Origin of the sequence: Pseudomonas marginalis, assembly GCF_001645105.1 — a bacterium.
Taxonomy (GTDB): Bacteria; Pseudomonadota; Gammaproteobacteria; order Pseudomonadales; family Pseudomonadaceae; genus Aquipseudomonas; species Aquipseudomonas petroselini.
Window position 1 is genome coordinate 532 of the sequence record NZ_LKEG01000032.1, and the last position, 57,111, is coordinate 57,642.

Consider the following 57,111-nt stretch of genomic DNA (forward strand, 5'->3'; position numbering starts at 1 on the left):
AGCGGGAGCAAGCACCTACACGTCACAACAGTGTCCGAGCCAGTGCCTTTTTCCACGCTGAATAACGCCCCGCCATCGCGCAATCATCCTGCGGCTCAAACCGCTCCCGCTGCCGCTCCAGCGCGCCCAGCGCTTCATCACTCACCCACACCCCCAACGCCCGCCCCGCCAGGTGCGCCGCGCCCAGCGCCGAGACCTCCGGCGACAGGCTGCGCACCACCGGGCGTTGCAACAGGTTAGCCAAAAACTGCATCAACCAACGGTTGCGCGTCGCGCCGCCGTCCACCCACAGCTCCTTCAACGGGCTGCCGATGTCCTGCTGCATGGCCTCGAAGACATCCCGGATCTGATACCCAATCGACTCCAGCGACGCCCGCAGGATATGCGCGCCGGAAGTGGCCTCGGTCAGCCCGCAGATCAAGCCACGTGCATCCGCCTGCCAGTGTGGCGCGCCCAGCCCGGACAGCGCCGGCACAAAATACACGCCACCGTTGTCGGGTAGTTGCGCGGCCTGCTCGGTGAGCACATCCAGGGATTCCCCCGCCACCAGGCGCGAAGCCCACTGCACGGCGGCGCCGGTGTGGACGATGTTGCCTTCCATGCCGAACGTCGGTTGGCCGCCGTCATGCCAGGCCAGGGTGGTGGACAGCCCGTGCGTCGAGGCAATCGGGCCGCCCATGGGCGTCATCAACGACGAGCCGGTGCCGAGCGTCGCTTTCACCAGCCCCGGCGCGAAACCGCCCTGCCCGTACAGCGCTGCGTGGGAGTCACCGATCATCGACATCACCGGGATGCCGGCGGGCAAACCACCCGCCGCGACGGTTTCCGCAAAAAAGCCGGCGCTCGGCTGGATGGGCGCCAATGCGGCCAGCGGAATCTGGAACAGGTCCAACAGCACCGGGTCCCAGGCACAGGTGTGCAGGTTGAACAGTTGAGTGCGCGCCGCGTTGGAGTAGTCGGTGGCGAACACCTGACCGCCGCTGAGCTTCCACAGCAGCCAGCTGTCCACCGTGCCCAGGCAGATATCGCCGGCGGCGGCGCGTGCGTGGCCATCCTCAAGGTGGTCGAGAATCCAGCGGAACTTGCCTGCCGAGAACATCGGGTCCAACGCCAAGCCGGTTTTGTCCAGAATCAGTGCCTCATGCCCCTGCTCATGCAACTGGGCACACAACGCGGTGGAGCGTCGGCATTGCCAACTGATGCACGGCGACAGCACTTCGCCGGTATGCCGGTCCCAGGCCACCACCGATTCACGCTGGTTGCTGATCGCCAGCGCGGTGATCGGCCGGTCCACTTGGGCCAGGCATTCTTCGATGGCGGCCAGGGTGCTGTACCAGATCAGCAGCGGGTCCTGCTCGGAAAACCCCGGCTGCGGATGGGTGATGCTCAGCGGCCGCGAGCCCCGTGCAATCACCTGCCCGCGTTCGTTGACCAGCACCGCCTTGGCGTTGCTGGTGCCTTCATCTATCGCCAGGATCAGCGGAGTGTTATTCGTCATCGCCTTCACCGCAACCGAGTGGCAGCCGCCACAATCCCAGCCGCGTCGATGTTATGCAAGGCGCGGGTCGGTTCGCGGGCGCCGGCGGCGGCATATTCGCCATCACCAATACCCAGGCGCACCAGGGCAATTCCAAGCCCGGCTTCGGCCAGCACTTCGGCGACCAGGCTGCCGACGCCACCGTTGATATTGTGTTCCTCGACGGTGATGACCGCCCGCGTGCCACTCAGGGCGCTAAGCAAGACGTCACGCTGCAACGGCCGGATCGACGACAGGTTGATCACCTGCACCTGGATGCCCTGCTCCGCGAGAACCCGTGCCGCGTCCACCGCTTCATGCACCACCGAGCCCAAGGCGACGATGCTCACGTCCGCGCCCTGGCGCAGGATATCCACCTGCCCCGGCACGAATTGATAGTCGCCCGTATGCACATCCGGCAAGGCCTTGCCGTCGAGACGGATATACACCGGGCCGTGGTAGCGCAGCGCATAGTCGACGATCTGCCGGCATTCAATCGCGTCGGCCGGTGCGAAAATCTGCACATTGCCAAAGCCACGCATCACCGAGATATCGTCGAGGCTGTGGTGCGTGCTGGCCAACGGGCCATAACTGGCGCCGGCATTCAGGCCGAACATTTTGACGTTGGCCTGGTTGTAGCAAACGTCGACTTTGATCTGCTCGTTGGCGCGCGAAATCAGGAACGGCGCCGCGTTGCAGGTCGCGGCGATCTTGCCGCCCAGGGCCAGGCCGGCGGCGACGCTGACCAGCGACTGCTCGGCAATGCCGACATTGATCAACCGCTCGGGAAAACGCTGCGCAAACGGGCCGATCTTGGCCGTGGAGGTGGAGTCGCTGACCACCGGCACCACGTCCAGTCCGGCATCGACGGCGGCAATAAAGGCCTCCACCATGACGCTCGCCAGATGTTCACTCGCCATGACTCAACTCCTCCAGTGCCGCGTTGATTTCATCACCCTTGGGCACGCGGTGGTGCCATTCGGGACGGGCTTCGATAAACGACACGCCCTTGCCTTTGATGGTGTGCGCGATCAGCACCTGGGGCACGCCGGTCTTGGCCTGCATGCTTTCCAAGGCTTCGATCAACTGGCCCACGTCGTTGCCGTCGCACTCGCTGACACGGAAGCCGAAGGCCGCCCATTTCACGTCCAGCGGGTCGAGGGGCATGATCTCGGCCGTCAACCCCGCCAGTTGCAACTTGTTCTTGTCGACGATCACGAACAGGTTATCCAGGCCGTACTTGGCGGCAGCCATCGCCGCTTCCCAGTTGGAGCCTTCGGCCAGTTCACCGTCGCCGGTCAGCACGTAGATGCGTTTTTTGCTGCCGGACATCTTCGCCGCCAACGCCAGCCCTACCGCCACCGGCAAGCCGTGGCCGAGGGCACCGGTGTTCAGTTCGATGCCGGGGGTTTTCTGCCGCACCGGGTGGCCCGGCAGGTGGGAGTTGAAGTGTTGGTAGGTGGGCAGCCAGTCCACGGGAATGTAGCCCGCCTGCGCCAGGCAGCAGTACAAGCCGCCGACACCGTGGCCCTTGCTCTGGATATAGATATCGCGCTCAGGGTCTTCGATACGCTCCGGCCCGGTATTGAGAATGCGGAAATACAGGGTGGCGAGGATATCGGTTTCCGAAAGGTCGGCCCCGGTGTGGCCGCCGGCCGGTGAGTCGGCATTCAGGCGGATCACATGGCGCCGGATCAGGCGGGCCTGTTCTTTGATCTGGTGGGCGTCGTACTGGAAGGCATTCATGCAGCGGCTCCTTTGAGGCTGACCACGCGGGGGTGAACGTGTGCAAAGCTGTGTTTGAATATTTATTCAGCAATGACAATATATTTCTATTTAGACGCCGAACGTTCAGCAGGTCAAGTGAATGACCGGTGGAAAAATGAAATAAAAACTGGAAATACCCCTCGGACAAACGGCCAAAATCCTACGCGCGCTTATCTATCCCGTGGCTTTGCGCGGGGTGAAAGTGGCGACCTAGAGGCATATTGGAAAAATTAAGCGCTTGACTTTGACACGGTGTCACTGGAATCTGAATTAACAGTCAAGCACGCATAAATATTCAAAGCGCTTGAAAGCACTCCAAAAAAAATAAATCAGGAGAACACTGTGGACGCCAAAGCTATTGTCCAGCACCCGGCCGAACTCAAGCCGCCCCACCGCCCACGGTTGGTGAAACTGCTCCCCAGCAATATCGGCGGCCCGCTGATCGGCCTGGTGCTGCTGGTGCTGGTCTTCTCCTTCAGTTCCGAATTCTTCTTCTCGCTGCGCAATGGCCTGAACATTCTTGATCAGGTCACGGTGCTGGGCATCCTCGCGATCGGCATGACCGCCGTGATCGTGATCGGCGGCATCGACCTGTCGGTGGGGTCGGTGCTGGCCTTCTCGATGATGATGCTCGGTTGGCTTTACCAGGATCAGGCGGTGCCGCTGGGCTTTGCGATTCCCATCTCGATTGCCAGCGGCATGCTTGCGGGGCTGGTGTCCGGCGGCTTGATCACCTACGCCAAGCTGCCCCCCTTCATTGCCACGCTAACCATGATGTCGGTGGCGCGTGGCCTGGCGAACATCCTCACCGAAGGCCGGCAGATTGTCGGCTACCCGGACTGGTTCACCAGCCTGGCCACGGTGCGTCACTTTGGGTTTCTGTCGGCAACCGTCGGGCTGTTCCTGGTGATGCTGGTGGTGGCCTGGGTGTTCCTGCGCTTTCGCGCCGGCGGCCGTAACCTGTATGCCATGGGCGGCAGCCCGGAAGTGGCACGCCTGTCCGGCATCAAGGTGCGCGCGATCACCCTGTGGGTGTACGCCATCAGCGGTGCGCTGGCCGGTATCGCCGCCGTGACCCTGGCGGCACGCCTGGACTCTTCGCAACCCAGCGCCGGGCTGAGCCTGGAACTGGACGCCATCGCCGCCGTGGTGATTGGCGGCGCCAGCCTCAGCGGCGGCGTCGGCAGCATCGGCGGCACCCTGGTCGGTGTGCTGATCATTGGCGTGTTGCGCAATGGTCTGAACCTGCTCGGTGTTTCGCCCTTTATTCAACAAGTGGTGATAGGCGTGGTCATCGCCCTCGCCGTCACCATCGATACCCTGCGACGCCGCTCCAGCACTGCCCGTTAAACCTGTTCGACAGTTGACACCCTCCAACAATAAAACCAGGAGTCACCGACATGTTCAGCCCCAAGAAACTGCTGTTGGCCACCGCCCTCGCGGCTGCCACCCTCACCGCTGCCGGCACCACCTGGGCCAAGGACCTGACCATCGGCCTCGCCGTGGCCAACCTGCAGGCCGACTTCTTCAACCAGATCAAGCAATCGGTGGAAGCCGAGGGCAAGGCCAAGGGCATCAAGGTGATCACCGTGGATGCCCAGGGCAACTCCTCCACCCAGGTCAGCCAGATTGAAGACCTGATCACCCGCCAGATCGATGTGCTGATCTACATTCCGGCCGGCGCCACCGCCGCCGGTGTGCCGGTGAAAGCCGCCAAGGCCGCCGGGATCCCGGTGATCGCCGTCGACCGCAACGCCCCCGATGCACCGGGCGATACCTTCATCGCCAGCGACAGCGTGGCCGGTGCCAAGACCCTGGCCGAATACGTCGGCAAGCTCACCGACGGCAAGGGCCGCATCGCGATCCTGCAAGGCCAGCTCGGCACCACCCCCGAGAATGATCGCGCCAAGGGTTTCGAAGAGGGCTTGAAAGCCTTCCCGGACCTTAAAGTCGTCGCCCAGCAACCCGCCGAATGGGCCCAGGACAAAGGCTTCGCCGTGGCCCAGGACCTGCTCCAGCGTGACCCGAACATCACGGTGTTCTTTGGCCGTGCCGATGCCATGGCCTTGGGCGCCGCCCAGGCGGTGAAGGTCGGCAACCTCGATCACAAGGTGGTGGTGGTCGGTTTCGACGGCGATGTGGCCGGGCTCAAGGCGGTGCAAAGCGGTGTGCTGAACGCGACCATGACCCAGCAGACCCAGAAAATGGGGCGTCTGGCCGTGGCGTCCGCCATCGACCTCAAAGCCGGTAAAGACGTGCCTAAGGAACAACTATTGCCGACTGTGCTGACCACCAAAGAAAACGTCGCGCCGTTCCTGCAACAGCACCCGTAAGCCTTGGAGGTCGTCATGCAAGCAGCAGCCCTGGACACCGACCGCGCCGACGCGGTGCTGTGCCTGCGCAATATCAGCAAGGCCTACGGGCCGGTGCAGGTACTGTCGCAGGTCAACGTGGACATTCGCCCCGGCGAAGTGTTGGCCCTGCTCGGCGAGAACGGTGCGGGCAAGTCGACCTTGTCGTCGATCATCGCCGGGCTGGTACAGCCTGAAGCCGGGGGCAGCATGACCTGGCTTGGCGCGCCTTACGCACCGGCTTCACCGGGTGCGGCACTGGGCGCAGGGATCGGCCTGATCCACCAGGAAATCCGCCTGCTGCCGCAATTGTCGATCGCCGAGAACATCTTCGTCGGCCGCCTGCCCATGCGTCACGGGCGGGTGGACCGCGAGTACATGGAGACCCAGGCGCAGATCCAGTTGGAGCGCCTGGGGCTCAAGGTGCCGGCGTCGCGCAAGGTCGAAGGCCTGAGCGTGGCGGCCCAGCAATTGGTTGAAATCGCCAAGGCGCTGACCCTCAAGGCCAGCCTGTTGATTCTCGACGAACCCACCGCTGCCTTGGGCGGGGAAGAAACCGAGTTGCTGTTCAAGCAGGTGGAACGGCTCAAGGCCGAAGGCGTGTCGTTTATCTATATCAGCCACCGCCTGGAAGAAATCGCGCGCATCGCCGACCGCGTGCTGGTGCTGCGCGACGGTCGCCAGATCGCCTTGCACGCCACGGCGCAAGTGCCGGTGCGCGAACTGGTGGAGCAGATGGTCGGGCGCAGCCTGGAGCGGATTTTCCCTGCCCTGCAAGCGCCACAAGAGCAGGTGATGTTGCAGGTCAAGGATTTGAGTTGCCGCGAATTCGCCTTGCACGGCATCGACTTCAGCGTGCGTGCCGGTGAAGTGTTCGGCATTGCCGGTGTGGTGGGCGCCGGGCGCACCGAACTGGTCCGCACCATTGCCGGGGCGGCCCAGGACATCCAAGGACATTTAGTGCTGGATGGCGAAGTGCGCCACTTGCGCTCGCCCTTTGAGGCGATCCAGGCCGGCGTGGTGCTGGTGCCCGAAGACCGCAAGCAGCAAGGCGTGGTGGTGGAACATCGCATCGAAGACAACCTGATCTACGGCAACACCGACCTGCTGGATAAACGCGGCTGGGTGTTCCCTGCCCCGCTGCGCGAATTCGCCCGCACGGCGGTGGCGCGGCTGGGGGTGAAAGGTGCGCCGCAGTCGCGAATTTCCAGCTTGTCGGGCGGTAACCAGCAGAAGGTGATCATTGCCAAATGGCTGGCGCGCAATCCCAAGGTGTTCATCCTTGACGAGCCGACACGCGGCATCGACGTGGGCGCACGGGCGGCGATCTATGAAGTGATCGCGGACCTGGCGGCCAAGGGCATGGCGGTGATCGTGGTCAGTTCCGATCTGGATGAAGTGCTCGGCCTGTCCCATCGGGTGATGGTGATGAGCCGGGGGCGGCAGATGGGGATTCTGGAGCGTGGCGAGGCCACCCCGGTGTCGGTGATGGAAATGGCTACTGCATAACCCACAAACAATGAAGATCCAATGTGGGAGGGGGCTTGCTCCCGATGGCGGTGGTTCAGTTGAAAAAGTATGACTGATACACCGCTATCGGGAGCAAGCCCCCTCCCACAGGGGATCCACTGTGATTTCAAGAATGGAGTTATTCATGCAACTTTTCAGTCTTCAGGGCCAAGTGGCCTTTGTCACCGGCGCCGGCAGCGGCATTGGCCAGGCGATTGCCGTCGGGCTCGCCGAAGCCGGCGCCGATGTCGCCTGCTTCGATCTACCAGGCAGCCCCGGCATCGCCAGCACCGTCGAACGCATCCAAGCCCTCGGCCGTCGCGCCCTGGCCTTGAGCGGCACCGTCACCGAACGCGCCGCACTGGATGCCGCGGTCGCGCGCACCGAATCCGAACTCGGCGCATTGAGCGTCGCGGTCAACTGCGCCGGCATCGCCAATGCCCAGGCCGCCGAAGACCTCGAACTGCAACGCTGGCAAACCACCCTGGACATCAACCTCACCGGCATCTTCCTCAGTTGCCAGGCCCAGGCGGCGGTGATGTTGCCCCGAGGCAAAGGCGCCATCGTCAATATCGCCTCAATGTCCGGCAGCATCGTCAACCGTGGCTTGCTTCAAGCGCACTACAACACCTCCAAGGCCGGCGTGATTCACCTGAGCAAAAGCCTGGCGATGGAATGGGCCGACAAGGGCTTGCGGGTTAATTGCATCAGCCCTGGCTACACCGCCACGCCGATGAATTCGCGCCCGGAAGTCGCCGACCAGGTGAAGATTTTTGAACAGACCACGCCCATGGGCCGCATGGCCAGCGTCGAAGAAATGGTCGGCCCGGCGATTTTCCTGGTCAGCCAGGCCTCGTCTTTCTGCACCGGTGTCGACCTGTTGGTCGATGGCGGCTTTGTGTGCTGGTAACCATGGGAACCCTTGTCATGTCGCAACGATTCAGCGGTAAAACTGTGGTGATCACCGGCGCCTGCCGGGGCATCGGCGCCGGCATTGCCGAGCGCTTCGCCCAGGAAGGCGCCAACCTGGTCATGGCCTCCAATGACCTGGAGCGCGTGAGCTTCACCGCCGACCAACTGGCCCAGGAATACAAGGTAGACACCCTCGCCCTGGGCATCGACGTCACCCGTGAAGACGACATCGAAAAGCTCTACCGCGAAGGTCACGCGCGCTTTGGCAGCATCGACGTGTCGGTGCAGAACGCCGGCATCATCACCATCGACCACTACGACAAGATGCCCCGCGCCGATTTCGACAAGGTGCTGCAGGTGAACACCACCGGCGTCTGGCTCGGCTGCCGGGAGGCGGCCAAGTACATGGTCAAGCAAGGCAGCGGCCGGCTGATCAACACCTCTTCCGGCCAGGGCCGCCAGGGGTTCATCTACACGCCGCACTACGCCGCGAGCAAGATGGGCGTGATCGGCATCACCCAGAGCCTGGCACTGGAGTTGGCACGGCATAACATCACGGTGAATGCGTTCTGCCCCGGCATCATCGAAAGCGAGATGTGGGACTACAACGACCGGGTATGGGGCGAGATCCTCAGCACCGACGAGAAACGCTACGGCAAGGGTGAATTGATGGCCGAATGGGTCAAGAACATTCCTCTGCGTCGCGCCGGCAAACCCTCGGATGTGGCGGGATTGGTGGCGTTTCTCGCCTCGGACGATGCGGCGTACCTGACCGGCCAGGCGATCAATATCGACGGAGGCCTGATCATGTCGTAAGGGTTTGGTATCCTCACGGCCATTGTGTCATGCCTTTTACTATAAAGAGCCCTGAGGCCTTCATGAGCCAGATCGAAGAACAGCGCCTGATCACTAAGATCGCGAGCCTCTATTACGAAGAAGGGCTCAAGCAGTCCGAGATTTCCGCGCAACTGGACCTGTCCCAATCCTTTATCAGCCGTGCCCTGCGCCGGGCGCTGCAGGAAGGCGTGGTGAAGATCACGGTGATGCGCCTGCAAGGCCTGCACCTGGAACTGGAAACCCAATTGCAGCGCCGCTACGGCGTGCGCCGGGTGATCGTGGTGGAAGCCACCGAGCCCGGCAATGACGAGAGCATCAAGCAGGCCATCGGTTCGGCTGCCGCCCACTACCTGGAAACCAGCCTGTCGCCCCAGGACCATATCGGTATTTCGTCATGGAGCAGCACCATTCGCGCCATGGTTGGCCACTTGCATGCGCAACCCGGCAAACAGGCCGCCCAGGAGGTGGTACAACTGTTGGGCGGCGTCGGCCACAAGGGTGCGTTTGAAGCCACCTTGCTCACCCAGCGCCTGGCGACCCTGCTCAACTGCCCGGCGTTTTTGCTGCCGTCGCAGAGCATCGAGCAATCGGTGCAGAGCAAGCAGCGCATCGTTCAGATGGAAGAGGTCAAGGAAGTGCTGCAGCGCTTTGACAGCATCACCCTGGCGATTGTCGGCATCGGCGACCTGGAGCCCTCGCAACTGCTGCGCAACAGCGGTAACTACTACACCGAGGACATGCTGCGCCTGCTCGCCGAACGCGGCGCGGTGGGCGATATCTGCCTGCGCTACTTCGATGCCCAGGGCAAACCGGTGCTGGAGGAAGATGAAGAATTCGTCGTGTCAGTGGCGCTGCCCAAGCTGCGCGCCATCCACCGTGTGCTTGGCCTGGCCGGTGGGTTGAACAAGGTCCAGGCCATTCGTGGCGCGCTCACGGGCGGCTACCTGGACATCCTGATAACCGACCTGGACACCGCACAGGCCCTTAACCAATAACTTTTTTGGAGACCGCCGCTCATGACGTCCAAGCTCGAACAACTCAAGCAATTCACCACCGTGGTCTGCGACACCGGCGACCTGGAAGCCATCAGCCGCCTGCGCCCGGTGGATGCCACCACCAACCCGTCCCTGCTGCTCAAGGCCGCCGCCATCCCGGATTACGCCGAGCTGCTGCGCAGTGCGGTGAGCCTGTCCAAGGGTGATGTGGACCTGGCCTGTGATCGCTTTGCGGTGTCGGTGGGCTGCGGCATTCTTAACGTGATTCCGGGGCGCATTTCCACCGAAGTCGATGCGCGGCTGTCCTTCGACGAAGACGCGCTGTGGGCCAAGGCCAACCAGTTGATCGCGTTGTACGACCAGGCCGGCGTCGGCCGCGACCGCGTGCTGATCAAACTGGCCTCCACCTGGGAAGGCATCCGCACCGCCGAACGCCTGGAAAAGGCCGGCATCCAGACCAACCTGACCCTGCTGTTTTCGTTCGTCCAGGCCGCCGCCTGCGCCGACGCCGGGGTGTTCCTGATTTCGCCGTTCGTAGGCCGCATCTATGACTGGTACCGCAAGAACACCGGTCTGGATTACACCGGCGCAGAAGACCCAGGCGTGCAGTCCGTGACGCGGATCTACAACTACTACAAAGCCAACGCCATCAAGACCGTGGTCATGGGCGCCAGCTTCCGCACCCTCAGCCAGATCGAGCAACTGGCGGGCTGCGATCGCCTGACCATCAGCCCCGAGCTGCTGCAAAAGCTCGATGAAGACCAGGGCCTGCTGGAGCGTCAATTGAATCCGGGGGCGGCCGGCGAGTCGCGCCAGACCCTCACCGAAGCGCAGTTTCGCTGGGGTTCCAATGAAGACGCGATGGCCACCGAAAAACTGGCTGAAGGCATTCGCCAGTTTGCCCGCGACCAGGAAAAACTCGAGGCGGTCCTCGCGGCACTGTAGGCCCCGCCCTGCCCCGGTCAATCCCGAGCGCCCGCCGATGATCGTCAGGCGGGCGTTGGTTTGTCGCCGTCACCCAACGACCGCGCCGCCCAGGCGCCCATCACCCCACCCACCACCGGCGCCAGCCAGAACATCCAAAGCTGCGCAATGTACTCCCCACCGGCAAACAACGCCGGCCCGGTGCTACGAGCGGGGTTCACCGACGTATTGGTCACCGGGATCAGCACCAAGTGGATCAAGGTCAGCGCCAGGCCGATGGCGATCGGTGCAAAGCCCGGCACCGCGCCCGGTGCGGTCACGCGCATGATGATGAATACGAAGAAAAACGTGGCGATCAGCTCGGCCAGCAACGCGGCCTTCACGTCGAAGAGCCCAGGGCTCAATGGGCCGTAACCGTTGGCGGCGAAACCACCCACCGCGAAGTCAGGCTGCCCGTTGGCGATCAAGTACAACGCCGCTGCGGCCACTATTGCGCCGCAGACCTGCGCCGCGATGTACGGCAACACCTCTGCGCCGTCAATGCGCCGCCCCGCCCACAGGCCAATGGTCACTGCCGGGTTGAAATGCCCACCGGAAATACCGCCTACCGCATAGGCCATGGTCAGGACAGTGAGACCAAACGCTAGCGAAACACCGACAAAACCAATACCCAAACCCGGGAATGCAGCGGCCAAGATGGCGCTGCCACAGCCGCCGAACGTCAGCCAGAACGTACCGATAAACTCTGCGGTCAAACGCTTTTGCACAATCGACTCCATTGCTGTTCAAGTGCCGTCGCCACGGGAAGTGGGCGGTCGCGGGCGACGGTAGCAATGGGTATCAAAATGTTGTGTAAGACTTATCCTGTATCAACCGTTTACAACGCCCTGGCCAAATTTCCTGATCGCCAGGCAATACCCAATCAACGCCACCGCTGCCAGCAAACCGCCCGCTGCACCGATCCAGGCGAAGCCGAACTGGCTGCCGACCCAGCTGCCCATCAGGGCGCCGCCGCCGATGCCGATGTTGTAGATGCCGGAGAACATCGCCATGGCCACGTCGGTGGCATCCGGCGCCAGCACCAGCACCTTGGATTGCATGGCCAGGCCGAAGCCCATGATTGCCATGCCCCAGAAAATGCTCAGGGTCACCAGGTACGACTCGGCGCCGCTCAACGGCAGCATCAGCGCCAGGCACGCGGCCAGGATAAACACGGCGCCGACCACGAACAGGTGGGGGTTGAAGCGGTGCACCAGGCTGAACAGCAACGAGCCGATGATGCCTGCGCCGCCGAACACCAGCAGGATCAGGGTCACGGCGCTGCCGCTCATGCCGGCCACCCCCTCGACGAAGGGTTCGATGTAGCTGTAGGCGGTGAATTGCGCGGTGACGGTCATGGCGGTGAGCACATACAACGCCACCAGCGCCGGGCGCTTGAACAGCAGCGGCAGGCTGCGCAGGGAACCGGAGTTCTGGCTCGGCAACAGCGGCAAGGTGCGCGCCAGCCAGAACACCAGTGCGGCGGCAAAGGCGCCGATGACCAGGAAGGTGGTGCGCCAGCCCATGGCTTCGCCCAGCAGGCGGCCGAGCGGAATACCCAGGACCATCGCCAGCGAGGTGCCGGTGGCCAACAGGCCGAGGGCTTGCACCTGCTTGCCTTCCGGCGCCAGGCGTACCGCCAGGGACGCGGTGATTGACCAGAACAAGGCGTGGGACAAGGCAATGCCGATACGGCTGACCATCAGCAGCCCAAAGCTGGTGGCGACGCTGGAGAGGATGTGACTGACGATAAACATGCAGAACAACACGATCAGCAGCTTGCGCCGTTCGACGTTACGGGTCAGCAGCATCACCGGCAACGAGGTCAGGGACACGATCCAGGCGTAGATGGTGAGCATCAGCCCGACGCTGGACACCGGCATGTCGAAGCTGGCGCCGATGGCGCTGAGCAGCCCGACGGGCACGAATTCAGTGGTGTTGAATACAAACGCGGCCAACGCGAGAGCGATGACCGGTTGCCAATTGGCTTGGGGCGTTGCGGCTGAAATGCTCATTGAACGGCGCGGTACTCTGGCGTTGATGACGCGGGGGCGGTGATCAAGCGGCTACCCGGGACCAGCGCCGCCGCCGAGTATTCTATAGGTTTCTGGCCCCGCTGTTGATGCGGATCGTCGCCCGAGGGCTCAAAGCACCGTCAGCGTGATCACGTAGTTACCCGACTGAATCCGCTTACCGGCGCCATCCACCAGCACATACTGCTGGTCGTAGTAACGCCCGCTGACGCTGTCCGCCACCAGCCGCACATGGGCTGCGTTGACACTGGCGACCGGCGCCATCTCGCGCACCTCCAGGCGACTGCCGAGGTTGGCCTGGGCGCAGCCTTTCAACTCCACGACGGAGCCGCTGCGCGCATTTGTCGCACACCCTGGCTCGACAATACTGCCCCTGAATTCAATCGTGCCCTGCCCCACGGTTTGCGCCGCATCGCTTACCCCCGCCCATAGGCACAGCAGGCTGGTAAACATCGAAATACCTTTACTGCTCATGGCGACACTCCTGACTGGGCGCTTACCCACTAAGTCGTCTGGCCGAGCATTTACTTGAGGTTATTTGGTAACGGCTGTGACATTGATCAAGGATCCACCTGCCCCATCAGCTCTGGAATGCTCTCCGGTCGCTTGGCATAACGCTGGGCCAACGCCGCGCAGACCATCAACTGGATCTGGTGAAACAGCATCAATGGCAGGATCAGCACCCCCATGGTCGCCCCGGCGAACAGCACCTGGGCCATCGGCACACCAGTGGCCAGGCTCTTCTTCGAACCGCAGAACAAAATGGTGATGCGGTCTTCCTGGTTAAAACCAAAAGCCTTGCCCAGCACCGTGGAGGCCACCAGCACCAAGGCCAGCAACACGCAGCACGCGACCACCAGGCCGCCGAGTTCCCACAACGGGATCTGGTGCCAGATGCCTTCGTTGACCGCCTCGCTGAATGCGCCGTACACCACCAGCAGGATCGAGCCTTGGTCGACGAACTTCAGCCAGGATTTATTGCGCCCCACCCACTCCCCGATCCAACGGCGGGCGATCTGCCCGGCGATGAACGGCAGCAGCAGTTGCACGCTGATTTTCAGGATCGCGTCGACGGTCGAGCCACCCTCGCCGTGCACGTTGAGCAGCAGGGTCACCAGCAGCGGCGTGAGGAAGATGCCGAACAGGCTGGACGCCGCCGCACTGCAAATCGCCGCCGGGATATTGCCCCGCGCCAGCGACGTGAAGGCAATCGCCGATTGCACCGTGGCCGGCAAGGCGCAGAGGTAGAGCATGCCCATGTACAGGTCTTTGCCGATCAGCGGCGACAACACCGGCTTGAGCGCCAGGCCCAGCAGCGGGAAGAGCACAAAGGTCAGGCTGAACACCAGCAGGTGCAGGCGCCAGTGGCCGGCGCCGGCGACGATAGCCTGGCGCGACAGCTTGGCGCCGTGGAGGAAAAACAGCAGCGCGATGGCCAGGTTGGTCACCCAGCCGAACGCCACGGCGGTCTGGCCGCTGGCGGGCAGCAGGGAGGCGAGGATCACCGTGGCGATCAGCGTGAGGGTGAAGTTGTCGGGCAGAAAACGGGGGCGAGTCATAAGCAGGATCTTCCGGGGGTTGCCAAGAGCGTCATCGCGACTCTAACGTAACGACCTGTTACCGACTAACGCCAATGAGCCAACAAATGCCGCCTAAAGGACATGACAAGACCGTCCGCCGCAGCGTGCCCGGGCTTTCCAGCCTGCCACGACCGGTGTATGGGCGCACTGAATCCTTGCCTAATCGTGCGCTGACCCGCCGGCACAGCCACCCGTGGGTGCAATTGTCCTACGCGATTTCCGGGGTGCTGGAGATCCAGACCAGCGTCGGCCGCTTCGTCGCGCCGCCCCAGCGCGCGGTGTGGATTCCGGCGGGAGTGCCGCACCGGGTGTTCAGTTCGCCGCATACCGAAATGCGCAGCCTGTACCTGGATTGCAGCGTCACCACATGGGCGACGCAGCGCTGCCATGTGTTGGAGGTGAGCAGTTTGCTGCGCGAGTTGATCCGCAGCTTCAGCGCAGTGCCGGTGGCATATGCCGAGGACGGCCCGGATGGGCGCTTGGCCCAGGTGCTGCTGGATCAGTTGGCGGCGGCGGCGCAAATCGACTTGATGTTGCCTTTGCCCCTGGACCCGCGCTTGCGGCAGATCTATCGCAGCCTGAACCTGCACCCGGAGCAGCAGACCACGTTGGGGCAATGGAGCCAGAAGCTGGGGGTGAGTGAGAAGACACTCAGCCGGTTGTTCTTGAGTGATACCGGGCTGACCTTTCGTGCCTGGCGCCAGCGCCTGCGGTTGTTGAGCGCCCTGCCCGCCCTGGAGCAAGGCGAGCGGGTGACGGACGTGGCGCTGGGGTGTGGGTATGAATCGACGTCGGCGTTTATCAATGCGTTTCGGCAACAGTTCGAGGCCACACCCGGTGAGTTTTTCCGCTGATCATCCCCGTACAGGGCGTTGGCCGCGGTCACCGCACGGGATATCAAAAACGTTGGCCAGGCGCCTGCGCCCTTTGGCAGTCACTGTCAGCGCGCGCGAATCGAGCGTTCGCGTCAGCCACCCATTCGGATGACTCAACATCCATTGTTCGATGCTCCTCGAAGTGACAGCGATATCGGCAGAATACTCTACACACCAGCCCAGGAGAGATGCCGATGAATAACACACGTTTTTTTGGCCAGACCGTACTCAGGTGTACGTTCGTGCTGGCAATCATTGGTTGGGGCGTCGGGTTCTACGGCCCGCCGATTTATATGCAGGCCGTCATGGATCGCACCGGGTGGCCGATTACCCAGGTTTCAGCGGCGGTGACACTGCATTTTCTCAGCGGCACCCTGGTCATCGCCAATCTGCCGCGGCTGTACGGGCGTTGGGGTGTGCCCGCGGTTACTTGGCTGGGGAGCCTGATCCTGGGCATCGGGGTCAATATCTGGGCTCAAGCCGACGCGCTGTGGGTGTTGTATTTCGGCGCCATGTGCTCGGGTATCGGCTGGGTGACCTTGGGCGCTGCGGCCGTCAACACGCTGATCGCGCCCTGGTACATCAAAGGGAGGCCGAAGGCGCTGGGCAAGGCCTACAACGGTGCCAGCCTGGGTGGCGTGATCTTCTCACCGCTGTGGGTACTGTTGATCGAGCGGTTCGGCTTTGCCATCGCGGCCCTGGTAATCACCCTGGCAACCATTACGCTGACTGCCGGGTTTGCTTTGTGGGTGTTTGGCAAAACGCCGCAGAGCATGGGACAGCAACCTGACAATCTCGCCGCGCCGCCCGCACCGCCGCTCCATGCCCCCGCCATCCCCTGGACGACCGCGCAGACATTCCGATCGGCACAATTCCGCACGCTGGCCGCCGGCATGTCCCTTGGTCTGTTTGCACAGATTGGGTTGATCGCCCATCTGTATTCGATCCTGGTCGTATACCTGGGCGCCCGCCCTGCCTCATTCGCCATGGGCTTGGCCACCGCCAGCGCCATGGGCGGGCGATACATCGTCGCGCACTGGATGACCCAAGACATCAATCGTCGCCATTTGGCTTGTCTGGCTTATGGGGTTCAGGTGCTGGGCACCTTGATGTTGCTTGGCCTGCATTTGCACCCTGCGGCCGCCTGGATAGCCGTCGTACTGATCGGTTCCGGGATCGGCAATGCCACATCGCTCCCACCGCTAATCGCGCAGACCGAGTTCAGCCACGAGAATACCGCGAAGGTCATTGCGCTGATGGTTGCCCTCAGCCAGGCAATCTACGCTTTCGCACCTGCCTGCTTCGGCCTTGTACGCGCTGCCCTTGCCGACCCGGAAGAGGCGATCGTTGCCGTGGTGATGGTGGCCGTCACCGTTCAACTGCTGGCGATTCTTACCTTCTATCGCGGCGCGGCCAGGCGTCCAAGCAGAACGACCGCTTACTGAGCCCTCACTTTAACCAGGCAACCTCAGCTGCCGTTGCCGCCATGCGCCTCTTCGAAGAAGTAATCCTTCCAACTCGCGGCTTTGTTTTTCAACACACCCAGTTCCTGCAATTTCTCGGCGTAGATGTAGGTACGCTGCGGCACGATGGTGAAGTCAATCTCCGGGTCCTGGACGATCTTCTCCACCAGGTCCAATGGCAGCTTCGACTGCTCTACGCGGATATACGCCCTGGCGGCGGCGGGCTTGTCGGCCTTGATGATCTTCTCGGCTTCGGCCAGCGCGTCATAGAACGCTTTGTAGGTCTTGGGGTTCTCGTCGTGGAATTTTTGCGTGGTGTACAGCACGTTGAACGTCGCCTGGCCACCGAGGATGTCGTAGGAACTCAACACCTTGTGCACATTCGGATTGAGCAACTCCTGGTACTGGAACGGCGGGCTGGAGAAGTGCGCGTTGATCTCCGAGCCACCGGCAATCAAGGCGGCGGTCGCGTCGGGGTGCGCCAGGCTGATGGAGATGTCGTCGAACTTCTTGTAATGGGCATCGCCGAACTGCTTGGCGGTCTCGATCTGCAAAGTGCGCGACTGGAAACCCACACCGGCGGCGGGCACGGCGATACGGTCTTTTTCGCTGAAGTCCTTGAGGGTCTTGACGTTGGGATTGTTGGTCAACAGGTAGTTGGGCATCGAGCCCAGGGAGGCGATGGCCTTGACGTTCTGCTTGCCCTTGGTGCGGTCCCACAGCGTCAGCATCGGCGGCACACCGGCGGAGACTACGTCGAGCGCGCCGGCCAGCAGTGATTCGTTCATTGCGGTAGCGCCGGAAATGCTGTTCCACTCCACCTGGATGTCCAGGCCCTGCTCCTTGCCGTGCTTTTCGATCAGGTGCTGGTCGCGCACCACATCGAGGATCAGGTAGCCGATACCGAATTGCTGGGCGATGCTGATCTTGCCTTCGGCCTGTGCACCGATACTGATCAAGGCTGTCGCAGCCGCCATCAGGGTCAGGGAAGAACGCTTGAAAGTCATGGGAGTCTGCCGCGTTTTAAGAAGGTGATGGAGCCTAGCGACGTTTTTTAAGACTGGAAAAGAATATCGGGATCTATTGTTATGCAAATGGCCCACAAACAAGCGCCCGGCTGCTATTGTGCCGCGCTTTGAAAAACTGCCGAACCAGCGAGGAAATGGACGTTGAACACTGACGAAAAAATGACCGGGGACCTGTTCGAGGTTGATAAACGCCTGTCACTCAAGCCCGTGGTGGACTTCAACACCTACCTGCGCAGCGCATTCGGCGATGGCCCGTGCACCTGCATCCGCTGCACCACCGGTAACGGCGATGAAAGCGGCTATGCGTTCCAACACAGCTTCACCTTCGACGGCAAGCCCACCCAGCGCCGCTTCGCCACCACGGCGGGCAGTGATGTGTTGCAGGTGTTGAAGAAAGCCTGGTTGTCGTACACCAAGGCCGAGCTGCCGCTGAGCGGTGTGCTGGCGCTGGATACGGTGAAGGAATTTGTCGAGCCGCAATTACATAAACGCCTGACACCGCTGTTTTTGGCCAGTGGGTTGGTCAAGGACGTGGACGGTGAGTTGCAGATTCAGCCGCAGGCGGCGTAATACCGACTACCCCTTAGGCGCGCTGTTGCGGATGGCGAAGATGGCGAGGAAGGCGGCGCCGCAGATTCTGGCAGTGAAAACACCGTAAAACGTGGCGAGGGCGCTTGCTCCTGTTGGGTCGCGAAGCGGCCCCAGCGCTTTGTTTAAAAAGACTGGGACTGCTACGCAGGCCAACGGGAGCAAGCTGCCACAGGTACAGCGTGCACCCTGTTGGGTTTACTTGCGTGCGGCCTCCCACTGCTTAAGCAAGTCGTTGTAGCTCACGGTTTCGCCTTTCGGTTTTTCATTCGCCAGTTTCGGTTTCGGTGCGCCCGGTTGGTCGAACCAGTATTGCGCATCACGCTCGGGGTTCATTTTCGGGCCGCAGACCGGTTGCACCTTGGAGCGTTCCAGGCGCGTCATGATCGCGTCCTGCTCCTTGGCCAGGTTATCCAACGCTTGTTGTGGGGTTTTCTCGCCGCTCGCTGCAGCGGCGATGTTGCTCCACCACAGTTGCGCCAGGCGTGGGTAGTCCGGCACGTTGGTGCCGGTCGGGGTCCATTCCACACGGGCCGGGCTGCGATAGAACTCCACCAAACCACCGAGTTTCGGCGCCAGGTCGGTCATGGCCTGGGAGTTGATGTCCGACTCACGAATCGGCGTCAGGCCGACGATGGTTTTCTTCAACGAGACGGTTTTCGAGGTCACGAACTGCGCGTAGAGCCAGGCCGCGAGTTTCTGTTTCTCTGGGGTGGATTTTAGGAAGGTCCAGGAACCCACGTCCTGATAGCCCTTCTTCATGCCCTTTTCCCAGTAAGGCCCGACCGGCGACGGGGCCATGCGCCATTTCGGCGTGCCGTCGGCGTTTACCACCGGCAGGCCCGGCTTGGTCATGTCGGCGGTAAACGCGGTGTACCAGAAGATCTGCTGGGCGATGTTGCCTTGGGACGGCACCGGGCCGGATTCGGAGAAGGTCATGCCTGCCGCTTCCGGTGGCGCGTAGGCTTTCATCCAATCCACGTATTTCTGGGTGGCGAACACGGCGGCCGGGCCGTTGGTGTCGCCGCCACGGGTCACGCTGGAGCCCACCGGGTGACAGTCCTCCACACGAATGCCCCACTCGTCCACCGGCAAACCATTGGGCAGGCCCTTGTCGCCGCCACCGGCCATGGAGAACCATGCATCGGTGAAGCGCCAGCCCAGGGACGGGTCTTTCTTGCCGTAGTCCATGTGCCCATAGATACGCTTGCCGTCGATCTCCTTGACGTCTTCGCTGAAGAACTTGGCAATGTCTTCATAGGCCGACCAGTTCACCGGCACGCCGAGGTCATAGCCGTACTTTTCTTTGAACTTGGCTTTCAGCTCCGGGCGCTCGAACCAGTCTGCGCGGAACCAGTAGAGGTTGGCGAACTGCTGGTCGGGCAGTTGGTAGATCTTGCCGTCCGGCGCGGTGGTGAAGGAGATGCCGATGAAGTCCTTGATATCCAGGGTCGGTGAGGTGAAGGCCTTGCCTTCATTGGCCATCAGGTCGGTGATGGATTCGGTCTTGCCGTAGCGAAAGTGTGTACCGATCAGGTCCGAGTCGTTGACCCAGCCGTCATAGATATTTTTGTCGGACTGCATCTGGGTTTGCAGCTTCTCCACCACGTCACCTTCCTGCAGCAGGTCGTGGGTCAGCTTGATCCCGGTGATTTCACTGAAGGCCTTGGCCAGCACCTTGGATTCGTACTCGTGGGTGGTGAGGGTTTCCGACACCACGTTGATCTTCATCCCACGGAACGGTTCGGCGGCCTTGATAAACCACTTGAGTTCCTCGAGCTGCTGGTCAGCCGTGAGGGTGGACGGTTTGAACTCGCTGCCGATCCATTTTTTTGCGGCATCTTCATACGCATCGGCCCACGCCGAAGCGCTCAAACCGCTGAGGGCCAGTACGGCGGCCAATGAAATGCTATGTCGCAGCTTATTGTTTTTATTCAACATAGAGACCTCCTGGTTGTTTATTCATAAGGGCATTAGCCCCAACGCATCACACTCAACAGCCATACCAGGGAGAGCGCGGACGCCACCCAGATGCTCCAGTCGGTAACGCCGATGACCAGCAAATGCAGGTAGGCGCTGCCGAGAAGACCGATAAACAAACGATCACCACGGGTGGTGCTGATCGGTAACAAACCGCGCCGCGGGATGCTCGGCGAACGCAGCTCCCAGGTGGTCATGCCCGCCAGAATCAGGGCTATGCCGCCAAAGAACAGCGCGGTGGGGGTGGTCCAGGCCATCCATTCCATCATCGACTCCTCAGACCCGGCCCAGGGCAAAGCCCTTGGCCACGTGGTTGCGAACAAACCAGATCACCAGCATGCCGGGAAGGATAGTCAACACCCCCGCCGCCGCCAGCACGCCCCAATCGATACCCGACGCCGAGACCGTGCGCGTCATCACCGCCGCGATGGGCTTGGCGTTGACCGAGGTCAGGGTGCGCGCCAGCAGCAGTTCGACCCAAGAGAACATGAAGCAGAAAAACGCAGTCACACCGATGCCGGAGCCGATCAACGGGATAAAAATCTTCACGAAAAACTTAGGAAACGAGTAGCCGTCGATGTAGGCGGTTTCGTCGATTTCCTTGGGCACGCCGGACATGAACCCCTCCAGGATCCACACCGCCAACGGCACGTTGAACAGGCAGTGCGCCAGGGCCACGGCGATGTGCGTGTCGAACAGGCCGATGGACGAATACAGCTGGAAGAACGGCAGCAGAAACACCGCCGGTGGCGCCATGCGGTTGGTCAGCAGCCAGAAGAACAGGTGCTTGTCGCCGAGGAAACGGTAGCGTGAAAACGCATAGGCCGCCGGCAGCGCCACGCTCAGGGAGATCACCGTGTTCAGGCTCACGTAGTACAGCGAGTTGAGGTAACCGGTGTACCAGCTCGGGTCGGTGAAGATCACCTTGTAGTTGGCCAGGGTGAAATCCTGCGGAAACAACGTCAGCCCGCCGAGGATTTCGGTGTTGCTCTTGAAGGACATGTTCAGCAGCCAGTAGATCGGCACCAGCAGGAACAGGATGTAGATCAGCAACGGAATTAGCTTGCGCTTGCTCATGTTGGCGGCCTCAGCGGTTGGCGTCGGAGTGGGTCATGGCGGTGTAGAACAGCCAGGACACCAACAGGATGATCAGGAAGTACACCAGGGAAAACGCCGCGGCCGGACCCAGGTCGAATTGGCCTACGGCCATCTGGGTCAGGGTCTGACTCAAGAACGTAGTGGCGTTACCCGGCCCGCCGCCCGTGAGGACGAAGGGTTCGGTGTAGATCATGAAGCTGTCCATGAACCTCAGCATCACCGCGATCAGCAGCACGCTTTTCATCTTCGGCAACTGGATATGTCGGAACACCGCCCACGCTGAGGCACGATCAATCCGCGCAGCCTGGTAGTACACATCCGGAATCGCCCGTAGGCCCGAGTAGCACAGCAGCGCCACCAGGGACGTCCAGTGCCACACATCCATCACCAGCACGGTGACCCAGGCATCCATGGTGTTGGCTGCGTAGTTGTAGCTGATGCCCAGGGCATTGAGGCTGTAACCCAGCAAGCCGATATCGGCGCGGCCGAATATCTGCCAGATGGTGCCCACCACGTTCCACGGAATCAGCAGCGGAATGGCGAGGATGATCAGCACCAGCGACGACCAGCGACCCTTGGTCGGCATGGTCAGGGCGATGGCGATACCCAGCGGGATTTCGATCAGCAACACGCAGGCCGAGTAGATGAACTGGCGCAGCAGTGAGTCATGCAGACGTGGGTCAAGCAGCACCTGCTTGTACCAGTCGGCGCCAACGAAGTAGCGGCTGGACTGGTCAAAGATGTCCTGCACCGAATAGTTGACCACGGTCATCATCGGGATCACCGCACTGAACGCCACCAGCAGGAATACCGGCAATACCAGCCACCAGGCCTTGTTGTTCTGCACCTTGTTCATGGCAGCACCTCCAGCAGGTAGTCGTCGGCGTACACCATCAGCCACTGCGCGGGAAAGCTGATGGAGGCCTTGCCTTCAGGCACGGGTTTGTCTTCGGCCAGGCGCACCTTGAGCAGCGCGCCGTCGAGGTTGAGGGTCATGATTTTGTAGGTGCCGAGGTCTTCGAGGTGAGAGACATCCGCCTGCAGGGCGTCAGGGTTGTACTCGTCCCACACATGGATGAATTCCGGGCGGATGCCGACCTGCAATCTCTTGTAATCGGTTTTGGCCAGGCGTTGCTGCAGGGCCTCGGACACTGGCAGGTGGGTGCCGGCAAACCGCACCCCACCCGCCTCGGCCTGCACGTCGATCAGATTCATCCCAGGGCTGCCGATGAAATACCCGACAAAGGTATGGCTTGGCCGTTCGAACAGGTCACGGGGGGTGCCGAACTGCACGATCTGGCCGCCGTACATCACCGCGATCTTGTCGGCGAAGGTCGAGGCTTCCAACTGATCGTGGGTCACGTAGACCATGGTGATGTTGAACTGCTCGTGGATCTGCTTGAGTTTGCGCCGCAGTTTCCACTTGAGGTGCGGGTCGATCACCGTCAGCGGTTCATCGAACAGGATCGCCGACACGTCGTCACGCACCAGGCCGCGGCCCATGGAGACTTTCTGCTTTTCGTCGGCGGTGAGGTTGCGGGCTTTTTTGCTCAGCAGGTTTTGCAGGTCGAGGACCTCGGCAATTTCCTGCACCTTGCTGTGAATTTTCGCCTCGGCCATGCCCTGGTTACGCAGCGGGAACGCCAGGTTGTCGAACACCGTCATGGTGTCGTACACCACCGGGAACTGGAACACCTGGGCGATGTTGCGTTTTTCCGGGGTCAGGTCGTTGACCACTTTGCTGTCAAACAACACCTGGCCTTCAGACGGGCTGAGCAGGCCGGAGATGATGTTGAGCAACGTCGACTTGCCGCAGCCCGACGGCCCGAGCAAGGCGTAGGCTCCGCCCTGCTCCCACACGTGGTTCATTTCCCGAATGGCGTAGTCCTCGGGGCCGCTCGGCGTAGGGCTGTAGCTATGCGCCAGGTTCTGCAAATGGATCTCGGCCATCAGGCAACCCTCGCGACACGGCGCCCGGGGGCCTGGACCAAACGGCCCTGGCCATCGAACACAAACAGTTTATGGGTGGGGATATACACGCGGATCGGCGCGTCGACGTCATACTCGTGCACGCCCGGCAGGTGCAGCACCAGCAGGAAGTGTTCGCTGCGCACATGCAGGAAGGTTTCCGAACCGCTGATCTCGGCGACTTCCACCGTCACCGCCAGCTCCAGGTCGTCGTCGTTGCTGGGCACCAGGCTGATGTGGCTGGGGCGTACGCCGAAACGGAATTCGCCTTCGCCGATGGGGCGCAGGTCGACATTCAGCGGGAAATGCACGAAATTGGCGAAGCTCACTTCGTTACCGCTGATGCGCCCCGGCATCAGGTTGATCGGCGGCTCGGAAAACAGCTCGGCGGCCAGCACCGTCTGCGGCTGGTGATAGACCTCGGCCGCCTTGCCGCTCTGAATCACCCGGCCTTCGTGCAGGATGGTGGTGGTGCCACCGAGGGCCAGGGCTTCGTTGGGTTCGGTGGTGGCGTAGATGGCGATGGTGTGGCGCGCGGCGAACAGCTCGCGCATTTCCTGACGCAGCTCTTCGCGCAGTTTGTAGTCCAGGTTCACCAGCGGCTCGTCGAACAGGATCAGTTCGGCGTCCTTGACCAGCGCACGCGCCATGGCCGTGCGTTGCTGCTGGCCGCCGGAGAGTTCCAACGGGTGGCGCTGGAGGAATTTCTCGATGCGCAGCATCTTCGCGGTTTCCAGCACCTTGCTCTGGATCAGCTCGTTGGACACCCCGGCCTGGCGCAACGGCGAGGCGATGTTCTCGAACACGGTCATGGTCGGGTAGTTGATGAACTGCTGATAGACCATCGACACGTTGCGCAGGCGCACCGGCTTTTGCGTGACATCCACGCCGTTCATCAGGATGCGGCCGCTGTCGGGCTTGTCCAGCCCGGCCATCAGACGCATCAGGCTGGTCTTGCCGGACAGCGTGCGGCCGAGCAAGACGTTGAAGGAACCGGCTTCGAAACGCAGGTTGGCGTCGTCGATCCAGGTCTGGCCTTCGACAACGCGGGAGACATGTTCCAGGGTCAATGACATGACACGACCTTTTTATTATTGGAATGAATCTGGCCAGGTGTCAGAGCGAGTTTCGTGCCAAAACGGCAAGTGCTTGATGCGCAAGGAAATGGGCTAAAAGTGATGTTCGAGAGTGAACAATCTGACTGAACAACTGAACAGTCAGGGCCTTGACAATGAACAGTTCTGAACAACACTCTGACGACCAATACAAGACAAATGTGGAATCGTCGCACCGCCCCTCCCACATTGGAATGATTTCCAGCAGTCAATTGCGCAAGCCCCCATAACAATAAAAACGAAGGTCACCCCATGGCCGAACCACTGGCTCACGACACTCTTATTCAGGAATCCTGGCGCCGTTGTCGCGCCTTTGGCCTGGACCACCAGAGCACGCCCAGCTTCGACCAGCTCCCCGCCGAGGGCATCAGCCAATTGCTGGAAAGCCAGCACTCACTGGTGCAGACCACGCACCAGGAAGTGCTGCCCTACTACGAAAATATCCTCAGCAATTCCAACTGCCTGATCATGCTGGCCGACAATCAGGGCCAGGTACTGACCAGTTGGGGCACCCAGCGGTTTATCGAACCCAAGCTGGCGCGTGGCTTCAACCCCGGCGCCAGCTGGAGGGAACGCTCCAGCGGCACCAATGCCATCGGCACCGCACTGGCATGTGCCCAGGCGGTGCATATCGAACACGATGAACACTTTCTGAAGGCCAACCGCTTCATGACCGGCTCGGCGGCGCCGATCTTTGACGCCCAGCGCGAGATCATCGCGGTGCTGGACGTGTCCAGCGACAGCTACCTGCCGCCCTCCCACACCCTGGGCATGGTCAAGATGATGAGCCAGACCGTGGAGAACCGGCTGATCCTCAACCTGTTTCGCGGCGAACACTTCCAACTGACCTTCAACACCGGCCTGAGCAACCTCGACAGCCAGTGGGCCGGCCTGCTGATCTTTGATGAGAGCGGCCAAGTGCTGTCGGCCAACCGGCGTGCCGACAACCTGCTGGGCATCAGCCTGTCGCGGGTGATGATCGACAGTTTGTTCAAGGTGTCGCTGCTGGAGTTGTTGAACCAGCCGGAAGGGCTGCCCTTTTCCCTGCAAGCGGCGGGACGCAATCGGTTCCAGTGCCTGTTGCGGCGGCCCAAGCAGGTGCCGGTGCAGGCGCGCGTGTTCACGGAGCCGACACCGCCTAAGCCCGCTTCCATTGGCCTGAAGACCTTGCACTTCGGCGATGTGCGCGTGGAGAAAGCCGTGCGCCAAGCTGAACGCCTGCTGGAGAAGGACATCCCGCTGCTGATCCACGGTGAAACCGGCGTCGGCAAGGAAGTGTTCGTCAAGGCCCTGCACCAGGCCAGCTCGCGCAGCCAGAAAGCGTTTATCGCGGTGAACTGTGCGGCGATTCCGGCCGAGCTGGTGGAGTCGGAACTGTTCGGCTACGAAAAAGGCGCGTTCACCGGCGCCAATCAAAAAGGCAGCATCGGCCTGATCCGCAAGGCCGATAAAGGCACGCTGTTTCTCGACGAGATCGGCGATATGCCGCTGCCTACCCAGGCCCGCTTGCTGCGGGTATTGCAGGAACGTTGCGTGCAGCCGGTGGGCAGCAGCGAGTTGTTCCCGGTGGACTTGCGCATCATCTCGGCCACCAACCGCGCGCTGCGCGAGCTGGTGCAGGCCGGGCGTTTTCGTGAGGATTTGTACTACCGCATCGGCGGCCTGACCCTGGAGCTGCCGCCGTTGCGCGAGCGCACCGACAAACGGGCGCTGTTCCAGCAACTGTGGCAGCAACACCGTGAGCCGACCCAGTGGGCGGGCCTGAGCGCCGAGGTACTGGCGCTGTTCGAGCAGCATCCGTGGCCGGGGAATTTACGCCAAGTGAGCAGCGTGTTGCAGGTCGCGCTGGCGATGGCTGAAGAACAGCCGATCCGCCCGGAGCATCTGCCGGATGATTTTTTTGTGGATTTGAACGTGGAATCGCCGCTGCCTGCCAGTGAATACCTGGATGACAGCATCGACCTGAACCAGCGTTTGAAGGCCGTCGGCGGGAATATTTCCCATCTGGCGCGGGAGCTGGGGGTAAGCCGCAATACCCTGTACAAGCGCCTGCGCCAGCACTAACGCGGCTTGACCACCACCAGCAGGTCGGTGAAGTACTCCACCTGGATCGGCAGGTTATCCGCCAGGGACGACAGCGCGGCTGCTGTGTCGTCGAGCTTGAACACGCCGGAAACCCGCAGGTTTTGCAGGGCCTGGGGGTCAAAGCGCAGCATGCCGTGACGGTAACTGGCGAGGGTTTGCAGCACGTCGCTCAGGGGTTGGTCGTTGACCTTGAGCAGGCCACGGGTCCAGGCGTCGGGATCGGCATCGTTGAGGGCTTGCGGTGGCTGGGCGCGGCCGTGGTCGAGGACCGAGCGCTGGCCAGCCATGACCTTGACCCCATCGGTGGCGTCGCCTTTGACCGCTACCGTGGACTCGATCACCGTGACCACCGTGGTGCCATCTGCCGCACGTTTGACCAGATAACGCGTGCCCAGCGCAGTGGCCGTGCCTTGGTCGGTGCGGACCACAAAGGGCCGTTGCGCATCCTTCGCCACGTCTACCCAGAGCTCGCCTTGCAGCAGTTCGATCACGCGTTGATGGCCATCGAATTTCACGTCCACCGCCGAATTGCTGTTGAGCTGCAACTGGCTGCCGTCCTCAAGGGCGATCTGTCGGCGCTCGCCGACACCGGTGCGCTGGTCGGCCATCCAGATAGGCAGGTGTTGCAGGCCCAACCAGCCGCATAGCACGACGCCGAGCAAGCCCACCGCCCGTGCGCCACGCGGGCGATGCGGGGTGAATGCACGGCTCAAGGCAATGCGCGCGGGTTTGACCGGCAATGTATCTAAGCTGCCCCACAACGCACTCATACGTTCGATGGCCACGGTGTGACGTGGGTCGGCCTGGCACCAGGCGTTGAACGCCTGGCGGTCAGCGTCGGTGACGTCTTCGTCGTGCAAGCGGGTGAGCCACTGCGCCGCTTGCTGGATGATCTGTTCGGTGCTCATACCAGCGGGTCCGCCGGGTGCAGGCTGTGGTAGCAATGCACCAGGGCGCTGGAGATGTAGTTTTTGACGGTGCTGGAGGACACGTCCAAGCGCGTGGCGATTTCGCTGTAGGTCAGGCCATCGAGGCGACTCAGCAGGAACGCTTCGCGGGCCTTGGCAGGCAGGCCGGCGAGCATCTCGGCGATGCGTTCCAGGGCTTGCAACGCCACATGAATCGCGGCCGGGTCGGGCATGCCGGCGTCTTCGCACTGGATCACCAGGGCTTCCATGTAGGCTTTTTCGATGCGGCGGCGACGGGCGCCGTCGATCAACAACCGCCCTGCCGTAGTGGCCAGAAAGGCGCGAGGTTCCTTGATGTGTTGCGGTTCGGCCAGCATCAGTACGCGGATGAACGCGTCGTGGGCCAGGTCGGCGGCATGCTGGGAGCACCCCAGTTTCTTGCGCAGCCAGCCGTGCAACCAGCCGTGGTGCTCGCTGTACATCGCCGTAAGGGTCTGCTGCCGGACGGAGTCGCCCAGCGCGGCCGGAATGTCATGCATGCGCAAAAATTTCTCAAATGGGAAGTGTTACCAATTGCGCGAACAATGCCAGTAAAACAGAGAGGGGGCAAGGGGCTTACCGCTGATGGAGGTGGGTCAGTCGGTATATCTGCCAGCAGTGCCGCCGCTTTCGAAGCCTCGCTGAAGCTCGACATCTCCCACAGGGGGATGGGGGTGTTTGGTAGAGCTGTAGCCGAACATTTTCTGCCTGCTGACTCAGATCTACTGTGGGAGGGGGCTTGCTCCCGATGGCGGTGGGTCTGCCAGCCCATCTGCCAGCAGTGNGCCGCTTTCGAAGACTCGCTGAAGCTCGACATCTTCCCCAGGGAATGGGGGTGTTTGGTAGAGCTGTAGCCGAACACTTTCTGCCTGCTGACTCAGATCTACTGTGGGAGGGGGCTTGCTCCCGATGGCGNACCAACAGTGCCGCCGCTTTCGAAGCCTCGCTGAAGCTCGACATCTCCCACAGGGGATATCGGGGGGCTGTCAGCGCCAGCTCCAGGACACCCCGGTGTAGATGCCACGGCCATCCGCCGGTGTGGAGCGTGCAACATCCAGCCCCTTGTCGTCATAACCCGGTGTGACGGTATTGGCGTAGCACCGGTTGGTCAGGTTGCGCAGGTCGACCCAGGCTTGCCAGTCCTGCTTGGGCGCGTCGTAGCCGAAGGTGGCGCCGAGGAGTGTGTAGGACGCGGCGTAGTAGGAGTTGGCGTAGTCCACCGCCACCTTTGAGGAATGCTCGGTGTTGAGGCTGGTGTAGAAGCCCGTCGGGTGGCTGTAGCGCAGTTGCGCCTGGTAGTAGTGCTTGGGGATGCCCGGCAAGGTGTTGTCGCCAAAGCGGTCATCGTCACGGTAGTGGAAGTCGCTGAAGGTGTAAGCCTGGCGCAGGGCGAGCTGGCCGCTGCGGCCGCCCTCCCACAACGGGCTGAGCAGGCTGAGTTCCACGCCCTGGTGCACGGTGGGGCTGGCGTTGGATTCGGCGACGATGGCATTGCTGGTGGAGGTCTGGGCCTGGGTTTCCACGGTGAGCAATTCGTGGCGCACTTGCGAACGGTACAGCGCCAGGTCCCACTGGCCGAGCCACGCTTCACCGCGCCCGCCGATTTCCAGGGTGGTAGCGGTCTGGTTTTTCAGGCTCACGCCTTCGCGCTGCAAGCCGGTGGCCGCTCCACTGCCGGCGGGGAAGTATTTGTTGGAACCCCAAATCATCGACCAGGCGTGCGGCGGTTCGACCGAACGGCTCAGGTTGCCGTACACCTGCAGTTGCGGGGTGACGTCATAACGCAGGCCGACACGCGGCGCGTAGTCCCAGTCATGCTGGCTCAGCGGTGCCTGGCCTTCGGGATAGGTGACCTGGGTTTCGCGACGGGTGTAGATCGCGGCCAGGCCGGTGGTCAGCCACAGGTCAGGGATCAGCTCCAGGTCGTTGCCGACATGCAACACGGTATCGGAGCCCAGGTAGCTGTAGTCGCGAGTCTTGGTGCCGGGGGCGTAGGTTGCCGTGTTGCCTGCCGGCGTACGCACATATTCCGAGGCGCCGTTGTTGGGCATCGCCTGGGTGGTGCGCAGACCCACCGTGGTTTTGCTGTCGTGACCGAACAGCGTGTCCTGGCGGATGTAGTTGAGGGTGCTGCTGATATCGGTGTAGGCGACTTTCAGGCGGTTGGTGCCTTCGCGCAGGTCCATCGGGTAGTCGTGGTAGGCGAGCCCGACTTCGACCCGGGCATTGTCATCCAGCTGCAACGTGGTCTTGTTGGCGATCCAGGTAGAGCCCGGTTGCAGGCGTTTGGAATCGCGCGCGGCGTTGAGGCTGTTGGCCGCGCGCGGGTCGTGGCTGATCTGGTTGCGCGTGAGTTTGCCGGGGGTGTCGTTGGTGGTTTCGCGGTAGCGGAAATAGAAGCGGGTTTCCAGGTCCGGGTTGAAACGGTAGCCGAAGTTGGCCGCTACACCTTTGCCGGTGCCGGCGCTCTGGTGCTGGTAGCCGTCGGACTCGGAGTCAGTGAGGCTGATGTAATAATCGGCATCCCCCAGCACCTGGCCCGAACTGATCTCGCGCTGCATATAGCCTTTGCTGCCCGCTTCATAGCGTAATTGCAGCTTGGGCGCGTCGTAACCCGTGCGCGTCACATAGTTGACCGCGCCACCAAGAGCCAGGGCGCCCTGGTCGAAACCGTTGGCGCCGCGCAGCACTTCGACCCGGCTTTGCCACAGCGGGTCTTTCAGCTCATAGGGCGTGCCGCCGGGGCCGGTCAGCGGCAGGCCGTCGAACATTTCGTACAAGCCGGAGGCATGGGAACCCGGGCTGCGGTTCAGGCCCGACCCGCGAATCGAGAGTTTCACCCCTTCGTTATTCGCCGCCTTGGCGTAAACCCCGGCCTGGTACTTGAACACGTCTTCGTTGGTGCGCACCCGTCCCTGCTGCACGCTGTCCATGTCGATGTAGTTGGTCGCACCGGGCACGCTCTTGAGCTGCGCCTGGGCCACTTCGCCGGCGCTGGCTTCGCTGCTGGTGACTTCGACCGGGGCCAACTGCAGGCCTTCGGCGTGCACCATTGAGCTTAATGTCAGGGCGGCAAACAGGAACGGAGGGTGGCGCAACAGCATGGGGCGGGTCCTTGGAATTCGGAGGGCACGTGGTGGGAAGACAGGGACGTCCGCCAGGTCACTCCTTATTAACGGACCAGACCTTTCCCACAACAGCGTCAGACGTGGATTATTTGCTAAGTCCGAAATCGAATTACCACATGCAAACTCAGTATTTAACGAAATAACCGCCAAGCATTACTGTGGAACCACTGAGTCACCCACGTACCACGAGACCGCCCCCATGCAGACATCCGCCACCCTCATCGACTTCACGCTCCACCGTAAACGCCGCCAGGCGCGTGCAGCAGCCGAGTTGATGTGGGCGATGTACGCCGCGCGTGCCGGGCTGGCGGTGTTTGCCGCTCAAGCCGCTCCGTCCAGCGATACTCGCCGGGCGTAAGGCCGATGAATTTCCTGCACGTGCTCCCCGAACCGCCTGAACCGCTGCCCAAGCCCAGCCCTGATGATGATGTGATCAGCCTGTGCGTGGCCCACAACCTGCAACGCTTGCGCAGCAAACGGCACTTGTCCCTGGATGGATTGGCGCGGGTCTGCGGCGTGAGCCGGGCGATGCTCGCGCAGATCGAATCCGGGCGCAGCGTGCCGTCGATCAAGGTGCTGTGCAAGATTGCCAAGGGCTTGAAGGTGTCAGTGGCGGCGTTCCTGGAAGACCGTGCCTTTGAGGGGGTGGAAGTGCTGCCGGCGCGACAAAGTAAGCGCCTGGTCAGTGCCGATGGCGGGTTTATCAGCCGTGCCTTGTTCCCCTACGATACCGCGCGTCAATCCGAGTTCTACGAGATCCGCCTGCGAGCGCTGGGCGAGGAGATTTCCGAAGGCCACGGCCCCGGCATCCAGGAAAACCTGGTAGTGGCCCAAGGCGTCTTGGAAGTCAGCGTCAACGACGAACGTTACCTGCTTTCCACCGGCGACTCGATCCTGTTCTACGCCGACCAGCCCCACCGCTACCGCAACCCGGCAGACAGCGAGGCCGTGGCGTTTCTGGTGATCACCTACCCCGAACGCCTGGATTGACATGCAAAACGCCCCGAATAATCGGGGCGTTTTTTTTGTGCGGGACCTATCAGCAGGTGCAGCACATCATCGGCATGCCGTTGCAGCTCATCATCATCGGCATGGCGCAGTCGTTCATCATTTTGTTCATGAGCATGCAGCAGTTTTCCATCATGGCCATGCTCATGCCCGGCATCGGCATCATTTTGCACATCATGCTGTCGCCCATCAGGGTGCATTCCATCACACACTTCATCATCGGCATAGGCATGCCCATCATGGGCATCATGTTCATGCCGGTCATCATGGCCATGGCGTCGGCCGACATGCACATCATCGACATGTTGGCGCACTGCATCATCATCGGCATGCCACAGTTCATCATCATCGCCATCATTTCGGCGTTGGTCTTGAACTGAGCCATGTCCATGCCGGCAGCCGGCTTCATGGTGCACATCATGGCGTCCGCAGCCATTTCGCATTTCATGGTGGCCATCATCATCGGCATGCCCATCATCGGCATCATTGGCATGGCGGTGTTCATCGGCATCTGCATGGCGTTCATCATCTTCGAAACTCCGTAATCGACAGGAAATGAGTAAGTTCTGGGGCCGATTCTAGAGACGCCAGGCGGTGGCGCAAGACGGCGGCAGAGCAGCAGGAATGGATGTTCGCAGGGAAACTTAGTTGAAGAAAACAGCTGCAAACGTTGTGATAACGAGTATTTCGGCGCTATTACGTATTTCATGACTGTCAAACGAGGCAGACCGACGCGATGGATATTCGATTGCGTAATCTCGACCTATCTTATGGAAATAAACGATCTAACCGGGCGTAGCTAGCGTTCAGTTTCCTTCAACGTTTGCATCAGTTCCTCCGCTTCCGACCCTGGCGGGAGGCGGAAACCGTACATCTCATCCGCCGCCAGGATCTCGCTCAACGCATCGAGCAATTGCATCTGCGTCGGCGATTCACGCAGCAGTTTGTGTGCGGGCAGTAATAACTCGGAGGAAACACCCTGGACACTCGCTACATCGATCACGGCAAACAGGATAAAGCGCAAACGTATTTCTCGATCCGTAGGCCAAACCGTTTTTAGCTTACCCATGGTGCATGGCCTCCATTTTTCGGAAAAATCCGAGGCTATTGATGACCGCAGGGTGTTTCAAGCACAGGGAAGCAAGATAGGCCGCGTCCTACAGAAGAAAGAGAAATACCGCACCGATCCCTCAATAAGGGCCACAGGTTCAAGTGTTGTGCTGACGTTGTCGTGTGCCCGTCAAACGGTCATTGCACGGGCAGGAAATTCATCAGCAATAAGCTCTGGGCGTAGTTGAGGCCTATGCGTCGATAGCGCTCATCGAGCATCTGGGTCAGCAAATCGAGGCGCGCAACAATCTTGCCGAACTCCACCGCGAAACTGAGGTTGCTGCCCTCCTCCGAGATCTCATTGGAAAACAACAACAGCACGCCATTCGCATCCTGGCGCTTGCTCAGCAGCCAGGTGGCCTTCTCGATGTTACGCGCGGCGTTGCTGACGAATTCAGGATTGATCGCGTCAGTGATGTAGAACTCGGTACGGCCACCGTGAGCGGTCACGATCATGCTGCCGATGGCATAGATAAACGCCCCGACCCGGTCACCTTTGAATTCAGGGCTCAAGGAGTAACTCAGTGCCGCCAGGTCACGACGCTCCCCCAGCGCCGGAAGGGTTCGACGTTGCTCGATAGCCTGGCGAATCTCGCGGGCCGCGCTCACAGCGTCCGGGTAACCCGACTGGCGCCACTGGCTGGGGTTTCGCAGATAGAGCTTATTCATCAGCAAATACAGGCTTTGCAGATTGTCACGCATGCCCAGCGTTGCCATGCGATCGACACTGGTCTGGAAGAACTCATCGGGTTTGCCATTGCTGAACTGCTTGGCGATATCCCGGCCCTGCTGCTGGCTGCAACCGCCGGCACAGAGCATTAACGCGGCTGCCAGCAGCAACGGCCGGCGCATCCGTCGAATGTGCAAACAAGTAAACGTGCGATCCATCGGCACCCGATCTGGTTCATCTGCCCACGCGGGGATCGGCGGGGCTGGGACAAGGATAGAGCCGAGAAATCCAAAAAAGTGCAATGCTGGTGGGGAGATAGTTGTAAGCAGAGACCGCCGGGACGGCGAAAAGACGTATCCGTGACGAATATTTTTTTCAGGGTCTATACTGCTTGTAACAGTTGCGTGTGTTGTCGGCGATTCAGGGTGGCATTTCAACCTTTTAACGGCCTGACACGGTTGCCTACATCGCCCACGGCATACTCACCAGCAGCTGTACTTGAGGGTGACGGCAATGAAACATCCAATTCGAGCACAAATGGTTGTTCAGGTAATTTGCCTGCTTTCGGTGGCACAGCTTTTTTGCTGAGCTAAGTATTACCGCTTTAAAACTCAACCGCCGGCGCGGCGGTGGAAGGTATTGCCTGTGACACACGGGTAAACCGGCCCGACATCCTTCTGTCGGGCCAGAACGTGCAACTACAGCAAGACGGTGGCGAGCATGCCCAAGGCGCCCAGGCAAAAGCCGATCAATGCGCCTCGCCCGGGGATTTCATGGAACAGCGCCCAGATCACCACAGGCTCCAGCAACAATAACGAGGTGACTGAAACCACCGTGACCACCCAGATGTCACCGACCGCCAGATACCCCAGCCAATAAGCACCCAACAGGCAAAGCCCGGCGAAGCACATCACCGCCACCGGCATAATGAACCCCTGCCATGAGCCGTCACCGGCTTGAGCCAGCCTGGCGGTTACCACCTCACTGTAGATTGCACAAAACTCACCGATAACCATCAACCCTAGAGCAGAAACTCCGAGTAATTCTTTGGACATATCAAAAACTCCTTCGTATTCAACGCACTGTTGTTCAACTCCCAGCTGGCGATGCCATTGCCGAGGGTTTCGTTGCACAGATACGAAGCAGCCTTGAACAGGCCTGAATGACCGAAGTGCTTTTGCATGCTCATGTCCTTCAAAAGGGGGTGAATCTCAGCGCCCAGGTAAGGCGCACGTGGTGATCATACGTTCCGACAATCACGGTGAACAACCAGCACCCCAAAAGCACCACAGATGCCTGATTGTTTTGGCGTGTTTGTATAGGCTCGCGGCTCAAGCTCTCGACCAAGCGGCTAAATTTATTGCGGCACACCTTGTTACAACCATTTGAGCCTGGACATTGCCCCCTTAAGAACTTCGACCGTTTGTTTCAATCCTAATGCCAGGCGTGCTTTAACCCATGAGCGCCTGCTGACAACCCATAGAGGTTCAAAAATGAAAATGACACTACCCGCCCTGGTTTTAGGCGTGATGATTTCGCAAGGAGCGATGGCTGCCGGAGACGGTACAGCCGCTCTCGGAGGCGGCGTTGGTGGTGCACTTGGCAATATCGTAGGCCAGCAGCTTGGCGGCTCGACGGGCGCTGCATTAGGCGCAGGCTTGGGGGGTGCCGCCGGTGGAGCCGTCGGTGCTCAGAAAGGCAATAGGGCAGAAGCCGCTATAGGGGGTGGGGTCGGGTCTGCAGGTGGATCGCTCATAGGCAATCGCCTCGGCGGCACAACCGGCTCAACTATCGGTGCTGGTCTCGGCGGTGCTGCAGGTGGCGCGCTCGGCAACAACCTGGCGGATGATGAGAGCGGTCATCGATCGGACGGCAAAAAGCACAGAGGCAACAATAAGCACAAACATAAGAACAAGCGCCACTGATAAACCGGGGCTCGACGGGCATGAACGGCATTAAAAATTTGCCGGACTGCCCGCCGCCCCCTTCATGATAGGGCTATGATCAGGCCATCTGAACCGGACGCCCGACGCCCCATGCCCGTTGACCTGCAAGCTCTGTATCCAAAACTGATCCACTTGATGCTGGATACGGTCTTCGTCGTCGATGGCGAAAACCAGATTGTCTTCGTGAGCGATGCCTGCGAGGCACTGCTCGGCTACCGTGCGCAAGAGCTGACAGGCACCCTGATCACTCACTACATGCACCCTGAAGACCTGGCGCGCACCCGCGCCTCCATTGTCCGGGTCATGAACGGGCAACCCCATGTCGACTTCCGCAACCGTTACCTCCGCAAGGATGGCAGCGTCGTGCACATCCTGTGGGCGGCCTTCTGGTCCCAAGAGGTGGGTGCGCGAATTGGTGTCGCGCGAGACATCACCGCGCTCACCCAGGCCGAGGAGGAACTACGCTTCCTCGCCCACCATGATCCGCTGACCGCCCTCACCAACCGCTCACTGTTCAATGCTCGGTTGGACCACGCCCTGCAAACCGCACGCAGTCACAACCACACGCTCGCGTTACTGTTCCTGGACATCAATGACTTCAAGGGCATCAATGACGTGCATGGCCATGCCATGGGTGATCGCGTGCTCTGCGTGATTGCACGACGACTGGAGCGCTGCGTGCGCGAGACCGACCTGGTGGCCCGGATGGGCGGCGATGAATTCACGGTGATGATCACGGATATCCAATCACCGGATGCGGTTGCCGGGAAGGTGGCGCAGATACTTGCCGTCATGGCTGAGCCGCTGGGGGCTGAGTTTGGCGGAGTGAAGATGCCGTCCTGCAGTGTTGGCGTGGCGTTTTATCCGGGGGATGGGGAGGATGCGGATACATTGCTGAGTCATGCAGATGGAGAGATGTACCGGATAAAGCGGCAACGATTTGCGACTGAGGGGCGCAGTTAATCGAGGTCGACTGCCTTCCCGACTGATCGATAAACCGATACGCCGCAGATCATCTCCACCTTTCGGATACTGCAGCACCCTCAAGGTGATAAAACCCTTCCGGGCACCACCTGACCTTTCTAGACCAATTTCCAGACCAAGAAGCGCTCGCGGCGGGCCTGCTGATGTTTGCCTGCCTAGCCGACATCGGCGAAGGCAGCCTGCTTCATCGGCGCTTAACCGTTCGATTCGCGTGAGGCAAGTATTTCACCAGAGAGGGAAGTCTTTTTCAGCGCTTCTTAACCGGCAAAAGACCTACCCTGACGTGGAATCATTATTTGGCTTGGCGAAGCACAAGCTCCGACAGACGAGTTTTAACCCGGAAGCAGAATTCGCGAATTTGAAATTGATAAGCGGGCATAACCATGTAGTTCAAATCAGGACCTAATGAGTCTTTGACTTCCATGTACTTGGCAGTCTTGACCGCAATGGCTTGGTATTCCGCCTCGTATTTAGCGTAAGACGCTTTGTTATAAAGCTTTAAAACATCGATTTCTTTACGGCATTGCTCAGCGCGATTTTGGTTAAGGTTTGTTTCTGATTCTGCCTGAGCGGCCTTCGCAGAGGTGGCGATTGGGGCGTCAGTGCTGGCGCTCGCAGGTACAGCCTCATATCCCGCAGGCGAGTGTGCTGGTGTCGAAGGTGCGACTTCAGAGGGTGATTGCTGAACGACGGCAGGTGGAGGAGCCACTTCAGGTTTTTCTGGGGTTTTCGTAGCGCATCCCGCGAGGGCAAGTCCTACCACTACAACGATGCCACACATTTTATCCATCGGTTTCACCAAGAGGTATTTATGGTTGGCTAAGTCGTTAGGTTCTGGGTAAAAGCAATAACTCGTTCAATGATCGAGTATGAATTTTCTACCAGCCTCAAGGCGCTCAGCCTCTCTTCCTTGAGTGCGCAGGTGAAAGATAATAGTAAAAAAACAAAGAGATGACGAGTAAAAGCTCGTCATCAAAGCCACAAATTTAATGGGGCAATTACTGGGAAGCCAAGTTGCGCACGTACCCTGATTGTGCCGCGTCGCAAGCGGACAATCGCTTTCGCAAACGGCCACGATGAAGTGGGGTGCAGTGCACTTGTATGACGCCGAACTGAAACTATCCGCCGCGCCTGCCTTGGCGACGTGTCACGGACTTACGCATGCTCAATGGAAGACGTCGCGAGGGTAAAAGGGGTGGTCACTCATCTACGGGTGTTCCCTCCACAACCCGCGTTGAGCAAACCCGGCTAGGCAGGCTACCTTCGCTATAGTCGACGCTATTGCCGACCGTACTTCCAGGAGCTTGTACCAGTGTCCGACACGCCGATCAACGTCGCTTACGCAAAGCGCTTCAACGCCGTACTCGCCTACATTGATGAGCATCTCGAAGATGATCTGTCGGTGAAGACGTTGAGCCATGTGGCGAATTTTTCGACGTTTCACTTCCATCGCCAATTCACCGCGTTCGTCGGCGTGCCGGTTTCACGTTATGTGCAACTGATGCGGCTACGACGCGCCGCCCATCGCTTGGCCGCCGTCGCGGATCACTCGGTACTGGAGGCGGCACTCGGTGCCGGTTTCGACAGCCCCGAGGCGTTTTGCAGGGCGTTCAAGCGAGCGGTCGGTATGACGCCGAGTGCGTTCAGGAAGGCGCCGAACTGGCAGGTCTGGCATGCGGTGTTCACCATCCCTCATTTTTCCAGGACTATCATCATGCAAGTACGAATCGTGGAGTTCCCCGAAGTCCGGGTCGCAGCGCTTGAACATTGCGGCCCCCCCGGGCTCGTCAATGAGAGCGTGAGCAGGTTCATCGAGTGGCGCATGCAGAGCGGGCAGTCGCCGGTGGCATCGAGTCGCAGCTTTGGCATTCCCTACGGCAACCCCGACACCACGCCAGCAGAAGCATTCCGCTTCGCCATTTGCGGCGAGATTCACGAGGCGGTGGAACCGAATGCGTTCGGCGTGCGCGAACTAGTTATTGCTGGCGGTCGCTGCGTCGTAGTGCGGCACGTGGGATCACCGGACCACATCGGCGAATCGATCTATCCGATCTACCGCGATTGGCTGCCTGCCAGTGGCGAAGAACTGCGTGATCAGCCACTGTTCTTCCATTACCTGAGCGTGTATCCACAAACACCGCAGGATCAATGGAAAACGGATGTGTATGTCCCGTTGCAGTAACGGGTCGAGCTGCTTGTTGAGCGTGGCTGACGTTGGCGAGTTTCCGTTCAGGGGGACAGCTTTTTGTGAAAAGCTGTAATTGGCCAAAAGTAGACCGTCAGCCATTCCATTGATGAGCCTAAATCCGGCGTCGATTGGCACTGGCATGGGGACTGTCACTTGATTTCGTCCCCACAATTTCGGCGGCCACGTCAAATAGCAAAAGACGCCTAGTCACAGAAGTTTGGTCTGATCCCCTGCGCGAGCGCACATCTACAGTCTCAAGATGTAGATGCGTCGATCCGTCTAGTTTCAATGCTTGGAGTGTCTTGTGAAGCCTTTCTACCCCACCTTGGCTCGGAGTTTGCTGCTACGACTGCCAGAATGTCAGGCAAACTCCATATTCATCGAGAAGATCATCGGCAACTTCAAACTGAAACACCTTCTCTGGAAAGCATTCTGATAATGCGCGCGCCCAATATCTGACTATCTGCTCAGCAAATAAATGACAAAGACGATAATTTTCCTCCGACAAACCGGAGGTGGGTTAAAGAATTCTGGTTACCTGCCGCTATAGAGGTTGAGTCTTGCTGTCTTTTCTATACAAGACGAGGGAAAATGCTTTCGCGTCATGGATGTATGACCTAAAGCTACTATCCTTCTGCATCAAGAAAGCACTGGTAGTTAAGGTATTTACCGAAACGCGTAAGGACAAGAGCTATAGTGATTATCAAAATTAAAGGGATATTTATGAGATTCGCTAAACTGTTCGGGGCAGCAACTCTATTCGCCTCTATGATTGCATCTGCCCAAGCAGGCACCATCGTCACCGTGAAGGTGAAGAACTCTACGACCGGTCCAGCCGCGTACACTTTCGAGTATTTTTCAGGGAGTGTAGCCCCCACTCCAAGTACGATTCTGCCGTCTGCAACGACAACATTTGCCCTGACCAGTGTCGCGGATACGGTTTCAGGAATGCGCTTCGTGTATACCTCAGGTAATAAGAAATGTCGTTTTGCAGCAAGCCACCAAGTCAATCCAACGACTAAAGCCCCTAGCTGGACTAAAATGGGCACTAGCACTGGTTTCGATAACGCTACTTGCAATGCAAATATCACAGCAATCCAATCGGCGCCTCCCTATAACTACACTGTCGAATTTGAAATCAAATAATCCGACATTTGTATAGGAACCCTAGCTGAAGATAGCTCTCGAGCTATCCTCAGCGTATGGAGTATCACCATGGACATTTCGATCAAATCGTATCAAGCAAGTACACAGGCAAAGGTTTCCACACAAGAGAAGCTTCCTTCGTCCAACCCTGTAAATTTACCTTCAGGGGATACCGCCCCCAAGACGACGGAGACCGTCACAATCTCCGATTCTGCACGGGCACTGTACGCATTAAGTAAGGCTGATGATAAACAAGCCTCTATGTCCGATAGGGATTTAAAAGGACAATATGCAAAAGGTCAGAGCGATATGTACAATTTCGGGCAGCGGATTGCTGGCGGGAATCTTAATAATGAGGATCTACTCCCCAAAACAGACGACCCTGCCCGTTTAGCGTTAGGTCAGCAGTCACTGGATTACGCCATTGGGCTTTCTAAACGCCCCCCCGAAAAACTTCCAAATCCATTTGAAGGCATGGCCCGAAACGGGCTAAGCAATATTGTTTATGATGATTCAGGAACCTATACGGATGCAGAACGGTATGCCGCTTATGGGGAGCTTAGTAAGCAGGATGAAACATATTTTTCCAAGTTGTACGCCACTATAACGAACGGCGGTGACAACAGTGAAATCTTCAAAGGCATCATGGACTATTTCGATGATCTTCCAGGGGTCGAGAAAGCGGCATACCCTGATGGTTTTAGGGACAGTATAAAAAGTCTTTACCAAGAGCAGTTAGGACAATCGGGGCCGCTCGCCCTTCTCCGGCAATCGACTGAAAACGACGCTGATAAATTGTCACCGAGCTTGTTCAACAAGGAACAATCACCGGAGCAGATGTTACAGGCCGTCTTAGAAAAAGCGATTGCTCTTTCGACGGTCTGACCAGCCCAAAGCAACCAATGTGTCAGTGCGCGGATTAATTAGGACCGTCAGCAGGATTTCCGGTTTACTCTGCTGGAGATCGCCGACCTTCACTCCATGCCGCAAGAGATTGATGCACGTGAAAGCCACTGGAAAGCCGTGCTAATGACGCGAACATTTGGCTACAACCTCAACTGAGCGCATGTCACTGTCTGGCTGCGCTACCGTCTCAGAAGTCAGGACGCCGAAAGGTGCCGCACAGCCGACGCGCTAGGCCGCTCATTACAGGTATTCCCGCCTCAACACCCGCGAAACGCTTGCAGCATGGCGAAGCCCCTTCGCCTGTCAATTTCAGCAACCCACCCTACCCCGTCGGCCCAACACATCCCACTTAATGCCAACACATCAGTAGGTAGCCCAGCAAACTGCAGGCAAAAAAAATCCCGCAAAGCCTTTGGCTCGCGGGATTTCTTTATGTGTTTGGCGGGAAACCAGGGATTCGAACTCTTATATAAGGTTCAACCCAATGCCTCCTCAAGAGCCATTACGATAGCTTTAAGCTGCACCTTAGTCAACATCAATGAATCCGGGCTCTCTGCCAATGAAATATTACCGTAGCCCGTCGTCACCCCAAAGCTTGCAAAGGTGCAACTCGTTGCATGTTAGGCGTTGCACCTTAACGAGGGGAGAAACTCAGGACAAAATACCTGAGCCAAGCCCGCCACCCGGTTCGGTCTGACGATCACTTGCGGTACTTTGCAGTCTCAGAGCGTGCTCGCATGAGGAGGCGGCTCCCAGAGTTGGAGGATCAGCATTGTGAAACTCTATGCTCACCGGCTGCCCACCGCATCGTAACCTCACCAAGGACTCGATCTACCGAAACACTACTCAAGTCACCACTCACGCTCTGCAATCGCTAATTGCACATTTTGTAATTTCGGCGTCGGTCTTTTACGGAAACTCGCACAATGGATAAGCGGCCTCCGCTATAAATATACATTGTTGAGCGCCACTCAATTCAAAAGCAAAAGCCATCAACAGACTTTTAATCAGTTGCATTCGAGGTAATCGCTGAGCAGCAAGAGCACTTACAACTTAAGCAAAAAAATAAAGTCCCCACCACTAGAACTATACCGAAAAGCCAATAAAAAAAGCTGCGCCAGAAACTTTCTAAAAACTACAAAATCAAATTAAGAGTCTACTTTTAATATACTGTTAAAAGATTACCACACGCCGAGAAAAGTGCAAAAATACCTTGACATCAGCGCAGCCACTCCTCTTAAATGGCAGCCCTCTCATGACGGTTATTGATGATGAGTCAAACAAAAGAAGATATGCAAAGCAAAGCGACCAAGCCTTTTAGTCGAGGTGAGCTGATGCAAATAAAAGAAACTCTCGAACAGAAAGGCTCACTTACAGACCGGTTACTTTTCTCCCTAATGCTCACAGGCATGAGGCCCAGCGAATATTTGCCGATCAAATCGCGAGACTTAGTGCTTGGAGTCGAGAAAACAGTAAACTTCAGAGCAGTTTCACTGCCAAAGCAAGACATAGATCTTGCAGTAGAGATACTGAACCTGAGGAACAGCTCAAAGAGCGACTACATTTTCCCCAGCGGCTCAGCTTCAAACTCTCCGATGAAGCCTGAAGAACTTCGTAAGAAGCTTGTGAGCTGGCTGAAGGCTGCGAACGTAAGCCATGGTGGACGCTCGCCACACGTCGTACGTCGTTCGGTAATTATAGCTAAGGCAGAAGCGGCGATGCAGGTATCCAAGCGTTTCAATCCTGCCATGGGCACAATCAGCCGGAACATGACCCATCACTACGCTATCAACAAGCGCCCGCCGCAAAACTAATACGAACAGTGAAAGGGCGAGACCGGGTCAAGCTTTTAAGCTTAAGGAATAGTCTTTAGTGGGGCTTACCTACCCGAAATTCTTGCCGAAAGACAGCTGACAAGCTAGTCAATTGCCCACACCCCAAAAAATGGCGTCTTTCGCACCTCATAGCCCTGTTACGCCTACACCTTAACTAAGAAGAAATGAATGAACAACCAACAAGTTGACTTAACTTTCGGACAGCCGTCACGAGGGAGACTGAATCCAACCAACCTGCTTCCATTTGAGCAATATGAAAACAACGGTGATATACCGCCCGAATGGATCGATCTTGAAGACGTTGAGTTAATCTGGTGGATTGTTGCCTCTAGAATTAGCAAGAAAGAGCTTAGAAATCGTTTAACAAAGATTGCGGACAGCTACCAAGATTGTGGTTGTTTCGCATTCGCCGTAGTTGCAGACGGAGACGGTCGTGGGCGCTACCCCAGGGGGGTTGTCAATACTCTCCAATCAATTCTGAAACCACGCAAGCTGATGTGGCGGCACCCCACGGAAGATGTTCTCAGCATCCAAATGGTGATCTGGCATTTGTGCATCTCTGCTGCGCTTGATTGGTGCCCTACTGAAGTTCTACCAATGAGACTTCAAAGCCTGAAATTTGAAAAAGCTTTGGATTGAGAGTTGTAGGAGACTAGGTCGATATTTTCATAAAACGAAATCTTTCGGATCGTCGAAACGGCAGACGTCCCTAGCCGCACTCTTCTTGACTCAAGCACCTCGACCTATCCGTAGCTTCTGGGAAAACCATTCCCTCGTTTCTTTAGGCGCGATACCAATGACAAAGCATAAAAATGCCACTGCAAATTCTGCCCCTGACTTCCAGCCATTACCCAATCGATGTCTCGACGCGCCACAGTGACACCCCACATATAAATTGAAAATCCTTCGCCAAAACGGCATCCGACATGATTTATTCCCGCTGGCTTTATACCGAACATGAGCAACCTCACAACGATGATGGTGAGGGCGCGTACACGATTTTTTCTACACAGCAGTTATTCGGCGTTGACTGCATGCCACTCGAGGTTGTGTGCATTCAGAGATTCGTAGTGCTCTGGGAAGGATAACCTGACACTCGGGTGATCGAGCAGTCTATTACCTTGGCAGTTCTCTCCCCCGTGAAGATTTTGCATGCGTCCAAAGGGATGCTTGTCGTGGTGTATGACTCCATGTTCGTCGGTGAGACTTATAAGTTGTTTCACCTCGCCTGGGCGAAAATTGCTGCCGGCGCGTTGTATGAGAATTAGGCTGTCCTTCTAATCAAAGATACGGATGTCGGACGTGGCGTTGATGGAGGCAGAATTTTCAGACATTTTGCTCGTGACATCCTGGATGACAGCCAATTCGGAATCGCTGGATTTACGCGTGATATGTTCCTTTTCAAAGATGACTGGTCGCCTGAAAATATCTTCGGGCCGCCTCCTGCCGAGGAAGCGGACGCCGCCTCAGAGCAGCAGAGATGAGCCAGCCCTGTTCGACGATGACTTGGATTCGTGGCTCCAGTAGGCGAAAGCGTGCGACTGAACCGCGAGACAAGGTGAAGGATCGGTAGCAAGGACGACGTTCTACATGTTCGACCGGTACAACCTTAAGATGTCTCGCCAGCAGCAACAGCTACTAATGGCATGGGGCAAGCAGTTTCCAGTTACGCCCTGGGAACAGGAGCGAAATAAACGTATCACCGCGATCATGGGGCATCCCAACCCTTTCGTAACTCAAGAAAGCATTTGGAATCAAGGCTATAAGACGGTGGGCGACGAAGTAGCCATCGGCCTTACGGCAAAATCGGCGCAATCACAAAAACCGACATCGGTATCCCCCTCCACATCAGTTGGAAGCATCATCGGGAATGGTAAAAGCCATGTTTACAATCCACCTGAAGGTTGCCCAAGCTACGACAAGGTGTCCTCGAAGACCCAGGTAACCTCCGAATCAGAATCCGCTGCTAAATCTGCGGGCTACCGAAAGGCAGGGAACTGTAAATGAAACAGCAGGCTGAATGACCACGAAAACCGAATCCCCTGCCCCGTTCCTACAATCGGGCGACACGGCAGTTCTCTTCGATGGCACATGCAAGCTCTGCAACGGGTGGGCTAGGTTCATCATCCGCTATGACAAGGCTCACCGAATTCAGCTCGCTGCGGTTCAGTCGCCTGAGGGCCAAGAGCTTTTGAGGTGGGCCGGACTGCCGCAGGACAAATTCAACACCATTGTTCTCATCTCAAACAACAGAGTGTCCATACGTTCTGAGGCGATGTTCGAGATTTTAGGTCGCCTTAATGCCCCGTGGCGCTGGCTCACGGCTGCACGTGTTGTACCAGCAGCCATGCGCGATTGGATGTACGACAAAATCGCGGTAAACCGCTATCGGTTGTTTGGTCAGTACGACTCCACCCACCTTCCAGCGGCAGATCACGATAAGCGCTTTTTGAAAGCAAACGTCGCNAGTGGTTCACTAGACCTCAGATTCAGNACGTCAGGGTCGGTGATATATGATCGAACGCATGGTCTTTTCGTTTTCCACTTTACAGATATCGCGGATGCCTTCTATTGCTGAAGGGGGGTTCGCGTCTCTGCAGCATCTGAACAAAAAATCCTCGCTCCAGCTCAAGTTTCACCAAAACACACCGTTTTCAATTCTATATACACGGTGAGAAATCAGCCTTGACCCAATCAATGTCTTCATCCATTCAGATTCTGCGGGGAGCGATATCGTTTCCCGAGACGATCCTGGGCAACCGTCAGCGGAGAGCCTGGGAACGGCTGATTAGTTATATTGAGTCATCCGACTCACCTTCCGCATTCGATAAGGCAGCATCCCACGTCGAAGGCTATGTGCACGCGCTTGTCGATAGCGACCAGATCCACGTTTCTATCGAACGAGATCTGTTGATCATCGAAACGGTCGACGCCTGGCGATGCACCCGTATTGAATCGAACACTTCGCCTTATCTGAACGCCCCAGGAAAACCATGACTTCCATTTTTAAACGCTACGCCGACGGCGGAAAATCAGACCTGCACATCAATATGCCTCAGCGTCTTCTGCCCACGACCGTCAGTCATTGCCCCCTCGAGGTCGTAGTGGGCAACTGGGAAAAGTATCTCGTAGACCCCTCCTCCGCTCATGAGCATTGTCCCTGGGCAGCGCGATTCGTTATGGGCATGCCCGTTCCATTGTGGGCGCGCGGCCAGGAGTGGAACCTCGGTCAGAAGGCTCGCTTCATCTCTGCAGTATGGTCGGGCGGGGATCTGGGGAGCTACCTCACGAATGACTGGTACGAATCAGAGAGCGGTGGCAGGGCATTGGCCGAAAACAGTGAAATTTTGATTGATGGCCAACAACGTCTGCACAGCCTGGAAGAGTATCTCCTCGACCGCCTTGCAGTCCCAGATGCACAAGGACAGCCAAGGATTTGGTCTGAGCTCGGCAACGGCGAAAGGAAACGCTTTCTGTCGACGATCTTTACCCATGTCAGGGTGTCGTCTGGTGACGAGGTGGCATTGCGCAGGACATACGATCTTTGCGCGCAGGGCGTAGTGCCTCGGTCATTTGATCAAAGAGCTGCTCGGTAACCTTTTAATCAAGGCGGTCGGGCGTATCCCTTCGGGAGCGGCTGTCGTAAACCGAGGCCCGCTACGCTGAGTCTCGGCCCTTCGGGCTTCCATCCTTACGCTCTTCGACCATCATGGTCTGCGCGCTCCGCTTGCAGAGCGATCCGACTCACCTTCTTGCTTGGACATTGGCTACCGCTCCCACATACTGCTGAGCATCCGATCAAAGATGAGGCCGGGCAAATGGGTTGGCTATTTTGGAAAGACAAGCGTCCGCAATGGATTCAGGCGGAAGAGCGAGCGTTCATAAAGGCAGCTAACGCCCTACAAACCCTACAGGTGACTCCTCGTGGCGGTATGAGGATTGATCCTGAAGAAATCCGAGAGCAGATCCTAGCGGCGCGAGAACTGTACAAAGACCTAGTTGAGAAATAATGCCAGATTGACCTTCCGATTTTCTGCTTAACTTGTGTCGCTCCACGATCCATGCGCTGCCTGAGTGGATGAATTCGGCAGTAATCGAGATCAGAGCTATTCGACAGTGAGTGTAAACGGAAGCAATCTCGGGATTGCCAGAAGTCGCTTGATTCGCAGCAAATCACTAGAGAGATCGAGGATGGATTGCCTGCCTCTCCAATTCGCTGTGAGCGGCAGCTCTGCGAAACAGAGCTCGGCAAGGAGCGCCTTAACTTTATCTGGATTCGATTTTCTGAAACCAGATATCGATTGGTTAAAATCGCCTATGAAATGGAATTTAGCGCCAAGTCTATGTAGCTATCATGCCGTCGCCAGTTGCTCTGCTGACAGGTCTTGGCACTCATCGACAATGACCAGTGGAAATCGTTTGGGGATCCGGGGCGATTCATTGAGCGTAATAAATGTGAGTTCTGCCTCATCCTCGTAGCCGCACCCATCCCTGAAAGCAATTGCATCATTCTCGTCCAGGTCAGAAAAAATGGTTTGAATATCAATCCTTTCCGTCGCTACTGCTTCCTCGGGAAATCCACGATGAAACTCTCACTCGTTTATCGGACGGCTGCGACGACACCTGGCTTACCGGCTCCGTTCACGCCTACTAAAACATTGAGACCATCGTGGAGTTCAATCGTGTAAGGCTCGCCTAAGCATTTGAAACCGTGAATATCTAAGGCCCGTAAATACATGAGAGTCTTTTCGTCCTGAGGATACTTCTTGCCGTAGTAGGCCCATCATCACCTAACAATCTGAGCCGGTAAGGGTAAGCGCAGAGGTAACGCGCGGATGATGCCATGGAGATGTGGAAGTCCAACAGTTGCAGCCAGCGACCTCGAAACGACCTAGCTTGGCAGGATTGTACAGTCTCGCTTGCGATGTCCAGCACTCCCATTTTCACTACATTTAATGACGGCCTCAAACAAATCCTTTGCCAAGCCGCTCCAGCTGTTAGCGACATTTTCCTATCTAAATCTCTGAAATTAACGCCAATTTCGCGAATTAATCATTCTTAGAAAAAATCCTGCCGTCCCATCTTGCGTCCCAGGCTTTTTTTGCATAGCCTAGAAAAAGGTCTCCGACCTGGGCAAGCACACCCGAGATTCTGTCAGCTCAAGTGCAGCGTTACCCGCTTCTATCTCCCTGAAAGACCTGGGCGAGCACGGGTGTAATTGACAGACGAGTGCAATCGCGGAGGAAGACCTCCACCTAGGCCAACTTTCAATGGAGAATTCTATGCATCTTGCTGTCCGTACTATTTCTGAGTTCGAGCAATTATCTCGCTCAGTTCACTCAGTCGTCACCTCCCACTTCGCTCTCAAATACGATCATTTGCGGCAAGGTCTTTGTGCTGGATTTGGCTTCAAAAGCCATGCGGCTCTAGTGGCTGCGCTGAAGGCCAGCGAACTTGTGGATGTCAATCGTTTTAACCACTTGGCACTGATTGAACGCCTGCAGGCAATGGGTAATTCCAGCGAAACGGCTGAAGCTGTAAGTTCGATCATCGACGGGCGCCGCCTGAGCATTACGCTCAAAAAGCAACCTCAGAACCCTCGCTACAGTGACACCTCGTACAATCTCAAAGTTATCCCACAGGATGTCTCTGGTGGTGTAGTGAAGTCCCCCTTCTTCTTCATCATGCCGCTCTTTGGTAACACCGATCCGCAGCCACCATATCAGGTGGACTCAGCCGCGACGTTCCGGCATAGCAGCGTCTTCTCGGTTACCCGCCCAGGCAGCAACGCCCTCCTCACTGTCGAGGGCAAAGAAGGAAAGTGGTCTGGTGGGCTGTATATCTACGACCGCAAACTGCAGCTGGACGACGACAACTGTAAGCGTACTGTTTGCGCCGCACTGGCCCGCAAAATCTTGCCAGCAATCTCGCCTCGTTTTAATTGCCAACTCTATAGGCCCGACCGCTACGACAATGGAGCCTGGAAATTGCGGGTAAGTCTTGGGGATTTTGCTCGGGAAGCATTGGGGGGCAAGACGCTTGTCCTGAAAATCCCAAACCAGAAAGCTCGGAACTTCCTACCAGATCAAGGTTATCGCTTCTCTGTGGACATGATGCATTTCAAGGATGGCCTTCTTGAAGCACACATTTACACCAATGGTATCTCCGAGGATGACAACCCAACATCTATTGAGGCAGTAAGAGCAGAGATTGTCCGCTCTATCCATAAGGCGATCACTGAGCAGAATGTGATCATCTCACCTTATTGGAATGCATAACTCAATCAGGACAGCTCCTCAAGGATGAATACCCTGCAGGCTAGAGAAAGGAAATGCATATGCCCTAAACACGAAGGGGAGAGAGCTGATGGAGGCGGCAACCTCCCTCAGCCGGTCTACCGGATCGTCACAGCTCAGCACGATCACATGCCTCACTGGTAACGGTTCAGCCTAGACAATTGCACCGTAACACAGATCCAGTTTGAGGAGGGAAGACCTGCCCGCAGTCATCGGAATCAGCGCCTGAGCGAAATCTCACGAGTAAGAGTTGATGAATACAAAGGACTTGTGGCTGACCCTTGCAATAGAGGTCGTACGCTTGGTTCACGATGTGATTCTGCTGGTCTTCGTGTAGCCATTTTGGTATGCGCGGGTAGGTCACACCTCCCGTGCTCCAACATCTCCTCGTATGCCTGACAGAGAGATGACAGTAAGAGATGGCTGCGTATCTCGCAAAAACAATATCTAATCGCCATCAGCACTGTGCAGGGCGGGCCGAAATGGCAAGCCCACCTGTCAGCTACCTGCTCCGTATTCGGCCTTTCTCTAGGGAGCATCCCAGACGAGGTGCTGATTTAGCCGGGGCTTTATGGATAAAGACTTGAAGCGAGAGGACATCGTGGAACTGATCACTAGCGTATGGCAATGGATTGTAAATGCAGTTGTTCCCTTCACTCCTGATAATGCATCAGCGTGGGGGCAACTTGGCGACTGGATTGGTGGCATAGGAGGCACCCTGATAACTTTTGCGTCCCTCATCGCACTTGTCCGCACACTAAGAATCAGCAGAGCAGCCATGACTCGACAGGGTATATATGCAGTTTTTGCAACCATGTCAAAAACTCATGACGACCTCACAAGATCATTTCAAATTAATAATTCAAACGGCACGGATGTCTTCAGGATTTTGCTGAGTGACTTTAATGTTTGTCTAAAAGCGACTACAAAGCATTATCCCAAGCTAAATACACGCAAAACTGTCGATGTGGCATATTCATTGTTTTTCTACGGATCGACCATTACAGGTCGGGAGTCCCTTAAAGATGACTACGATTCCGCGAAAATCGACTCCATACTGGATGATATAAGCGTTACAAGAAACCGCTTGTCACGGCGCTACCCAGGAGCTAAAGGACACAGACTGAGCGGCAACCAATCTCGTCTTTCCAGTTATTACCGGAACCTATATGGAACCTATACGTTCATTGATGAAAGCGATCTTCCCGCACAAGAGAAGCGCAGCATACTCAAAACTATGCGCACGAAAATGAACAACCACGAACAGGTTCTATTAGCGCTTAATATTTGTTCACACTTAGGAACAAAATGGGAGCGCGAAAAACTTTTGAGTAAATATGAACCTATAAAAAATATCCCCAAAGCTTTCTTGACCCTTCCAAAGGGTGTCACAATCGAAGAGCTATTCCCAGAAATAAACTTTGAATTCGAGCAGCGACAAAAACAAACAATCACCCTAATTAACTTTGAGCTTCGTGGAATTGCAGCTTATATAAAGTTGAAAAGAGCAAACTGAATGACATAACCTGCAATTATCCCAACATCCGACACTAGCAAGCCAAAAGTAATAAGCTAAGTTTGGAAAGCGAGAATGATGTGCCTACTGCGGTACGGCATATCAAACTCAGGTCGCGATAAACTAATTTTCTCTAAAGACATACTATTCATTCTGCGCCAGCGGCTGGGTACGACACTACACGTCAACTAGGAACTGCGCCGCGCCAACAATCCGCTGAATGTGCACCTGCCGATTAGGAAAAACACATGATCAATGGAGAAAACGGGTTCGGGTTCATCAGCTTCAGCCCCTCGTCAACAACCCATGCCCCTACCGGCCACATTACTTGAAGCACTAACATAATGGTGAAGCTCAAGAATGCCCGAAGCAGGTATTCATGAGTCATTTTGATACCAGACACCTTCCTGTTCACCAGAGGGTAGTTATAGAGCACAGCGCTAGATAGCTGCTTGGCCAGTGCGGCCTTCGGTGTCTTTTTGTTCCAACTCTTTACTAACTCTCCAGGGCCCAGCTGAGCAAACCCCGCGACCTGTAGCGTACGGAAGGCCCACGCTCCGGCTCTCAGCAAATAAGCGACAGCCCAAACGAAAATGAACAATCCTAGACAGCCCAGCCATTTACTGGACTTATCACTCCACAATGTAGGTAGTAGAGAGACGAGAACAGGAATCAGCGCAGTGATCGCAGCCAGATAGATACCCGCCTTGGCATCAGCTCCCTTACGACGGTCAACCTCTGCATCGAACAGACGACGCGATTCCTCCAGAACTACCTCGCTGTCCTTAGACCAATTGCTCGCCTGGACAGATGAAGCTAATTGACGCGCCCACTCATCATCCTCAACCTGTTCCTCTGATGTCAGGGGGATGAGACTCGGCCACAACCATTGAAGGCGCTCCTTAAATTTTGGCAATCGTATTCACCGTCAACTCATCCACGATTGCCGAGGCGATTGGATACCCGGTTAGGTTTTCTATCCACGCCCACTGACCATTAGGGTTAATCTCCAGAAACCACAGCTTTCCTGTCCGATCACTTATCAAATCAATAGCCCCATAGCGCAGGCCAAGACGACGTACCAGTTCTACGCACTGTTCCTGTACCAACTCCGGAAGACTGATTTTCTCGTGACGAAGGTCAGGACGACTTCCCTGCCGCCAATCGATCTCGGTTTCAGGATTCTCTTGAGACCAGATTGCGGTAGCGAAGACACGCTCACCGACTACCGTGACCCGCACATCGTATTGCTTGAGCACCTCAGCCTGGACTATGAAGGGAGTCATTGCGATAGCTTCGGCTTGATCATCCTCAAGCGTACCCAGTCGAGAAGTGAAGATAACCCGCTCTGTCTCACCCGTTAGTACAGCCTGGCGAAGCGGCTTACCAATGGCCTGACTGATTGCCGCAATGGCTCGTGCCGAGGAGATGTCGTTCGTTATAGATGCCTGGGGGACATCGAAGCCAATTTCTTGAGCCAGGAGAAGCTGCATTGGCTTGTCTTCAGCCATGAAGATCTTGGTAGGTGAATTAAGCCAGCGACCCTCCAAGCGTGAATACAAGCTTTTGAGAAAGCTGCTCCACTCCGCCTCGATGTAGGCCCGCTCTCCTGCATCCACTACTTGGTCAGATACAGCAGGCGCACCGGGTCTGCGAAAGTACGCCCCTGAAACCTCTGCGCCCTGGACAGTTTCACCATCCAATGAGATAGACCATTCATCGCGAGGATATCCTGCCATCGAGCATAGTGCCTGCGGGAGCACCTCTGTATTCAAGCGCATGAAAGGCTGACCACGTCGACGGAGCTCAGCCACAACATAATCCATAGTGATGTCACGACGGTTGGTAACAAGTAGCAGCATGAAGCGCTTCCAGGTCAGTCAGTGTAATAACGAGTGTCGAGCCCAAAGGTAGGATCGCCGTTGTCGTCACGCTCCAGCTCGACATTCGTCTTAGTGATCAACTCGAGAATATGATTGACCTCACACCGGTCGTCGCGCTCGGTGTTCGCATCAGTTTTAGTCACAAGCTGCAGCAGGTTGTTGCTGGATTCAAAACTAAGTGGTCGACTGGAGCTGCCAGCAAGAAATTGCCGCCGATAGGGACTGAAGTCCTCATCGTCGCTCTCAACTTTTTGATAGGTCTTGGTCAACAACTCGACCTGCCAACATGCTTCATCGTCTTGCTCAGCATTGACCTTGGTCTTGGTCATAAGCTCATTCAAAGCTCCATCCGCAATGATGGGGACTACACCAGCTGGCGAGTCAATCGCCCACATGTTGAGCTCAGAAGAGTAGTAGCCAGGGATAATGTCCTCCCCAGTTCTTGGAGTGGCGAATCCCGAAAGATACGGCGAGGTTCCAGATGAATTTGCTAAAGCTCCCAAGCTGGCTTCCCCTAATGCCGACCAGTCGCGAAGGGCGACAACGGTTCGACAATACCATCTGGCCAGCACAGAGGTAAGCGTGACCTTCTGTCATGCAGGTCGCTTGCCGAAGCTTGGCTGGTGAGTATCTCCTCCTTTCACCGCAACGCCCACTTACGCTCGTAGTTCAACCAGAGCGCGTGGGCGAGGCAAAAGAAAACTGTACTCCGATCTCACCATCCGGCATCCATTGGATCACCCTCTTCGGAACTTATTTCGTACGCTTGCGCCGGCATGCACATCAGTCGCACTACCTGCCAGGTTTACTACAAGCCTTCAGAATTGTTCGCATCGTTGTTTTCAACAAAATCGTCTACCAACGCACCCGCCGTATGTACGTCACGACCAGCAAGAGTTGCGCGAAGTCGGCGCACAGCTGTGGCTAGCCATTCGGACTCAGGCATTCCTTCAGCTCGAAGCATCATGCTGCTCTTCGTCAAGATAGCGTCTGCATCCAGCATCAGGTCAAGGGTACTTCGGTCGCAGATAATGCCCGGAGGCAGCATGAGTGCAGCTAAAGATGCCACTGCGTTCATGCTATCCAATTGCGACGTGAAGTTTTGCCTGAGAGCTATGTCCCACTGATTACAGTTCACCAAGCAGAAGATCACCTCCGTATCAACAAGCCTTCTAAGTACGATCCCGTCAGTGACAGCGGCGCGGTATCGGGGCAGCTCTAAATCACGCAGCGCAATCGTCTCGCTCTGATCAAGAATGTAATCTCCTTTAGCCTGGTTACTATAGGACGTCAGCCCGTGGGCAAAGAGATGCTTTCTCAATATCCATGGTACGACAAGTAGGTCTTCGCTATTGATTAGCGCAGCCAAAATTGTTCTGAATCGCTTAGCCCCATCATTTCCGCTACGGCCCAGCCGCCAAAGAATGGAGCCCACATCGTCAACAAATCCTCGCTCCACCTCTTCATCTGTAATCCAATTACTCTCGCGAATTAAAACTCGGCACAACGCGCTCCAGAAAAATTGGTCGCCGGATTCCGGAAAGCTGACTAAAAAATCTCCGACCCGATCTAACAAAGGCCCTAGCTGACCATTTCTCTTCAAAGGCCTCAACTCGGTGTCTAGCTCATCGAGGCTGGAAATCGCCCAGAGCGTCTCAATGTCAACTCTCGAAAATTGTCCTGGCGGATTACCAAGATAAAGAAGCCGAATAAGGTTTCGGCGCTTAGCAAGCCTGTGTCCGTCAAAGACATCCACAGTGCTCTGGCGCCCTTGATTAAACCGAGGAAAAATCAGCTGTAAAATTCCTAAGTGGATTTTGGCAGTAGCCCCTAGAACGTCGACCAATGTTTCTTCAGCGCTGGTATTGCTGCTTCGCTCACGCCGTCGAGAAAGCAGCTCAGCGACGTTGGGATCATCAACTAGCTTGTGAATGTTATTGGAGATATGTCCTCGGATACTCGGTGCCTTGGCGACTAACCAGCTATATGCCAAGACGTCGAACGGGCAGATTTCCCCTCGTACAATTTCTTCGAGAACGGAAAAAGCCCCAATCAACCGTTTGATCTCTCGAGGTGTACGGATGACCCTTAGTAACTGATTAAAAATCTCGGTCTGATGAGGCTGCGTCGCCGTTGGCATGGAAACACCATTACTCCGCATTGCATGCAGTAGCAGATCGCGTGCGTCGTCTTCAAACAGTGGCCGTAGAGGAATAGGAAACTGGATGATTTTTTCTAGGTAGCTTTCGCCTGTTTTCTGCCTCTCATCCGGAGTGGCACCTTTGCCCAGAGCTTGAGCTACTCGGTCTTGATCATAGGCTACAAGGTAAGAGATACCCTTGATATCACCGACTGCCTTGACGAGTTGAGCGACCGCACGCACCTCTTCATCCTCGACACGATCTAGCTCATCTATCAGTACCACGACGGCTATCTCTTCTTCCGCCAGTTTGGCCTCTAGGTTTTTTCTCTCCTGTTGCGCAGATAGCTCCTTCGGTTTGCTCAGGAGACGGACGAGCCTGAGTAGCCACTTATTCCAGAACGTAGTGGCAGCTCCTGCTCCTACGACCACATCAATTATGACAGCGGTCGTCTTCCCCACGAATTCAATGGACGCTTTGTATCGCTCCAACTGGCGCACTAGCTTTCTTGTTTTTTCACTGGTGCTGTATCCAAGCGCTTCACGAAGCGAATTAAAATACGCCTCTACTAACTCATCACGACCTTTGAAAAGCCAGGGGTTCAGCGTCGCCACGACCACATGTTCCATTTGCTTTAGTTCATGACTAAGTAGGTTCAAAACACTCGATTTACCTAAACCCCACTCACCTGTTAAGCCAACCACGAATCCCGTCGCCCGCCTGGCCGTCATAGCACCGGTACTCGCGCTGTAATCGGTGTGAACAAGTGTTTTGACCAAACTGGCTACGAATGGGCCTCGCTCCAGAGCATCAGACTCAGGGGAGTCTATCGCGCGATCTTGTCGCTCGATGTGGTTGATATTTCCCAACATAGGTAGATTTTTACTCTAGATAGTTTAAAGGGGCCGCTTTGGTCGATAGTCCCGGTAAATATGCACTGGTTGATATTTGCATTTCGTAGATCGGCTCCATCCAGTTTAGCCCACAAAAAGCAGGCTCCTCGAAGATAGGATCCACGGAGATCAAAACCTCTCAAACCTGCTTGGCTGAAGTCAGTCTCCCAGCCATACCAGGCACAGCAAAAGAAACGGGAACACCAGGCTTCATGAGTGAAGCGTTTCAACCATGGCGGCAAGCAGCAGGCAGACGCTAGCCACGAGGGTAAGCCGTAATCGCATCGGCAGGTACCAGGCGGGCAAGCTTATAACCCGCAACAGCCGCCTGTCCTGCAGGAGGTGGGCAACTAAGCCGATGACCAACAGCAAGCAACCCGATGGCATTGGCAGTAACGTGGCAATCCAAGCAATAAGCGCAGGAATGACACTCCAGATGAACCGGTCGCTGCGCTGCTTGGCACTCATGTCTTGCACTGTCATGGCGAAGCCCCAGTGCAAGGCGCCGACGAAGCTCAGGATGACTGCGCCATAGTTAACAAGCGCAATCGCAAAAAACTGCCGATAGTCGAGAGAGAACGGGATCAGCAGCGCCAGAAAAATAAACGGCAACAAACCGCCATAACCCAGCAACTTGACGTGCTTTAGCAGAGAGGTTGAAGACAACGCGTTCATTTGTATTCCTTACAGTGAGTGACACTCAAGACTGTAGGCCCAAAAGCCCCGCTTGGGCGAGGCAATCTCGACTGCAGCCGGCGTTGGGGATATTGAAATCACTTCACCCGTCGACTTGGTAATAGAACCCCACCCCACAAGAGGGGTCTGCTCTTGTATAAGATCTCGGGAATACATCGAATGTCCGCGCAAAACAGCCTAGTAATACTTGCTCGAGGAGGGTACGCCGCTCGGGGATTGCTTTATTTGATCATCGGTATTTTCGCGTTGCTCGCAGCACAAGACTCGACAAAACCGAAGGACAGCCACAAGAGCCTCGAAGCATTGCTGAGCCAACCATTCGGCTATTTTCTGGTTGGGCTTGTGGTGGCGGGCCTACTCGCATTCGCAGCTTGGCGCGTCCTACAAGCTACCCGTGATGTCGATCACCACGGCAAAAAATTCAAAGGCTTGGTGATTCGCGCAGGCCTGTTCGTGGGAGGTATGGTCAACGGCGCTCTCGCGTTTTTCGCGTTGGGCCTGCTCATTAGCGGCATTAGAAGCTCGGGCAATTCCGGTGGGCAGACCAAAGACTGGCTAGCGCATTTTTTGTCTTGGGATCACTCGAATTTGTTGGTGTACCTGATTGCTCTCGTTCCCCTTGGTGTGGGTATTGCTCACATCATCAAGGGATGGAAAGCGTCGTTCGAGAAATATTTTGAGGCCGACGAGGACGTCATGCGCTACATCCGCCCTGTATCACGATTCGGACTAATTGCCCGTGGAGTCGTGTTCCTAGAAATTGCGTTGCTACTGGCAATAAGCGGTTCCACTTATCAAGCCATGGATCCACCTGGTATGAAGGAATCACTTGATGCGCTCCAAAATCTGCCAGCTGGATGGTTGATTTTGATGGTTATGGCTTTAGGGCTGATTGCTTTCTCGGTTTACAGTTTCTCTGAAGCCTTTTGGCGCAAGATCAACATGGATGTGCCGGGAGTGCCGAGCAGGGGTTGATGAGAAACGGAAGTCTTACAGCCATGCGGAGCCTTACTCGCACCAAGGCCCCCATGTTGGCGGGTTATCTACGATATCGATGGACGTGCTGAGTTCGTCTTGCATGTGCTCGAAGACTCTGTCGAGACGCGGATGAGCTCTCGATTCTCGGAGTGCATTTACTAATTCCAGAAGCTCTCG

General features: G+C 57.4%; 55 protein-coding genes and 2 pseudogenes (1 of these 57 only partly in view). 27 read left to right on the plus strand and 30 right to left on the minus strand.

The genetic code is table 11. From position 1 onward, the window contains the following. Positions 1–22: 22 nt before the first annotated feature. The 3 genes from AO064_RS08305 to AO064_RS08315 are packed head-to-tail and all read right to left on the minus strand — an operon-like array spanning position 23 to position 3,262. Entirely contained in the window at positions 23–1,498 is a 1,476-nt protein-coding gene (locus tag AO064_RS08305) for an FGGY family carbohydrate kinase (protein ID WP_064052987.1), read from the minus strand. Between the two features lie 5 nt (positions 1,499–1,503). After that, positions 1,504–2,436, minus strand: a complete 933-nt coding sequence (locus AO064_RS08310; protein ID WP_064052988.1) for a transketolase family protein — start codon at positions 2,434–2,436, stop codon at positions 1,504–1,506. Further along, positions 2,426–3,262, minus strand: a complete 837-nt coding sequence (locus AO064_RS08315; RefSeq protein WP_012724866.1) for a transketolase — start codon at positions 3,260–3,262, stop codon at positions 2,426–2,428. The genes AO064_RS08310 and AO064_RS08315 overlap by 11 nt, the downstream gene beginning before the upstream one ends. 363 nt (positions 3,263–3,625) lie before the next feature. On the opposite strand from AO064_RS08315, the gene AO064_RS08320 reads away from it, so the two are divergent. The 7 genes from AO064_RS08320 (at position 3,626) to tal (ending at position 10,832) form a co-directional block, all read left to right on the plus strand. After that, on the plus strand, positions 3,626–4,633 hold the full coding sequence (locus AO064_RS08320) for an ABC transporter permease (protein ID WP_012724867.1): 1,008 nt from the start codon (positions 3,626–3,628) through the stop codon (positions 4,631–4,633). A gap of 50 nt (positions 4,634–4,683) precedes the next feature. Beyond that, the gene (locus AO064_RS08325; protein ID WP_064052989.1) at positions 4,684–5,616 is read left to right on the plus strand and encodes a sugar ABC transporter substrate-binding protein; all 933 of its coding nucleotides are present in this window, start codon (positions 4,684–4,686) and stop codon (positions 5,614–5,616) included. Between the two features lie 15 nt (positions 5,617–5,631). After that, positions 5,632–7,143, plus strand: coding sequence for a sugar ABC transporter ATP-binding protein (locus AO064_RS08330; protein WP_064052990.1), 1,512 nt, complete (start codon positions 5,632–5,634; stop codon positions 7,141–7,143). A gap of 145 nt (positions 7,144–7,288) precedes the next feature. Then, a complete protein-coding gene (locus tag AO064_RS08335; RefSeq protein ID WP_012724870.1) occupies positions 7,289–8,053 on the plus strand; it encodes an SDR family oxidoreductase in 765 nt (254 codons plus the stop codon). A 17-nt stretch (positions 8,054–8,070) separates the two neighbouring features. Further along, the gene (locus tag AO064_RS08340; RefSeq protein WP_064052991.1) at positions 8,071–8,871 is read left to right on the plus strand and encodes an SDR family oxidoreductase; all 801 of its coding nucleotides are present in this window, start codon (positions 8,071–8,073) and stop codon (positions 8,869–8,871) included. Between the two features lie 62 nt (positions 8,872–8,933). After that, entirely contained in the window at positions 8,934–9,887 is a 954-nt protein-coding gene (locus AO064_RS08345) for a sugar-binding transcriptional regulator (RefSeq protein ID WP_012724872.1), read from the plus strand. A gap of 21 nt (positions 9,888–9,908) precedes the next feature. Continuing rightward, positions 9,909–10,832, plus strand: a complete 924-nt coding sequence (gene tal, locus AO064_RS08350; protein WP_064052992.1) for a transaldolase — start codon at positions 9,909–9,911, stop codon at positions 10,830–10,832. 44 nt (positions 10,833–10,876) lie between these two features. Here tal and aqpZ read toward each other — a convergent pair whose 3' ends face one another. From aqpZ to AO064_RS08370, 4 genes are all read right to left on the minus strand, one after another. Continuing rightward, complete coding sequence (gene aqpZ / locus AO064_RS08355) at positions 10,877–11,590, minus strand: aquaporin Z (RefSeq protein ID WP_064052993.1); 714 nt, start codon at positions 11,588–11,590, stop codon at positions 10,877–10,879. A 90-nt stretch (positions 11,591–11,680) separates the two neighbouring features. After that, a complete protein-coding gene (locus AO064_RS08360) occupies positions 11,681–12,865 on the minus strand; it encodes a sugar transporter (RefSeq protein WP_012724875.1) in 1,185 nt (394 codons plus the stop codon). A gap of 129 nt (positions 12,866–12,994) precedes the next feature. Then, positions 12,995–13,357, minus strand: a complete 363-nt coding sequence (locus AO064_RS08365) for a hypothetical protein (protein WP_064052994.1) — start codon at positions 13,355–13,357, stop codon at positions 12,995–12,997. 86 nt (positions 13,358–13,443) lie between these two features. Next, positions 13,444–14,442 (minus strand): bile acid:sodium symporter family protein, encoded by a 999-nt coding sequence (locus AO064_RS08370; protein ID WP_012724877.1) that lies wholly within the window; start codon positions 14,440–14,442, stop codon positions 13,444–13,446. 86 nt (positions 14,443–14,528) lie between these two features. On the opposite strand from AO064_RS08370, the gene AO064_RS08375 reads away from it, so the two are divergent. Then, on the plus strand, positions 14,529–15,317 hold the full coding sequence (locus AO064_RS08375) for an AraC family transcriptional regulator (protein ID WP_046034649.1): 789 nt from the start codon (positions 14,529–14,531) through the stop codon (positions 15,315–15,317). Between the two features lie 215 nt (positions 15,318–15,532). Beyond that, positions 15,533–16,783, plus strand: a complete 1,251-nt coding sequence (locus AO064_RS08380; RefSeq protein WP_064052995.1) for an MFS transporter — start codon at positions 15,533–15,535, stop codon at positions 16,781–16,783. 23 nt (positions 16,784–16,806) lie between these two features. On the opposite strand, the gene AO064_RS08385 is transcribed toward AO064_RS08380, so the two are convergent. Then, positions 16,807–17,808: an ABC transporter substrate-binding protein gene (locus tag AO064_RS08385; RefSeq protein ID WP_064052996.1), complete on the minus strand. Its 1,002-nt coding sequence runs from the start codon at positions 17,806–17,808 to the stop codon at positions 16,807–16,809. A gap of 162 nt (positions 17,809–17,970) precedes the next feature. Here AO064_RS08385 and AO064_RS08390 point away from each other — a divergent pair, with 162 nt between their 5' ends. Beyond that, on the plus strand, positions 17,971–18,399 hold the full coding sequence (locus tag AO064_RS08390; protein WP_012724881.1) for a hypothetical protein: 429 nt from the start codon (positions 17,971–17,973) through the stop codon (positions 18,397–18,399). A gap of 216 nt (positions 18,400–18,615) precedes the next feature. On the opposite strand, the gene AO064_RS08395 is transcribed toward AO064_RS08390, so the two are convergent. From AO064_RS08395 to AO064_RS08420, 6 genes are read right to left on the minus strand one after another with little or no spacing between them, the layout of a single operon-like run. Continuing rightward, entirely contained in the window at positions 18,616–20,358 is a 1,743-nt protein-coding gene (locus tag AO064_RS08395) for an ABC transporter substrate-binding protein (RefSeq protein WP_012724882.1), read from the minus strand. 32 nt (positions 20,359–20,390) lie between these two features. Beyond that, positions 20,391–20,663, minus strand: coding sequence for a DUF2160 domain-containing protein (locus AO064_RS08400; protein ID WP_014718862.1), 273 nt, complete (start codon positions 20,661–20,663; stop codon positions 20,391–20,393). 10 nt (positions 20,664–20,673) lie between these two features. Next, positions 20,674–21,474, minus strand: a complete 801-nt coding sequence (locus tag AO064_RS08405; RefSeq protein ID WP_003232361.1) for a carbohydrate ABC transporter permease — start codon at positions 21,472–21,474, stop codon at positions 20,674–20,676. Positions 21,475–21,484: 10 nt separating this feature from the next. Then, on the minus strand, positions 21,485–22,351 hold the full coding sequence (locus AO064_RS08410) for a carbohydrate ABC transporter permease (RefSeq protein ID WP_025858174.1): 867 nt from the start codon (positions 22,349–22,351) through the stop codon (positions 21,485–21,487). After that, positions 22,348–23,445 carry an ABC transporter ATP-binding protein gene (locus AO064_RS08415; protein ID WP_012724885.1) on the minus strand — a complete coding sequence of 366 codons (1,098 nt, stop codon included), beginning with the start codon at positions 23,443–23,445 and terminating at the stop codon, positions 22,348–22,350. Before AO064_RS08415 ends, AO064_RS08410 begins: the two co-directional genes overlap by 4 nt. Continuing rightward, a complete protein-coding gene (locus AO064_RS08420; RefSeq protein WP_012724886.1) occupies positions 23,445–24,539 on the minus strand; it encodes an ABC transporter ATP-binding protein in 1,095 nt (364 codons plus the stop codon). The genes AO064_RS08415 and AO064_RS08420 overlap by 1 nt, the downstream gene beginning before the upstream one ends. A gap of 291 nt (positions 24,540–24,830) precedes the next feature. Between AO064_RS08420 and AO064_RS08425 the strand changes: the two genes are divergently transcribed. Then, entirely contained in the window at positions 24,831–26,642 is a 1,812-nt protein-coding gene (locus AO064_RS08425) for a sigma-54-dependent Fis family transcriptional regulator (protein WP_064052997.1), read from the plus strand. Here AO064_RS08425 and AO064_RS08430 read toward each other — a convergent pair. The 3 genes from AO064_RS08430 to AO064_RS08445 form a co-directional block, all read right to left on the minus strand. Beyond that, positions 26,639–27,571, minus strand: a complete 933-nt coding sequence (locus AO064_RS08430) for a FecR family protein (protein ID WP_064052998.1) — start codon at positions 27,569–27,571, stop codon at positions 26,639–26,641. The genes AO064_RS08425 and AO064_RS08430 overlap by 4 nt on opposite strands. Further along, a complete protein-coding gene (locus AO064_RS08435) occupies positions 27,568–28,110 on the minus strand; it encodes a sigma-70 family RNA polymerase sigma factor (RefSeq protein WP_064052999.1) in 543 nt (180 codons plus the stop codon). The genes AO064_RS08430 and AO064_RS08435 overlap by 4 nt, the downstream gene beginning before the upstream one ends. Before the next feature lie 486 nt (positions 28,111–28,596). Further along, positions 28,597–30,714, minus strand: a complete 2,118-nt coding sequence (locus AO064_RS08445; RefSeq protein ID WP_064053001.1) for a TonB-dependent receptor family protein — start codon at positions 30,712–30,714, stop codon at positions 28,597–28,599. A 223-nt stretch (positions 30,715–30,937) separates the two neighbouring features. Between AO064_RS08445 and AO064_RS30905 the strand changes: the two genes are divergently transcribed. Next, positions 30,938–31,096 carry a hypothetical protein gene (locus AO064_RS30905; RefSeq protein ID WP_167355314.1) on the plus strand — a complete coding sequence of 53 codons (159 nt, stop codon included), beginning with the start codon at positions 30,938–30,940 and terminating at the stop codon, positions 31,094–31,096. Positions 31,097–31,101: 5 nt separating this feature from the next. Further along, positions 31,102–31,728, plus strand: coding sequence for a helix-turn-helix domain-containing protein (locus AO064_RS08450; protein WP_012724892.1), 627 nt, complete (start codon positions 31,102–31,104; stop codon positions 31,726–31,728). Between the two features lie 49 nt (positions 31,729–31,777). Here AO064_RS08450 and AO064_RS31170 read toward each other — a convergent pair whose 3' ends face one another. The 5 genes from AO064_RS31170 to AO064_RS30910 all read right to left on the minus strand — a co-directional run bounded on the left by AO064_RS31170 (position 31,778) and on the right by AO064_RS30910 (position 34,709). After that, positions 31,778–32,275, minus strand: a complete 498-nt coding sequence (locus tag AO064_RS31170) for a hypothetical protein (RefSeq protein ID WP_082893897.1) — start codon at positions 32,273–32,275, stop codon at positions 31,778–31,780. A 270-nt stretch (positions 32,276–32,545) separates the two neighbouring features. Continuing rightward, a complete protein-coding gene (locus AO064_RS08460; protein WP_012724893.1) occupies positions 32,546–32,815 on the minus strand; it encodes a hypothetical protein in 270 nt (89 codons plus the stop codon). Positions 32,816–32,994: 179 nt separating this feature from the next. Further along, positions 32,995–33,744: a hypothetical protein gene (locus tag AO064_RS08465; protein WP_046035493.1), complete on the minus strand. Its 750-nt coding sequence runs from the start codon at positions 33,742–33,744 to the stop codon at positions 32,995–32,997. Between the two features lie 480 nt (positions 33,745–34,224). Beyond that, positions 34,225–34,542 (minus strand): hypothetical protein, encoded by a 318-nt coding sequence (locus tag AO064_RS08470; RefSeq protein WP_046035494.1) that lies wholly within the window; start codon positions 34,540–34,542, stop codon positions 34,225–34,227. Positions 34,543–34,547: 5 nt separating this feature from the next. Next, positions 34,548–34,709, minus strand: a complete 162-nt coding sequence (locus AO064_RS30910) for a hypothetical protein (RefSeq protein ID WP_167355315.1) — start codon at positions 34,707–34,709, stop codon at positions 34,548–34,550. Between the two features lie 346 nt (positions 34,710–35,055). On the opposite strand from AO064_RS30910, the gene AO064_RS08475 reads away from it, so the two are divergent. Together AO064_RS08475 and AO064_RS08480 are read left to right on the plus strand one after the other, a co-directional pair. Next, positions 35,056–35,451: a glycine zipper domain-containing protein gene (locus AO064_RS08475; RefSeq protein WP_375232546.1), complete on the plus strand. Its 396-nt coding sequence runs from the start codon at positions 35,056–35,058 to the stop codon at positions 35,449–35,451. Between the two features lie 111 nt (positions 35,452–35,562). Further along, positions 35,563–36,435, plus strand: a complete 873-nt coding sequence (locus AO064_RS08480; protein ID WP_064053003.1) for a diguanylate cyclase — start codon at positions 35,563–35,565, stop codon at positions 36,433–36,435. Between the two features lie 313 nt (positions 36,436–36,748). On the opposite strand, the gene AO064_RS31175 is transcribed toward AO064_RS08480, so the two are convergent. Further along, positions 36,749–37,246: a hypothetical protein gene (locus AO064_RS31175; protein ID WP_224795926.1), complete on the minus strand. Its 498-nt coding sequence runs from the start codon at positions 37,244–37,246 to the stop codon at positions 36,749–36,751. A 522-nt stretch (positions 37,247–37,768) separates the two neighbouring features. Here AO064_RS31175 and AO064_RS08490 point away from each other — a divergent pair. The 11 genes and pseudogenes from AO064_RS08490 (at position 37,769) to AO064_RS08540 (ending at position 50,343) form a co-directional block, all read left to right on the plus strand. After that, positions 37,769–38,638, plus strand: coding sequence for an AraC family transcriptional regulator (locus AO064_RS08490; RefSeq protein ID WP_064053004.1), 870 nt, complete (start codon positions 37,769–37,771; stop codon positions 38,636–38,638). Positions 38,639–39,340: 702 nt separating this feature from the next. Further along, positions 39,341–39,790, plus strand: a complete 450-nt coding sequence (locus AO064_RS30105) for a hypothetical protein (protein WP_080943311.1) — start codon at positions 39,341–39,343, stop codon at positions 39,788–39,790. Positions 39,791–39,859: 69 nt separating this feature from the next. Then, positions 39,860–40,675 carry a hypothetical protein gene (locus AO064_RS08500; protein ID WP_064053006.1) on the plus strand — a complete coding sequence of 272 codons (816 nt, stop codon included), beginning with the start codon at positions 39,860–39,862 and terminating at the stop codon, positions 40,673–40,675. Positions 40,676–41,964: 1,289 nt separating this feature from the next. Further along, positions 41,965–42,510, plus strand: a complete 546-nt coding sequence (locus AO064_RS08505; protein WP_064053007.1) for a tyrosine-type recombinase/integrase — start codon at positions 41,965–41,967, stop codon at positions 42,508–42,510. 189 nt (positions 42,511–42,699) lie between these two features. Further along, a complete protein-coding gene (locus tag AO064_RS08510; protein ID WP_064053008.1) occupies positions 42,700–43,170 on the plus strand; it encodes a hypothetical protein in 471 nt (156 codons plus the stop codon). A gap of 892 nt (positions 43,171–44,062) precedes the next feature. After that, positions 44,063–44,538: pseudogene (locus AO064_RS30110) on the plus strand (endonuclease); the annotation flags it as partial. Between the two features lie 13 nt (positions 44,539–44,551). Beyond that, positions 44,552–44,992 (plus strand): annotated as a pseudogene (locus tag AO064_RS08520) (thiol-disulfide oxidoreductase DCC family protein); the annotation flags it as partial. Between the two features lie 236 nt (positions 44,993–45,228). Then, a complete protein-coding gene (locus tag AO064_RS30115) occupies positions 45,229–45,528 on the plus strand; it encodes a hypothetical protein (protein WP_082893898.1) in 300 nt (99 codons plus the stop codon). Further along, entirely contained in the window at positions 45,525–46,127 is a 603-nt protein-coding gene (locus AO064_RS08525; protein ID WP_064053009.1) for a hypothetical protein, read from the plus strand. The genes AO064_RS30115 and AO064_RS08525 overlap by 4 nt, the downstream gene beginning before the upstream one ends. A gap of 1,686 nt (positions 46,128–47,813) precedes the next feature. Further along, the gene (locus tag AO064_RS08535) at positions 47,814–48,809 is read left to right on the plus strand and encodes a hypothetical protein (protein WP_064053011.1); all 996 of its coding nucleotides are present in this window, start codon (positions 47,814–47,816) and stop codon (positions 48,807–48,809) included. Positions 48,810–49,428: 619 nt separating this feature from the next. Then, on the plus strand, positions 49,429–50,343 hold the full coding sequence (locus AO064_RS08540; RefSeq protein ID WP_167355316.1) for a putative phage abortive infection protein: 915 nt from the start codon (positions 49,429–49,431) through the stop codon (positions 50,341–50,343). A 235-nt stretch (positions 50,344–50,578) separates the two neighbouring features. Here the strand turns inward: AO064_RS08540 and AO064_RS08545 are convergent, their stop codons facing one another. The 6 genes from AO064_RS08545 to AO064_RS08565 form a co-directional block, all read right to left on the minus strand. After that, positions 50,579–51,259 (minus strand): hypothetical protein, encoded by a 681-nt coding sequence (locus AO064_RS08545; protein ID WP_244159502.1) that lies wholly within the window; start codon positions 51,257–51,259, stop codon positions 50,579–50,581. Continuing rightward, a complete protein-coding gene (locus AO064_RS08550; protein WP_064053014.1) occupies positions 51,246–52,205 on the minus strand; it encodes an MvdC/MvdD family ATP grasp protein in 960 nt (319 codons plus the stop codon). Before AO064_RS08550 ends, AO064_RS08545 begins: the two co-directional genes overlap by 14 nt. A gap of 14 nt (positions 52,206–52,219) precedes the next feature. Further along, positions 52,220–52,621: a hypothetical protein gene (locus tag AO064_RS08555; RefSeq protein WP_244159503.1), complete on the minus strand. Its 402-nt coding sequence runs from the start codon at positions 52,619–52,621 to the stop codon at positions 52,220–52,222. Positions 52,622–53,034: 413 nt separating this feature from the next. Next, positions 53,035–55,239, minus strand: coding sequence for a KAP family NTPase (locus AO064_RS08560; RefSeq protein WP_064053016.1), 2,205 nt, complete (start codon positions 55,237–55,239; stop codon positions 53,035–53,037). Continuing rightward, positions 55,194–55,502 carry a pentapeptide repeat-containing protein gene (locus AO064_RS31740; RefSeq protein ID WP_082893900.1) on the minus strand — a complete coding sequence of 103 codons (309 nt, stop codon included), beginning with the start codon at positions 55,500–55,502 and terminating at the stop codon, positions 55,194–55,196. Before AO064_RS31740 ends, AO064_RS08560 begins: the two co-directional genes overlap by 46 nt. After that, a complete protein-coding gene (locus AO064_RS08565; protein WP_064053017.1) occupies positions 55,471–55,935 on the minus strand; it encodes a DUF3429 domain-containing protein in 465 nt (154 codons plus the stop codon). Before AO064_RS08565 ends, AO064_RS31740 begins: the two co-directional genes overlap by 32 nt. 180 nt (positions 55,936–56,115) lie before the next feature. Here AO064_RS08565 and AO064_RS08570 point away from each other — a divergent pair, with 180 nt between their 5' ends. Beyond that, positions 56,116–56,931: a DUF1206 domain-containing protein gene (locus tag AO064_RS08570; protein ID WP_064053018.1), complete on the plus strand. Its 816-nt coding sequence runs from the start codon at positions 56,116–56,118 to the stop codon at positions 56,929–56,931. A 33-nt stretch (positions 56,932–56,964) separates the two neighbouring features. On the opposite strand, the gene AO064_RS31180 is transcribed toward AO064_RS08570, so the two are convergent. Continuing rightward, a protein-coding gene (locus AO064_RS31180; RefSeq protein ID WP_064053019.1) for a hypothetical protein crosses the window boundary here: on the minus strand, positions 56,965–57,111 show its 3' portion. It continues 57 nt past the right edge of the window; the window shows 147 of its 204 coding nt (coding positions 58–204); the start codon falls outside the window, past its right edge; it ends in the stop codon at positions 56,965–56,967.

Bases quoted from the DNA above. Each gene is read 5' to 3' on its own strand.
- AO064_RS08305 (WP_064052987.1), bottom strand. From the start codon at position 1,498: ATGACGAATAACACTCCGCTGATCCTGGCGATAGATGAAGGCACCAGC.
- AO064_RS08310 (WP_064052988.1), bottom strand. From the start codon at position 2,436: ATGGCGAGTGAACATCTGGCGAGCGTCATGGTGGAGGCCTTTATTGCC.
- AO064_RS08315 (WP_012724866.1), bottom strand. From the start codon at position 3,262: ATGAATGCCTTCCAGTACGACGCCCACCAGATCAAAGAACAGGCCCGC.
- AO064_RS08325 (WP_064052989.1), top strand. From the start codon at position 4,684: ATGTTCAGCCCCAAGAAACTGCTGTTGGCCACCGCCCTCGCGGCTGCC.
- AO064_RS08330 (WP_064052990.1), top strand. From the start codon at position 5,632: ATGCAAGCAGCAGCCCTGGACACCGACCGCGCCGACGCGGTGCTGTGC.
- AO064_RS08335 (WP_012724870.1), top strand. From the start codon at position 7,289: ATGCAACTTTTCAGTCTTCAGGGCCAAGTGGCCTTTGTCACCGGCGCC.
- AO064_RS08340 (WP_064052991.1), top strand. From the start codon at position 8,071: ATGTCGCAACGATTCAGCGGTAAAACTGTGGTGATCACCGGCGCCTGC.
- AO064_RS08345 (WP_012724872.1), top strand. From the start codon at position 8,934: ATGAGCCAGATCGAAGAACAGCGCCTGATCACTAAGATCGCGAGCCTC.
- tal (WP_064052992.1), top strand. From the start codon at position 9,909: ATGACGTCCAAGCTCGAACAACTCAAGCAATTCACCACCGTGGTCTGC.
- aqpZ (WP_064052993.1), bottom strand. From the start codon at position 11,590: ATGGAGTCGATTGTGCAAAAGCGTTTGACCGCAGAGTTTATCGGTACG.
- AO064_RS08360 (WP_012724875.1), bottom strand. From the start codon at position 12,865: ATGAGCATTTCAGCCGCAACGCCCCAAGCCAATTGGCAACCGGTCATC.
- AO064_RS08365 (WP_064052994.1), bottom strand. From the start codon at position 13,357: ATGAGCAGTAAAGGTATTTCGATGTTTACCAGCCTGCTGTGCCTATGG.
- AO064_RS08370 (WP_012724877.1), bottom strand. From the start codon at position 14,442: ATGACTCGCCCCCGTTTTCTGCCCGACAACTTCACCCTCACGCTGATC.
- AO064_RS08375 (WP_046034649.1), top strand. From the start codon at position 14,529: ATGCCGCCTAAAGGACATGACAAGACCGTCCGCCGCAGCGTGCCCGGG.
- AO064_RS08380 (WP_064052995.1), top strand. From the start codon at position 15,533: ATGAATAACACACGTTTTTTTGGCCAGACCGTACTCAGGTGTACGTTC.
- AO064_RS08385 (WP_064052996.1), bottom strand. From the start codon at position 17,808: ATGACTTTCAAGCGTTCTTCCCTGACCCTGATGGCGGCTGCGACAGCC.
- AO064_RS08395 (WP_012724882.1), bottom strand. From the start codon at position 20,358: ATGTTGAATAAAAACAATAAGCTGCGACATAGCATTTCATTGGCCGCC.
- AO064_RS08400 (WP_014718862.1), bottom strand. From the start codon at position 20,663: ATGGAATGGATGGCCTGGACCACCCCCACCGCGCTGTTCTTTGGCGGC.
- AO064_RS08405 (WP_003232361.1), bottom strand. From the start codon at position 21,474: ATGAGCAAGCGCAAGCTAATTCCGTTGCTGATCTACATCCTGTTCCTG.
- AO064_RS08410 (WP_025858174.1), bottom strand. From the start codon at position 22,351: ATGAACAAGGTGCAGAACAACAAGGCCTGGTGGCTGGTATTGCCGGTA.
- AO064_RS08415 (WP_012724885.1), bottom strand. From the start codon at position 23,445: ATGGCCGAGATCCATTTGCAGAACCTGGCGCATAGCTACAGCCCTACG.
- AO064_RS08420 (WP_012724886.1), bottom strand. From the start codon at position 24,539: ATGTCATTGACCCTGGAACATGTCTCCCGCGTTGTCGAAGGCCAGACC.
- AO064_RS08425 (WP_064052997.1), top strand. From the start codon at position 24,831: ATGGCCGAACCACTGGCTCACGACACTCTTATTCAGGAATCCTGGCGC.
- AO064_RS08430 (WP_064052998.1), bottom strand. From the start codon at position 27,571: ATGAGCACCGAACAGATCATCCAGCAAGCGGCGCAGTGGCTCACCCGC.
- AO064_RS08435 (WP_064052999.1), bottom strand. From the start codon at position 28,110: ATGCATGACATTCCGGCCGCGCTGGGCGACTCCGTCCGGCAGCAGACC.
- AO064_RS08445 (WP_064053001.1), bottom strand. From the start codon at position 30,714: ATGCTGTTGCGCCACCCTCCGTTCCTGTTTGCCGCCCTGACATTAAGC.
- AO064_RS30905 (WP_167355314.1), top strand. From the start codon at position 30,938: ATGCAGACATCCGCCACCCTCATCGACTTCACGCTCCACCGTAAACGC.
- AO064_RS08450 (WP_012724892.1), top strand. From the start codon at position 31,102: ATGAATTTCCTGCACGTGCTCCCCGAACCGCCTGAACCGCTGCCCAAG.
- AO064_RS31170 (WP_082893897.1), bottom strand. From the start codon at position 32,275: ATGATGAACGCCATGCAGATGCCGATGAACACCGCCATGCCAATGATG.
- AO064_RS08460 (WP_012724893.1), bottom strand. From the start codon at position 32,815: ATGGGTAAGCTAAAAACGGTTTGGCCTACGGATCGAGAAATACGTTTG.
- AO064_RS08465 (WP_046035493.1), bottom strand. From the start codon at position 33,744: ATGGATCGCACGTTTACTTGTTTGCACATTCGACGGATGCGCCGGCCG.
- AO064_RS08470 (WP_046035494.1), bottom strand. From the start codon at position 34,542: ATGGTTATCGGTGAGTTTTGTGCAATCTACAGTGAGGTGGTAACCGCC.
- AO064_RS30910 (WP_167355315.1), bottom strand. From the start codon at position 34,709: ATGCAAAAGCACTTCGGTCATTCAGGCCTGTTCAAGGCTGCTTCGTAT.
- AO064_RS08475 (WP_375232546.1), top strand. From the start codon at position 35,056: ATGATTTCGCAAGGAGCGATGGCTGCCGGAGACGGTACAGCCGCTCTC.
- AO064_RS08480 (WP_064053003.1), top strand. From the start codon at position 35,563: ATGCCCGTTGACCTGCAAGCTCTGTATCCAAAACTGATCCACTTGATG.
- AO064_RS31175 (WP_224795926.1), bottom strand. From the start codon at position 37,246: ATGGATAAAATGTGTGGCATCGTTGTAGTGGTAGGACTTGCCCTCGCG.
- AO064_RS08500 (WP_064053006.1), top strand. From the start codon at position 39,860: ATGGACATTTCGATCAAATCGTATCAAGCAAGTACACAGGCAAAGGTT.
- AO064_RS08505 (WP_064053007.1), top strand. From the start codon at position 41,965: ATGATGAGTCAAACAAAAGAAGATATGCAAAGCAAAGCGACCAAGCCT.
- AO064_RS08510 (WP_064053008.1), top strand. From the start codon at position 42,700: ATGAACAACCAACAAGTTGACTTAACTTTCGGACAGCCGTCACGAGGG.
- AO064_RS30115 (WP_082893898.1), top strand. From the start codon at position 45,229: ATGTCTTCATCCATTCAGATTCTGCGGGGAGCGATATCGTTTCCCGAG.
- AO064_RS08525 (WP_064053009.1), top strand. From the start codon at position 45,525: ATGACTTCCATTTTTAAACGCTACGCCGACGGCGGAAAATCAGACCTG.
- AO064_RS08535 (WP_064053011.1), top strand. From the start codon at position 47,814: ATGCATCTTGCTGTCCGTACTATTTCTGAGTTCGAGCAATTATCTCGC.
- AO064_RS08550 (WP_064053014.1), bottom strand. From the start codon at position 52,205: ATGCTGCTACTTGTTACCAACCGTCGTGACATCACTATGGATTATGTT.
- AO064_RS08555 (WP_244159503.1), bottom strand. From the start codon at position 52,621: ATGTGGGCGATTGACTCGCCAGCTGGTGTAGTCCCCATCATTGCGGAT.
- AO064_RS08560 (WP_064053016.1), bottom strand. From the start codon at position 55,239: ATGTTGGGAAATATCAACCACATCGAGCGACAAGATCGCGCGATAGAC.
- AO064_RS08565 (WP_064053017.1), bottom strand. From the start codon at position 55,935: ATGAACGCGTTGTCTTCAACCTCTCTGCTAAAGCACGTCAAGTTGCTG.
- AO064_RS08570 (WP_064053018.1), top strand. From the start codon at position 56,116: ATGTCCGCGCAAAACAGCCTAGTAATACTTGCTCGAGGAGGGTACGCC.